The sequence below is a fragment of the Paenibacillus sp. IITD108 genome, assembly GCF_036541265.1.
Lineage (GTDB): Bacteria > Bacillota > Bacilli > Paenibacillales > Paenibacillaceae > Pristimantibacillus.
On record NZ_JAZHCT010000014.1, the window covers coordinates 1 to 57,671 of the forward strand.

Consider the following 57,671-nt stretch of genomic DNA (forward strand, 5'->3'; position numbering starts at 1 on the left):
CGCTTCTGACATTCGTTACATTTCAAAACCATCCCATATTGCTTGTTGCCCTGTCTACAAGGAATCGACAACTTCGCTAGATGGTCAGACGTTCCGTTATTACGCCTAAAATCGTAGTTTTGAGGTGGCAAAGTGACACACGTTCCGTTATTGATCCATAAATCGCAGAAAGTGCCCCATTTGGAGCCGTATAGCGGAATGTGTGACCGTGAAATTGAGAAAATGACGGTTTTCAGACAAATAACGGAACGTGTGACCATGTCCATTCCTTGTGAGCAACATTTGGTAAGCAAAGAAAAGGGTAACGGAGAGAAGGGTAACGGAGAAAACCATCCGATCTGCCAACATGAATAAAATATAACAGCCCGCTGAGGTTTCTCAACAGGCTGAGGCTGTATGCTAATTGGATTAGTGTATTTAAAACGCTCAAAGAGAATCGCTATCCAGTCCCAATATAATAGTTTATAACAGGCCTATTACTTTCTCGGCTGTCTGTTCACCATTAGCTATACAATCCGGTATTCCAACACCGTAATAGGAACAGCCTGCCAGCAGCACATTTGGATAATCTTCAGCCAACTGCTGCTCAAGGGCCGCTACTAGCTGAGGATGCTTCAAATGGTAATTCGGCATCGTCTCATGCCAGCTTGTCACCTCATATGAAACAGGCTCTGCGGAAATATTCAGGCTTGCCTTAATATCAGCGCGAGCGACTTCAATCTTCTCTTCGTCTGTCATTTGCAGCAAGCTGCTATATATTTCAGCAGTACTCTTATAAAATAGCCTTACGAGTAAATGTCTGTTCTCCGACGTATGCTCCCACTTGCGGCTTGTCCATGTACAAGCATTGCACTGCAGATCACTGTTCTCCGCTACGATAAATCCAGTGCCATCCTTAGGTAATTCGCTGTCAGCAATAGCGTAGCCAAGATATATGCTGATCAGCGAGCTGTTTTTCAGCTCATTGAAATACTCATCAAGGTTTGCATCGTCAAGCAGCTGCTGTGCTGCCGTATGAAGTGTGCTGAGCACAACAATATCTGCTGTTATCGACTCATGATTGGATAGTGTAACCATATAGCGCTTCCCCTGTTTTTCAAGCTGCTCTGCCCGCACTCCTTTAAATACTTCAACCTGCTCGAGCCGTTCTTCCATTCTATCCAGCAAGCTTGACATACCATTTTTAAAAGATAAAAACTTTTTATCGCCTGCTCGCTGAAACTGCTCTTTATGCTCATGAAGACCATGAATAATGCTGCCATATTTATTTTTGTAATCTAGCAAATAAGGAAGCGTGGAAGCAATGGTCAAGTCATGCAGCTTACCCGAGTAGACGCCTGACAGTACGGGTGAAATCTGCTTTTCAACCAACTCCTTGCCAAGAAAAAACTCCAGAAACTCTCCGATCGAATGCTCTTTCGTAAACTTTTCATTCGGCGTATACAAATCCTTCAACGCTGCAACCTTGCCTCCTGCTGAAACAAGCTCACTCTCCGCCAATGACTGTATGCTCATCGGAATACCGAATACAGCATCTTTTGGTATTTGCTTCAGCTCGCCGTCCCGATAAATATAAGACACGCCAGTGGCGTTGTAAACAACCTCCTCCTGCAAGCCAAGCTCCTCCATTAATGGAGCTACATTCGTCTTGCGGGCAACGATCGAATCTGCACCTGATTCCATTATAAATGGACCATTATGAACGGATCTTATTTTGCCGCCAAGCGACGCCTCTGCCTCAAGCAGTACAATTCTGGCTTGCTGACTTGTTGCTTTCATTTTCTGCCGCAAATAATAAGCTGTAGAAGTGCCTGTAATTCCGCCGCCAACTACTACAATTGTTTTCACTGAGATTCCTCCTGAAAAGCCGTATCCTATTCAATATACCTTTATCTATCCAGTATAGCTAACAATCGGCCATACCAGACTAAAGACACGATATTGTCAAATTATTGTGTATAATGAAGACAGTATACTTCTTTCGAAGGAGGGCTTTTGATGAATAAGTTTATGGCGAGAGCTGTAGAGCTTGCCGCTGATAATGTTCGCAGCGGAGGACAGCCATTTGGCGCTGTATTGGTGAAGAATGGGGAAATTATTGCAGAGGGCGTCAATGAAATGCATATCAAGCATGATGTGAGCGGACATGCGGAGCTGCTGGCTATAAGGCGCGGGCAGGAAAAGCTGCAAATCAGCGATCTTTCCGGCTTTTCGATGTACGCAAGCGGTGAGCCTTGCGCGATGTGCCTGACAGCTATGTATTTCGCTGGAATGGACCAGATTTATTATTGCGCGTCAGTTGAGGATGCCGCTGAGGCTGGCTTGGGAAAATCGAAGCAAATTTACGACGATCTAAGACATGCAAGAGAAGACCGCGGATTAAAAATTGTACATATGCCGCTGCAGCAAGGACAAGAAAACCCGATGCAGCTCTGGAAGGATAAACAGTAGTAAAGCAGGGCTCTCCGAGGAGTCATGGCAATGCTCGAAGCTGCATCGACAAAAATCTTCGTCCATGCAGCCTGTTCAGCACTATTTCGGATCCACTGCCGTAACTTGTCCTCCTGTCATATCAACCAATTGTTCAAAGGTCAGCTCAAACACTGCAAACGGATGACCGCCAGCCGCCCAAATCGCAGCATACTGGCGCAAATCCTCGTCAATCAATGTTTTTACTGGAGCCAGATGTCCGATAGGCGGCACTCCGCCAATGACATATCCGATCTTTTCACGAATAAAATCTGCATCCGCCTTTGATAATTTGACATTCACATTTTGGAGACATGCTTTTCATTAACCCGATTGGTCCCGCTAGTAACTATGAGCAGCGGCTCGTCCGTTTCGTTGATACGAAAAATAATCGATTTGGCAATTTGCGCTACGCTGCAGCCAATCTGGTCAGCTGCTTCCTGCGCTGTTCTAGTGCTGCCGGGCAGCTCTATAACTACGTTGGCAAATCCTCTTCTTGCCAGTTCAATTTGCACCTTTTGCGCGCTTTCTTTCAATTCGTTCACGTTCATACTATTCATTCCTTTCCAGTCTTTTTTAGTTCCCGGAAGCTAACGTCGCTTCGCTATTCGCAGGATGAAGCTTAAGCTTGGCATCCGTAGGCAAAAATGCCGCAAGCAGGCCAATCAAAGGCAAGTATGCACAAAGCTTGATAACAAAACTGATACTAGTGTAATCCGCTAAATTACCGAGAACAACCGAACCGATCCCGCCGAGACCGAATGATATACCGAAAAACAGCCCCGACACCATCCCCACTTTGCCAGGCAATAGCTCCTGTGCATAAACAATAATAACCGAGAAGCCCGATAGTAAAATAAATCCGATTAACACGGATAATATCATCGACCAAAATAAGTTAGCAAACGGAAGTATTAAAGAAAACGGCGCTGTACCCAGTATCGAAAACCAGATCGCATTACGACGTCCAATCCGGTCTGCCAGCGGTCCGCCTACGAATGTTCCTAATGCGCCTGCAGCAAGCATCGCGAAAATATACATCTGTGCTTGCGCGGTGCTTAAGGCATGCTTTTCTATTAAATAGAAAGCGTAAAAACCACTCATGCTAGCGGTATAAACAAATTTGGAAAACAGCAGCATAATCAAAATTGAAATAGCATAGGAAACGGTAGAAGCAGGAAGCTTACCGCTAACGAAAACTTCAGCTTTTGGCTTTTTAACCTGAACGCTCATATATTCCCGATACCATCTGGCTACAAATATTTGTACCATAATCGCAATGGATGCTGGAATTACAAACCAGATAATGCCGAATTGACCTAGCGGTACGAAAATTAATGCCGTAAAAATAGGGGCAAGCGCTTGTCCGATATTTCCGCCGGTTTGAAAAATAGATTGGGCCAAGCCTCTTCGCGGCCCTGCAGCTAAATAAGCTACTCGCGACGCTTCGGGATGCAGGATCGATGAGCCAAGCCCAATTAGTACGACCGAGAATATAACTTGTGCAAAATCTGCTGCAAAGGCCAAAACAATCATGCCTAACAGCGAGAACACAACGCCTATCGGCAATAAAAAAGGCTTTGGCTTGGAGTCCGTATATAATCCAATTAACGGCTGAAACAAGGATGCCGTCACATTCAACGTAAACGCAATCCAGCCGATTTGCGCAAAGCTAAGCTTAAGCGAATCGCGGAGTATAGGGAAAATGGCCGGAATGACCGATTGAATCGCATCGTTAAATAGATGCACCAAACTTATTGAAAATAAAATTGAAAAAACGGTTGTCTGTACTGCGCTGTTGCTAGCTTTCATCTCTCTCCCACTTCCATTCATCTTATCATCTGATGTTTACTATCAAAAAAAACTGTCACTTCTCTTATACCTGTTTCTGCTCCTTTTCTATCGCTGCGGCAGCAGTGTTTTTCTATCAGGTTTTTAAAGCTCGGCTAACGTGCCGTCAAGATTAAGGATCGTCCATTTCACAGCAAGCTCCGCATCTTGTTGTTTGACAGCCTCATAAATCTGCTCGTGATAATAAGTATGAGGATCATGCTCGCTGTACTCTTTTTCCAGCTTATACATAGTATTGAGCAAAACATCGGAAAACGTGCGGAACAAGTCAATGATGACGGCATTTTTGCTCGCTATAGCAAGCGCCATATGAAATTCGATATCCGATTTTACATATTGGTCCCGATCTCCGCGCTTCAGTGCTGCCCCGCGTATATCCAAAATCTCTCGCATCTTCCGCAAATCCTCTTCATCACGGCGGCTCGCAGCCAAACGCGAAATTTCCAGCTCCAGCATTTTGCGGACTTCATACACTTCAATAATCTCGGCGCGATGAAGCCTTTGCGCAAGCGGCTCCTGAATAGTCGGCTTTTTTCTCAGGAAAGTGCCGTAACCTTGCTTTTTCTCAAGCAATCCGGCATGGACAAGCACATGAACCGCTTCCCGCACCGTTGAACGGCCCACCCCCAGCATCTCCATCAACTCCGGCTCAGTAGGAATTTTATCTCCTTCCTGGAGATTGCCGCTGGAAATTTGCTGCTGCAGCTGTTTAACTACGTCATCAACCAGCTTATGCTTGTTCAATGCTTGAAACGACATTTTCTCATTCATCAGATCATCTCCTGTTTGGAGAAGTTTAGCATCTTTTTGAAGTCATTTCAATAAAAATTTACAGAAAAAAGCCCTGACCAATGCTGGACAAGGCAATGAATACTTATTTATCTACACCAATACGAAGGATAAAATGCATAGTCTCTTAAACGGAAGCTACTGCTTAAATATAAACCCGTCCTCACATTCAACAATGAGCTGGAAGCTCAGCCTGTCCATGTTTTCACGGTTCAGCTTTAATTCGGGATAGTCATTCTTAAACACAATTGTTCTCGTGTAGGTATAGTTCTGGTCGCCATCGTTTTTCGAAGGGCCTTCCCCATGTTCCCGCCCATACTGCTCCAGGCTTACATCTTCGCCAATCTCCCCGGAGGCCTTCGCGACATTATACTTATCCCTCAGGTAGGCATAATCTCCGTCCTGAAGCTCTACTTCACTGGTAATGTCAAGCTCCTCTACCAACTCATTGTCATAAAGCACCCTTAGCTCCGCACTCTTGAAGCTTGTGCCTTGGATCCCAAGATCCTTAACCGTAAACGAGTATTCCATTCTCATCCGTTCTGAATCAATACTCCTGCCCGTGCTTGTCACATAGACCCTTGATCCATAAAGATCATTGTAAAGCGGCAATAACTGCTCTGAAGCATTCAACTGGCGCTCTCCGTCGCCTACCCGCTCAATAATATTATAGAAGTAATTCTGATCCGACTGCAGCTTTAGCTCGGCTTTATAGGAAAGGCTGCTTTGAACCGTCAGCGGCGCTTCCTGCACTTGCCCATTGTCGGTTTTATAAACTACCAAAAGCTGTGCAGAAGGCGCAACTTCTTTCAGAGTTATAGACAAATCGACTACAGCTGTTTTTTGAGGAAAGCTGACTTCTTTAATCTTATATTCAGTGGCAGAAATTTTCTCAGATTGTGACTGCAGTTCGTTCATTACACCGTTGATGATCTGGTAATTGAGGTTTGCAATGCTATTTTGCATATTCTGCATCCGCTGCTCTGTAAGTTCACGGGTTCGCTGCTGTTCCTTTTTAATGGTATAGCCGTAATAAGTCGTTACAACCAAGTTCGCGGCCAGCAACACAATAGCTACTTTCGTTTTATTCATACGTTCCCCCTGCTTCGTAGTAGCGTCTGATTTTCACACCATCATAGCATTGAAAGGCAAGACCCAGCAATCAAAGGCAAGCAGTTCGATTAAAAAATGTAGCTCCTCGTCGATCCATTGCTGCCATAGCCCGAAGCTATTTTATTTCCGGTGCTCAGGCCTTTCTATTCCAATGCTCAGGCATTTCTACTGAAGGCGGCAAGCTGGTTTGCTTATCTCCCGCGGCGGAATTCACCTGAGCTTGTGTCAAAAAAATACAGCCGTTAAGATTAGCACCACTAAGATCAGCATCTCTAAAATCAGCACCAATCACATCCGCATACCTAAGGTCCGCCCCTCTCAGATCTGCGGCAATAAATAAAAATCCTCGTAAATCAGCGCCCCGGAGATCAATGCCACTTAACCGCGCTCCGATATGATCTCTTCTTTTCAAAACTTTATTAAGCTTGTTGTTCTCCTTATTACCTTTCACTTTTGACCGCACGAGACGACTTGCTTGAATGAATAAATCATTAACATATGCACGGTGTTTCGATACATCTAATTCCAGCAGCAATTGCGGCTCTTGGTTGGTAAGCTGTTCGATATCCTGTTTGGCTTTAAACAGCTGTTCATGAATAGACTTCGTATCCTCCAATTGAAGAGCCTCGCTTAAATAAGCGAGCATTTCATAGAGTTGTTGCATTACGGGTAGAACATCAAACATTTCTTTTGCAAGATGGGGATTCTGGCGCCAATCTTTCCCGCTATACGTGTACTGAGAAACCTGCTGCCCCGCACCAAAGCAATCATATACTGTACAGCCGCGAAAACCCTTATTTCTTAAATCACGATGAATGCCGCAGCGATAATCCGCCTGTAAATTCGTACAAGGCGTTCCGGCATCCTTGTTCACTGCAAAGTCAGCAGACTTGGCAAATGGCAGCGCTGCGCAGCATAAGCCGAAGCATTTTTCACAATCCCCACGATATCTCTCTTCTATTAAGCTATTAGACAATGACTTACACGTCCCTTTAATCTGGCATCAATTAACATAATCCGGCTGGCTATGTCATTCGTTATTTTGCAAATATTATATTTTTTACAATCAGGCAGAATGAATAGCGCAGGTATATCTTCAATTCTAGTTATGTTAAAATTACTATAAATCTCCATTATTTTCAAATATAAAGGAGCATGATCCGCTATGGAATTACATATATCCAACGAAACCAGTGATACTTCAAAGCAGTATGTAAGAAATCAATTAATCGCATTCAACGTCCAGCATTTTCCTGAACATTTAAACGGGAGATACCAAGAGGTAGGCCTGTACTTGAAAGATGCCGATGGACATATTTTCGGGGGGCTTGTTGGAGAAATATGCTGGAACTGGCTTGAAGTTCATTTGTTATATGTAGATGAGCAGCTGCGCAAATCCGGTTACGGAAAAAAACTGCTGCTAGAAGCTGAAAAAATAGCTAAGGAAAAACAATGCGATTTTATAAAGCTCGATACGTTAAGCTTTCAAGCATTGGATTTTTATAAAAAACAAGACTTTGAAGTATATGGAACGATCCATAATGCAGGAGGCCATACCCATTACTATTTAAAAAAAGATATTTAATTGCTGCAAAACAAATCGGATAGGTGTGGAGCCGCTAAGCCAACTATTTTTCAACTATGAAAGGAATGCGTGTATGGATAATTTAATTGCGATTTTACAAGAAGAAAAAGTTGAATTTGAAATTATTCATCACGATAAACCGCTTCGTACTGCACAGGAAGGTGCGAACCACTTTGGAATTGAGATAGGTCAGACAGCGCCTACTTTATTTCTCAAGTCTGAAAAAGGCTTTTTCGCGATGATTGTTTCTGGAAACCGTGGACGCGTGGACTTAGATAAAGTTGCGGAAATTATAGGTTGTGACCAATTGAAAATGGCAAACCCAAAAGAAGTTCAACAAATAACGGGATACACGGTTGGGAGTGTCTCTTTAGTGCTTTCCTTGCCATGCATCTTAGATAGAGAGCTGTTCCGTTATCCCTTTATTTATGGAGGTACGGGCGAACCAGCATCTACATTGAAGCTTGCCCCTGCGGCACTAGAAAAACTAAATCAAGTTGTCGCTTATTTGGATATCGGTTGATAAACCCGGGTATTTGTACGGTTTTTCGTACAAAGTGGGACACACGGTGAGGAATCCGGAGCATTTGGAGGCGGGTTTTGAACAAAATGGGGACGTTGGACACTCGTTCCGCTATTTGCCCAAAACTTACTGTTTTCGAAGTTTCGCGGACAGACGTTCCGTTATCAGCGCATTTCCCGCCTCTTTTTAGGTGTTTTTTGAGCAATAGCGGAACGTCTGTCACTTTTATTGGCCAAAAGGAGCTAATTAAGCACAATAGCGGAACGTCTGACCAGATGGTTACGACCACGCAAACACACCAGGTTCGTCTACCAAGTTACCATCACACATCCAATAGGCTACTCTTCTATTACTATAAAGTCATCGTAATGACGTTCTATTTTATTATTGATTAGATGGATCGCAGCAGGAGCCGCTGCAACAAAAGCATCATACAAATCGCTTATCAAAGAATGAAGCTCCTTGTCGTGATCAAGCTCTTCACGCTTAACGTTAAATTCATCGGGGCTGCCAGGCTGAATACGGTTTGTAAGAAGCGATTCCGTCACCTCAATGTTCTCGAGCAGCTTATCATCGCCAAAATACGTTAATCCCGCTTTAATTGCTGACCAAATGTTAGCCTGTGCAATAAAATAGGCACTCCACCAATAATACTCGGCAGCTGATTGAATCGCATGATTGTAATAAGCGCGAAATGTAAATAACGCCCGCTGCCCGTCCGTCAGCTCCCGATAAAATTGCTCCTTCATCGCAGTGCTATTCTCGATAGGCTGCTCTGCCATTCTCTGCTTGTAAACCTGCAGCATAGGTTCGAAACAAGCATCAAATAATTCATCCCTAGCAAGTACATCAAACTGCTCCCTTTTAACCTTCAACTTTAATATAGTTACCACTCTCCTCTTTAGCATTATAACAGAAAATGTAAATGGAGAGTTCCAACATGCTACCGATTAAAGCCCCCATCGATTGAATAGAGCGAGCCCGTTATATACGATGAATCATCTGACAGCAGGAATGCCGCAAGCCGTGCAACCTCCTCTGGCCGTCCGCTTCTGCCAATCAAATTATTTACATCCTGGTTTGCGTAATCTTCCGATTTAATATCGCCAGGTATGATAGCATTGGCGCGTATAGCATAAGGTGCATTTTCAACGGCAATAATTCTGGTCATATGATTTATGGCCGCCTTGGCGGAGCTATAAGCAATCGGCCCATCTTTGAGCGGAATCTTGCCAAGCACAGAAGAGGTATTTACGATAGCTCCACCGCCTAGCTCCTTCATCGTAGCAACAGCATATTTGTTGACAAGAAAAGTGCTGGTCAATGTTCCATGAATAACGTTCTCCCAATCCTGCAGGCTCGCCTCTGATATCGTCTTCCAAATCTGCTTATATACATTATGAAATAGTCCATCCAAGCGATTATATTTCTGCTTTATGATTTCTATAATTTTAATATTTTCACTTTCTAGCGTTGCATCTGACACATATAAAGACACTCGATCACCGTATTTACTTTTCCACTCTAGCGCTGCTGAATCATTCGTATGATCCTGCAAATCGGTACCAATAACATGTGCGCCTTCCTCTAGAAAATGTTCCACTGAGGCTCTACCGATTAATCCCATTGCTCCAGTTATCCAAATTACCTTATCTTCTAATCTATATTTTGGCATGCCTCTCTATCCTCCTGTAAACTGCTAAGATTAAATAGTAAAACCTCATTAACTCACACTAAAGCCATTACCCTTTTACGCCGCCCAATGTAGCACCCTCCATAACCTTGCGCTGGAACAAAATGTACATAATAATCGGCGGGATCATCGTGATGACAAGACCAGCGAACAACGTTACCCAATCCGAGCTGTACTGCATCCTTTTATGGGCAAAATACATATTGACGGCCATCGTGTACTTTGACTCCTCACCCAAATAAATAAACGGTGCAAGAAAGTTATTGTACAACCCGAGGAATTTAAAAATAGCGACCGTCACAATACCTGGCATAGATAACGGAAAAATAATTTTCGTAAACACTTGAAAGATGGAAGAACCATCCACAAATGCACTTTCCTCCAGCTCCTTCGGCAATGACTGCATAAACCCGCTTAAAAGCATTAAGAAAAATACACTTTCCCCCAAGCTGTCCAAAATAATAAGCCCGGTCAAGCTGTTTGTCAGATGAAGGTCACGCATTAATACATACTGCGGCACCAGTGCATTAATGCCCGGGAGGAATAAAGACAGCATAATGGAAGCCCAAAGCAGTTTTTTTCCCTTGAAATTGACCCTGGTTAACGCGTAAGCGTTCAGCGCAGTAAGGAAGGTACCAGCAAAAAGGCTTACCCCGACATAATAGACCGTGTTAAGCAGCACCTGACCCAGCTTGAATTTCTCCCAGGCGCTTGTGTAGTTGGACCATTGCAGCTGAGCAGGAAGCGCCCAAATATCTTGGAAAAACTCTCGGTTTGTTTTTAACGACTCATATATAAGCCAAAAAATGGGGAGTATGATCGATAAAGCAAATACAGCCAAAAGGATTCTCCAAAGCAAATCACCGATAAAAGATGACTCCTTAGTCATATGCAACCCACCCGTATTTTCAAAGTTATTACGCTTAATATTCCAAATCATCATTTGGCATTAATTTATCGATTAGCAGCTTTCCGCCGACAAGAATAATAAACAAGAACATGCCGATCGCTGACGCATAGCCATAATTTTGTGAACCTTGCCCAAACGCTTGATTAAACATATAAAGTCCTATAACATCCGTCGAGCCAGATGGCCCTCCATTCGTCATAATTAAAATAATTTCGAAGCCCTTGAACGTTCCAAGAAATAAAAAGAGCAAGGTTACCCTTATGACTGGATTGATGAGCGGAATCGTAATTTTAACTAGCCTGTTCATATAACTTGCACCTTCTAATATAGCCGCCTCATACATCGACTTTGGAATACTTTTCATAGCATTCATAAAAATAACGACATAGAATCCGACCGCTCCCCAAATCATTGGAGGAAGCAGCAGCCAAAGCGCTGTTCCGGGATCAGACAACCAGTAATATCCCCCATTATCAAAGCCTAAAATCCGCAATACTCCATTAAGCAAACCGTTAGCTCCATCGTAGATATATACCCATAGAAGCGTAATTACAACGGTTGAAAGTATGTTTGGGAAGAAAAATAAAACTTTGTAAAAGGGAGCTTCTCTATAGCCTTTATTTATAAGCAAATAAGCAAGCACTAAAGAGATGATGACCGTTAATATAGGCAGTGTGATCATTAGAATCAGGTTATGATACAGGGCCCGCCAAACATAATTGTCTTTGAACATATAGACAAAGTTATCCAAGCCGATAAATTTAGCCTCCGTTATGCCATCCCACTTCAGAAACGCATAAAAAAATGACATCAGGTTTGGATATAGCGTAAAGAGCAGATAACCCGCGTAAGAAGGTACTATTGCTATGATTAGAAACAGCCATTTCTGTCTCTTTTGGTTTAAAAACCCTGACTTCATCCTTTCATCACCATCCTCACAAAAGCTTGCAAGGGGAGCAGCGCTCCCCTTACTTCATCTAGTCAGCCTACCACAATTTCTTTTATTTTATTTACTTACAGAGTCGATAGCTTCCTTCAAAACCTCATCTGCTTTCGCCATAACAGGAGCAATCTCTTTTTTCCCTGTAATTAGATCATTCGCTGCTTCCTGAATGACTTTAGTCGCATTGTTCACAGCTGGATGGTCAATGACGACATCTATTCTCATAGACTCCGAACGAACCTTATTTTTAGATAAATACTCCATGACCGCTTTAGGAGCATTTTGCACCTTTTCCATACGCGCCGCATCGTCAGCAAAATCTTTGCGTACCGGGAAAATTCCAGCGTTTTCTACCATATAGGTTTGTTGATCCAGCGTTGCAAGTGAAAGCAAAAATTCCTTTGCCCACTTCTTGTTCAAGTCTGGCTTGCCGCTCCAAACGACGTAGCCGCCGGATGTATAATCACTCATAATCCATTTCGTCTGATTAGGATCGTTGCCAACAGGTATCGTCATAAAGCCCCATTCGAAGCCTTCCGGTGTAGCATCCTTCATTTCATTGCCAACCCAATCGCCAGTCGGCACAAGCGCTGCTTTACCTTGCAGCACCATCATCTGGGATTGCGTATGGTTGATCGCAGCGACACCGTTAGCTACATAGCCCTTCTTGCCGATTTCGGCCATCTTTTCCCAAGCTGCAATATTTTCCGCACTGGAATACTTCGGCAACGTCATGCTTCGGAAATCTGTAAGAAGCTTATCCAAAGTGCCATTGATTTCAGCGATTTCAAACTGTTTTGGCCCAAAGCCAAAGGTATGGAAATATTCAGGATAGACACCTGCATAGACGATCGGTGTTACGCCCTTTGCTTTAATCGTTTCCATCAGCTGCAAAAATTCATCCCAGGTTTGAGGGTTCATATTCCAGCCATTTTCCTCAAACAGCTTTTTATCGAAGAACCATCCCGTTGTATAACCGCCTACTGGGACGTTGTACGATTTCCCTTTATATCTCGGATTATTATCGTAAACGCCATCAAGCAACGCATCCTTCAGCTTCAGGCCCGGCACATCCGGAACATCTCTTTCCCACAGCTCATCAATCGGCTCATACTTTCCTGCGTCGATCAGCTTAACGCTATTGGAATCAATTTTGCCAGGAAAAAGATCGAACATGTCTGTATCGCTATTCGCGGCAATTTTAGTTTTAATCATGTCATAGATAGCAGGTGACGCATTAATTTCAAACTTTACATTCGGGTATTTCTTTGTAAAATTATCAATCGCATAATCCAGCCACGCTCTGCCGTAACCGTTTTCATCAATACCTATTTTTAAAGAAACCTGCTCCGTTTTAGAAAGTCCGTTCTCGGGATATACCTCATCTTGTGACGGCTGTTCTGCGGTATTTGTAGCTGCAGATGTCGGCGAAGGCGAATTTCCTTCATTTCCCCCTCTGTCGCCGCAAGCAGAAACTAATGTCATGATAAGTGCAAATACAAGTACCAGCGTTAATTTGGCATTCTTTTTCATTGTAACCCCTCCTCATTCATATCCATGTATGCCTTTTCATGATGCCGTCCTTGAAGCCCCTCATTAACTTAGCAAGCTTCCCCCCTCACAATTAAGTGTCGAGCACAGCTTTACTATAAAATAAATTAGTTTATTTTGTCAATATAAAATATTAATATATTTATAAAATAATTTATACTATAAAACGACTCCCTGTATGTTCTTTAAGGAAGCATGCTGTAAAAGACAGTACGACACGCCCCTAAAGCAAGTTATGATAGGTGTCGAAAAAATAAATTATTTAATTCGAATTTCAAAAAACTACACCTTTTACTTGCAGCTTGCAATTTCACCAATCTAATAGCTCAATAAATATTTGGTGTCGCCATACGATGATAGGCAGTAAAATAGTCAGTGACCGTTCCTCTGCGAGCGCGATCGTCAAAATAAAGCCTTTCCTCCACCAGTTCTTCGAGCTCTGTTATATCACCTGACAGATAAAGGCTGACTCTATTCTTAACCGTCTTTAATCTAGCAATTACACCGCCATAACGTAAATCCAGCACTTCCCATCCGAATGATTTATAGGCATTCATCCACAGCTTATAATGCGTTTCCTGCAATTCCTCAAGCCTCACCAGCAATTCAGGAATTTCCTGGTCCACAATAAAAGACAGCATTTCACCGTCCGCTGAATCGTAGGCCTTTTTAAGGCGAATGCCCATATCCGCCTTCATCCCTAACACACCGCAAAGCTTAGAGGGCAGCTCCAGTACTCGCCGCGAGACCGAACAACAATCCATCCGCTTACTAATCTCTCCTTCCAGAAGCTTGTAGTGCTCCGCTAGAGCCAATCCTTCCATTCCATCCGTCAAAATCGACCTCCAACTCTGTATGCTCAATGGCTTCAAGCTGAAGAGGAATACCTCCTTCACCTAACTGTATATTTAGCATGCCGCATATTGGGTCCAGTCCTTCTTGCAGCTCTGTTGGAAAATCGACAATATTTAATTTTAATGGAGTCAACTGAATCAATCCCCTAATCTGTTATTTACCTCTTAACCTCTATTAGAGGCTAAGAGGCAACTCATACATAGATACTGCCTTACATTTGCTTAGTCAATTCAATGTCGTCGATATAGACGCTCTCTCCAGCTGCAAAGTCTTTGGCCTCGATACCGAGCAGCAAATGTTTCACCCCGATGCCGCCTATTTCAGACGGAATAACTCCCGTCCACTCTAGCAAATTCCATTGACCAGGCTGTACATTTACAGCTTCATGCACAGTTGGTATGGTATCCAAATGTCCATGTGATTCATCTCTAAAGTGCATAAACAGCTTTACTTTTCCATTCACTGCTTGATCCTCTGGCACATAGTAGTAAGCCTTCACTGTATAGGTGCCTGATTCAGGCGCGGCTACGATCTGACTAAGCGCTCCTACGCTCACTCCGGATATTTTCAAGCTGTACTCCGCTGTCCGCGCCTGCTCGTTACTTCTATTCATCGTTCCAATGGCGCCGTCAATCCAGTATGACCAAGGAAGAGCATCCTCAACGCCAGCATTGCCGTATTCAAATGAGCTGTTATGATTAATTACATCACTGTCCTCTTCGTCATCCCCCGGCGAAGGGACATACGGAGCACTCAATCGGAGCAGCTTGAAATCGTCGACATATAGAAGCTCATTGTCTGCGAAATCAAAGATATTCGTGCCGAACTGCACTTTTTTTACAGGAACTCCTCCGATTTTGCTTGGTATTTCTCCAACCCATTCGATTAATGACCACTTACCAGCATTATTTCTTGCAAGCTTATTCATCGTAATCGCATTACCTAAGTGGTTCCCGTTTGCATCCCAGAAATTAATAAACAAGGATATATTGCCATTACTAGTTGATCCTTCAGGCACATAATAGTAGGCACTCAATGAGTGATAGCCCGGATCGATCTCGACTCCATCCACAACCGGACCGCCAATTTTGAGACCGACCGTTTCTATACTGTAAATTCCAGTTCTTGCTTGCAGATTGCTTCGGTGTGCATTGTCTCCGTTCTGTCCATACTCAAACCAATACCACCAAGGCGGAGAATCATCAATGTCACCTGTTATCCCTGTCTCAAAGGAGATATTGTCATTGAGTGCCTGCTGTCCAGTTGCTTCCGCAATAACAAACTTCATATAATGCTTTGTGAGCTCAGAATTTGTCTCTGCAATTATGCTCTCAATATGAGCTTGCACCTCGCCATTATCCCTCTCGTCCTTAACCCATTGAATCAGTGCGTCAATTTCTTCGCTTCTAACGCCTGACCAACCCATGCCGTAATTCCTCGGATCAAGCGGCTGCTGCAGTACTTCATCTGTCTTAAAGCTTTCATAAAGCTGAATTCTGTATTCCGCTTTTTCCATTTTAATTTGCATTTCATCCAGCAAAGCGATAGCTTCATTAGAGGATGTGAGTTCTTGAACGGGAGCATCCGAAGGATAACTTAATACATTCGCTTCATAGTATTCAAAGGCTTGCATTAAAATATTGGCCCTTGTTTGCTGCTGCGGGGTCACTGCCTTTTGCACTACGCTCTCCATCAGACTTCGGCTTAACGTTATTTCTTGCTCCGTCACTTCTTTAATATAAGAAGAATCGTAGAAATTCAAGAAATTTCTTCTCGGTGAAGCGTTTTTCCAGTTTTCATACCAAATGCTATCCAGCATTCTCACTTCCCAGAAATTTTCCCATATTTCGAAGTACTGCCTTAGATCTGCTGCCGCTGCCTCCCCAACTGCACGAATATACCATTCATCAAGCAGCACATCAGCATCTGCGCTCGCATCCCATTGTAATTTAGAAGCCAGCCATGCCTTAGGTCCTTCACCGAAATTCGGATAAAGCTCTGTAAAATGAGCAACTACGCCTACCTCTTCTGCATACTTGTAGTTCTTATCCATTTGATTGAAATAAGGTCGTGGCAATGGATAAGGCGTACCGTACAAATACTCATAAAAAGCAAGTCCCGGCGCTGCAGCTTTCCAGCTTTCTGTAAAAGCTTTATTCTCCTGCTCCAACTCAGAATCAGTCCAAGTAAGCCGCTCATCCGTTATGTAAACAATAACGTTCGGATGAAGCACTACACTGGTAGGCGGATCGTAAACTTCGTGGTAAGCAATGACTCCAAGATATTTATCAGGATGCACGGCCAACACCTGCTCCGCAACCTGATTCACCCAATCGTAATAAATGTTAGACATATTCGTAAACCCGATCGAATTCATCTCGGTTGTATAAGACGGATGGCTTGGATTTTGCTCACAGAAGCCTCCGTTATCATTAACAGCAAGTGAATGAGAGCTTGCATTCGGATTATTGTTGAAGTATTCAATTAAAAGATCACTTACAAAATCAATAGTATCTGGATTGGAAAAGCATATTTGCCAGCCTCCATGCGAATTAATAAGTCCATTGTCTGTCGGATAGAAGTCCGGATACTGTGATTGATATTTAGAGGCGGGCATAATTTGCCAAAAAATGTGATTATGCTCTACTCTCGTATGCATGCGATTGTATCGTGTCCAAGCCATACGATGCGGCGTGTTCTCGATATTGGAGTCATATGCTCTTGAAATGAAGGAAGGCTCTTGAACTACACGTTCTTCTGGCACAGAAAGATTCATACTGAGCGGAACATCCTCACCGTCCGGTCCAGGCATTAGCCAGCGAACGCCGACATATCGCTCGAGAAATTCATATACCCCAAATTCAGTACCCCAATCGGTCGGTCCGATTATTGAGATTACATTTGCAGCTTTCTCAGAATGAATCACGAAACCATCGTCATCCAATCCTTCTAGTGCAGACTCAATTGCCGTTTCATCGGCAGAAGCACCGATAAATCCAACATAAATAAGTGTTTTCCCTGCAGCAGTTGTACCCTCAGCAGCAGACTGCGACATCAACGGGAGAGATGCACCAGTCGACTTCTGTACATATTCGATTAATTTACTTGCTGCGGTCGCCACTTGTCCTGTTGCATTATCAGCTGTTACAACGATAGCCTCTGCCGTGCCATTGACGACGGGCTTCAAATCTTTTGTAGGTGTCGGGGTTGGCGTACCAGCGTTTCCCCCGCTCCCGCCTGTTGAAGTTGCAGGCCAATTCAGCGGGTTTCTCTCAAAAGTAGAACCTTTGGCGCTTTCGCTTAATACCGCAGTCTCAATGATTCCTTGACCGGAAACATGAATAACCACAAAGCTTGTTAACGAAACGATTTTTGCCGTTTCTCCCAGATTAATATGAATGCCTAAGCTGCCTTCAGGAATAACAAGCGATTGAATCTCCCCTTGATCAATACGCAAGATTCCCCCGCCAGCAGCTGTGACATTGCCATTTACGTTAACATGCTCCAGGTTAGTATCGCCTTCGCTTATTTCATGAGATAACAGCAAATCCCCTTCGATTGTTACATTTCGCAATGTAACACCTGCGGCTTTTATAATTACATTTTTATAAATAATTGCACTGCGATCTTTAAAGTCATATACACCGGGCTTTGTAATGATGTAGGAATAGGAGCTTTGCCAAAATCCCCGATCCAGAGAAACGACGGCTTCTGCTCTTGTCATAGGCGCCTGCGGGTTGAACTTGCCATTCGTTGAGCCAAGCATTATGCCAAGCGCTGCCAGCTTATTTATGGCCAGCCTGCTCCACTCCGGAATAGAGTCGTAGTCGGAGAATGTATTTTCCTTGTATTCAGCATCATCAGAAAGCTTCAGCACACGCGCAATAACAACCGCTGCTTCCTGTCTTGTAATTTTATTTTCGAGACGGATCGTTCCATCCGGATAGCCTTGCACATAACCTGCTTGGATGGCTCTTGCTGCTTCTTTATACGCCCAATGAGTCGGAGATAAGTCTGTAAAGGTGATAGTGCCTTCTTCCTCAAATCCGAATGCACGATTAATGAAAGCAATAAATTCACCGCGCGTCAGCTGCTTGTCAGGCCTCACCGTACCATCAGAGTACCCGTTAAGCAGCCCCTCTTGTATCCACCGTTTTACAACGTTCGCTGACCAATGGCCTTCAATGTCCAGATTGCTTTGTGCAGAAGCCGTTGTGACACCTGAAGAGCCGAGAATTGGAGCCCCTGATAGCAGTACTAGAAATGTGAGAATGTCAAGAACGCTTTTTTTGAAAAATTTAGCCGTCACAAAATCCCCTCCTATAAGTAACATGTTGAACGTCCAAAAACACAGAAAGCGCTTTCTTTTGTTTTCTTATACTGGCGCTTGCCCCCCCCCTTTCGGCCTGATGTTTAATTTTGTGCTTTACAAGCAATACATTAATTTAAATATTTTACTAAGTCAATAATAATTTGAATTAATTTATTTAATATGTGTTTTTCGCTTGAAAATTGTACTGATTCACTTTCTACACCTACTCCAAGTAAATTATTTCAACAAATCAAAATATTAGAACTCTCAATTCATGCGCTTCTCAATTTTAATAAGATATAACAAAAAGCCCGGAAGGCTAATCCCTCCCAGGCTCTCTTCAATACTCTATTATTCTTTTGAAATAACAACCGTTCTTGTCATGTCGTCCCATTCCACAAGCGCGCCCAGCGACTCGCTAATAAAACGGACTGGCACCATCGTATTCGCCTTTACGATTTGCGCCGGCACATCCAGCTCAATCGTTTTGCCATTTAGCTGCGCCTTTTTATCACCAATTTTCAAATAAATCGTTTGGTCGCCTTTAGTTGCGGTGACTGAATATTCCTCCTGGTTCCATTTAATAGTAGCGCCTAGCTGCTCGAATATTGCTCTCATCGGCACCAATGTATTCCCATTTTTAATGACCGGAGGCTGTTCAAATGAAATTAAGTTATTATTAATTAGAACTTTAATAGGATCGAATTTAATTGCAATAGACTCCACCTTCAAGCGGCTGCCGAAATGCTTTTCTCGAATAGCTTGAATCGTTTCCACTGTTTCCTTGCGTGTTTTCAAAAACTTGTCCGCTGTTTTATCCCGAAGCTCAAATAATGTAACTACCGAATTTTTCCGGGTTTTAGTGATCGAGGACATATAATTATCCCGAGCTTCTTGCAAATTTTTTGTACCTTTTGTAAGTGCTCTATCCATTTTCTCGCGTGCTTCCGCTAAAGTAAGATAGCCTAGTCTATAGCTCCACATTGTGCTTGATGAATAGTTGGCGTTGCTTTCATTTCTAAGTCCCCACATTAGACTGGAGGAATAATTAGGATTGAACGCATTCGTATAGGCCCACATCGTACCGCTTGAATAATTGGGATTGGTTGCATTTTTGTAGCTCCACATCGTGCTTGAGCTATAGTTGGGGTTAATCTCTTTATTAAAGATCCAATGCGTACTTGACGAATAGTTTCTATTAATCGTGATGTTATACGTCCACATCGCACTAGAAGAATAGTTAGGATTCATTTGTCTGCTGTACTCGTTCAGCTTTTCGCGATATTCCCTCTGTTTCCCATACTTACTTTCTAACTGGTTTAAATCTTCTTTAAATAGCTCTGTCAAATACTTCAAATCCGCGTCAACTATTTGCGCCATCTTGTCCTGCTCGCCGGTCAGAATATTCAACAGCCAGTTATACTCTTTACTAACCTGTGTCTTATCCTCCTCATACAGATTGCTAAACTCCTTATACAGTGCTTGATACTCGCCTTTAATTTCTTCAACGAAATCATCCGCATAAGTGCGCTCTGAAGTAATGAATAGACTTCCGAGCAGTACTGCCATAGATAGCATAATGGATAAAACAGCATTCACTCTTTTTTTGTAAACTGCATGCATAGCTATGTCTCTTCCTCCATTTATATCGTAATAATCTCCTCTTCGACATAGATGTATGCTTTCCTTTCCACAATGATAAAAATGGAACTTTCTGCTTGCTGTTTAGTATGCCTTTAGTTTCATATTAACTAACTAGTAAGGACTAAAGTTTCTGATAAATAAAACATCTAACGGAGGCTTTGGTAAAGTCGTTAAGCTCTAACGTCGTTCTTTTGAAAAAAAGAGCATAAACAAGCAAATAATAGCGCAAATCATATACATAAAGGAATAAGAAGAAATATCCGCAACCGGGCCCATTAAGACACCGCCTAGCGAAACGCCCAGATCAGCCATTGCAATAAATAATCCCATTAATACATTGCGATTCTGCTGCGGCAGCACAAAAGATAAGTAAGTCGTCAGCGTGGGATAGAGAAGCGCCTGGGCAACTCCCATCAAACCCGCGCCTGCATAAAAAAATAAAGCACCACCCCATGCAGAAAAGCTTACACTCTGCGCGGCTGCTGCTAATATGAGCATGACTGTAATTACAAAAGATGAATGCCATTTGCCGTCTGAGGGCATTCTCTTCCTCCATACAAAGCGAACCAGCACAACCATTCCTGCTTGTATCATAAGATAAACAGCTGCATTTCCATATTTGATTTGCGGGGCATATAGCGGGATGAAGGTTGTTGCAGCTCCAAATACAAGGGAAGCCGTCAGCATAAGCAAACTGCATTTAAATAAATGCCGATTTGCAACCAGCTGTCCAAGCGATTTAAGCAAGGTCGGTTGCTGTCCCAACGGATTCGCAGCTGATACCGCATCATTTTTATCTATTTTAGCAGTATAACCTGCCGCTCCTGTAAGTACCGCAATGGCAATCATAGCCACTGTGAAAGCACTCATATCATTTGCTTGCCACAGGCCCAGTGCGAGCAGCGGGCCTATAACAGCCGGCATAGAAGCGCACAATGAATACAGCGAAATGCCTTGCGAACGCTCATCGTCCGGCAGCGAGTCGATAATTCCAAGCTGCAATGCCATAGAAAAAAAAGCAGTACAGACTCCCTGCAGCATGCGGGCAATAAAATAGCCTTCCAAGCCAGTAAATGTATATAAAATTAGAGCTGCACCATTAATAACAAGAATTATACGCAAAATTGCAATAGGGCCATACTTATCGATCATTCGGCCTGCCCATGGCCGGAAAAACATCGTTGTAAACAAATAAGCCCCCATAATAATTCCGATTGTTGTGTTAGAGGCTCCCAGCGACTCACCTTTTAATGGAATGATGACATTCAATCGCAATGTCGTATCCTCCTGTACCTGCAAGCCATTATTTTATTTAATAGTAATGATTACTATTATCATATATGCAACACAGGCAGGCGTCAATACACTTTTTTGGTGCAGCTATCCAAACTCATTCTCACCTCGCGACGTTTTTGAGCAGCAAAAAAGCCCGGCAATAGCTGCTGAGCTTTTTCGTATAGATATGCTGGGGCCGCTTTACAGCCCCACTTTATTTAATTTTTGCGGATTGCGTATCAAATAGATCCTTTTAAGTAGGCCATCTTCCATATGCAGCATAGCTGCTGTATCTATCTTGCCATTGGACTGGAAAATAACGCTTGGCTGACCATTTAAATACCGGATGGCTAAATTGTTATTTACGACAAGATTAGTGTCTGTAGCTGCTTTTCTAATAATTCCAGTCAAGAAGCGAAGCACATAATCCCGCGAAACAATAGGATGAAGCGCTGCCGTAACTTGCCCGCCACCATCAGAAATTAGTTCAACATCCTGTGACAGCAATGCTGCGGTCTGTTCTGCCTTTCCCTGCTGCAAGCAGAACAGTAACTGTTTGATCCATGATTCGCTCACAGCTTCCTTGCGCAATTGCTCAGGCAATCCACTTTCCGCATCATTCGCCGCAGGCTCATTTATTAATCCCATCTTCGCTTTTGCCCGGCTGTACATTTTTCTGCAATTCACTTCGTTTTTATCTAATATCGCAGCAACTGCTGCATATTCAAAACCAAACGCTTCGCGAAGGACGAATACGACCCGTTCAGGAGGCGAAAGCTTCTCCAGCATAACAAGCACTGCATAAGACAGCATTTCTTTTTGTTCTGCTTCTTCATAAGACGGTATAGCCTCTAAATCTGCAGGCTCGGGCAACCACTGACCGTAATATTGCTCGCGCTTTTTTCGGGCAGATCGCATCAGATCATGGCAGCGGTTCGTTACCATTTTGCATAAATAGGCCTTTGGATATTGCATATTTGCAAGCTGAATCGCATCCCCTTCATGCCTTTCATACAGCTTCAAAAAAACGTCCTGAACCGCATCCTCAGCATCCGTTACTGAACCGGTTAATTGATAAGCTAATGAAAATAACAGCGGCTTATAGCCCTCATACCAAACCTTTGTTTCTTGCGACCTGCAGCTATACTTTCTTTCATTGCAATGCTGACTGTCTTGCATGAAGTTACTCACCCCTCTCACGTAATTTATTCCTCTTGTTGCATTACAAATCCTCTTTCGTCCTTCCGTTGGGCAAGAAGACTTGCAGAATCCCATGTAAAAGCTCTAATCTTCGAGCCTAATTTCCCGGTTATCATCATATCGATTCCCCACTTCCGAGTCCAAGCCATTCCTTGCTCCGGGCCTAAGCCGATACAAAAGAAATCCATAAAAGACTTATGTGCGGGCGCCACCTTGCCCAATAAATCCGCTTCGATAATTTTCGCCAGCCTTGCCGCTTGCGCAATGCCTTCCTTGCAGGTTTTTCCGTCCGGTTTGCCGCTTTGTCCGTCAAAAACAGCAGCACAATCTCCAATACTGTACAAGCTTGATTCGCCTGCAACACGATAGCAGCTGTCAATTTTTATATATCCGTCTGACGTAAGCGGCAAGCCCCAGCTTCTCAACGAAGGATGCGGTATCAAGCCCAAGGTCCAAATACAAAGGCCTGCTGCTATAGTTTCATGGTTCTCAAGCAATAGCGTACCTTCATTAAACTCATCTACTCTTGCCTGATGAATAACTTGAATCCCTCGCTCATGAAGCATTTTTTCGAGCCGTATGCCCGCTTTTTCAGAGCCTTGCGGAAATAGCCTTTTTCCGGAATTAACCAGCAGAACACGAATCTCATCCGGATTTATTCCCGCGTGCTCAGCTTCACGGCGCATAAAAAAGGCCAGCTCTGCCGCAGTTTCAATACCACTTATTCCTGCCCCAGCTATCGCAGCAGTTAGCAGTCCTTTACGAGACGCTTCGTCTTGCTCAGCTCCAGCCTTTAGCAAATTGTGAGTCCAAACTTGTCGGATTTGCAGCGCATCTTCAAGCGAGGAAAGTGCAATTCCGCCTTTATTTTTATCTGGTCGCCTGACTATGCTTCCAGCTGCCATAATTGCAATATCGTAGGGCAGCAGTTGCTCTATGCCGCTTGCCGCTACATATTTAATAACCTTCTCTCTAGAAATAACGTTTGTAACCGTTCCTTGAACCAGTTCAACATCGTTCGGCAACAGCTGCTGAAATGGAATAATAATATCGCTTCGCGATGCTGCAGGTTTGAACAACAACACTTTTCTAACATGAAATTGATTTTTATCCATTAAAACAATCTTTACTTCCCTTCCTTCCATGCGGTCGTTTGCCAATCGTTTCCGTATTTCCATGACAGCATGAATGCCTGCATATCCGCCACCGATCACTGCAATAGTAAGCACGCTGTCCTTGTCTTTGTTCATCTCCATCTGTATCACTCCTATACGGTCTTTTCCATATAACGATAGAGCTGCTGTTCTTGTGACACAACTGCCTCTCCCAAAAACACTGGACATTATATCAAGCTTGCCCGACTGGAAATAGACAAGCACAAGCCCCCCTCGGCCGGTAAAGTATCGTCAGCCATTAGTTAATGATGCAAAAGCGCATCATTTTTCTCTATTTCTGCCGTACTTTTGAAAAATTCTGCGTTTTTGCAGGATTAATGGGCTCCAGTCTCCTTTTTAGCCAATAAAGTTTGAAAATCCTGTATTTTAACAGGAGTTCCCTTCAAACTGTCTTTAATCCTAAAAAAATCCTGCACTTTAGCAGGATCCATCCTTTACAGGTTAAGGTGGCGATTAATTGGGCAACAGGCGAAAGGGATGTTGCTACGATCAGGATTGGGATTCCGACCGCTGTTGTAGTCCAACTTTTTTGATGAAATAACCCCTGTAAAGGATAAAATTGGCCTACAAAGGCGGACGCTGACGCTTCTCCATTCCCATTCTTGCTCTCCGTTGCCCACAATTAATCGACAGTCTCCTATTATTCGTTAGAGTTGCATTAAATAAAAAGATCGCCTCCCCTGCCTTCTTTCAAGGCGGTGGCGATCTTCTTCTATTGCCGGATTATATTTGAATAAGTGCTAATTCCCTGTTTCCCAACCGATCATGTCCCAATCAGAGGCTGTATAGTGGCCCATATGCCACAACGAAACGCCCTTTAAATTATAAAACTTTGCAAGCCATATTTTTTTGGCGATGCTTTGCGTGTCTTCATAATAAATTTCATGACTGCCCCGCTCGTCAGTAAAGGTGGAATTCCACAAAAAGTAAGGCATCTTCCAAGTGCTTGTTACACCCGGCATCGCCAGCCGTTTCTCAACATCAGCGATAGCTGGGCTGGTCAAGGATACGGTTCCATTGTTAGCAGTAACCCACTGATTAGCTTGTTTCGAAATACCGAGCACCAGCTTTTCCTTTGGCACGGATTGCAGCGCCTCCACGATCGCCTCATTGACTAAGGGCAACGGAGCAGAAGGCAGCTTGCTGCTGCTATGGGTGAAATCGTAGGCCATCAAAACAACAGTGTCCGCAATGCTACCTATCTTTTTCATATCATAGCCTTTGTAATATTCAGCGGGCGGTACAGCAACAGACAAAGTATGCTTGAAATCAAGCTGCTCCTTTAATGCTTCCAGAAATTTAACAAAATCAGGTGCGCTTGCAGCATCCTTTAAGCCTTCAAAATCAATGCTTACGCCTGTAAAAGAATATGCCGGATCTTGCAGCACAGCTATCAGGCTGCCAATAAAGCTGCTCTGCGCTTCTTTATCCTTCAAAAAATCTTTCAAATTGGACTGATCATAGAAGACCATCAATTCTCTAGATACATTCCCCTGCTTAGCCGCGTCCAGAACCTCTTCAAAGCCTTCAGGAATCCGGTTGACAGTTGCCGTTGTATTAAGCTTGGCATCACCTTGGCCAGAATACTCCAAATGCGACCATCCCAAAATCATATGCTTCAATTTGTTAATATGCTTCACTGCTTCGTAAGAACGGATCGCATAATACCCTGTAAAATCTATCTTTTTTGCTGCTGCGCTGCGGTCCAACAAACGAAAAATTACAGCAGCGGCTTGTTTTCTTATTAATGGCTCCTGTGGTTTGAACCCCGTCGGCGTTCCTTCCATAACCCCTCTATGCACAGCATAGTAGACATAAGGCTGCATAGCGCTATTAATTGCGTTTTGATCTCTAAATTTCCGCGACTCTTTGACTTTCTTCCAGCCGCTGTCTAACCATTTGAGCTGAGCATCGTTAGATTCCGTTGCCAGCAATGCTTTACCTACCAGCAATGCTACCTCTTGCCGAGTAATCGTTTGCGCTGGATAGAAATTGCCGGAGGAATCTACTAAACCGTCCAGCCAATTCCGTTCATAGGCTTCTGAAATAAAAGAGGCTGACCAACGATTAGAGGCGACATCCTTCGGAAGCTTCCCTGTCTTTCTATCATCTTTTTGTTCATTTGCCGTTACTAGTAATTTTATAAAGGCTTCTCTGGATAAATCGTTTGCTGGCCGATAGGTAAGGTCCTCATAGCCATTAATAATGCCCATAGCTGCAAGGGTATATATCGGTTCCCTGGAATAATCAAATTCCTCATCCTTGAATGGCTGCAGCTGTGCATTATAAGCAAGTACTCTGCCATCATTGAAAATAGTAAACATAAATACCGTAAGTATGAACATTACTCCGATCTTCTTCAGCATGAACAACTCCCTTCTTTGCTCCAACTCTAGTATAAACGGACTTCACTGTTATCTACTAGTTAAAGACGAAAGTTGCTGCCTTATAGTTGCAAGAATATGTATGTTTCCGCAGCATACACCAATTTTCTACCATTTCAATAGTAAAACAAAACCCGAAAAACGGACACCTTGCTGTGTCTGTCTTTCGGGTTTATGCACTTCCAGCTTACACCCCAGGAAACTGACTTCTCCAATGCTTCGCCAGCCTGTGCAGCTGCTCTACTTCTAACCGATTCGTTGCATGGAATTGAGAGGCGTCCCTTGTTCTTGATAAGTAATTGCTGCTCACCTGCTCCAGCATCATATGATACTTCGCATTAACCGGATAAACCTGTCTTTCTATAAAGGAAGCTAAGCTTAATTGATCGCTAAGGAGCTGGGCTTCAGCCGGAAATTGCTGAAAGTTTTTTACCAGCCATACATACAGCTCGGGGTGAAAGTTAGCCATTACACCGCTGTATCCTGCAGCGCCCAGCTTCAATGTTTCCAGCAAGGTTGCAGAGTTTGCATTGTACAGCTTTAGACCGGTTCCGGAGACGGCTTCCACCTTGGCTCTGATCTCCTCCACATCGCAGCTTGTATCCTTCAAAAATTGGAACCGCCCCGTATCAGCGCACCAGCGCAGCAGCTCCGGCGTCATAAGCCGTTTATACGGTGCCGGGCATTCATAAAAGCCAAGCGGCAGCTCTTTCGGCAGATGCTGCAGCAACTCCTCTAGTCTATTTTTTAACACTTCATCCGATTCATCCTCCGAAGCCAGCCGGTTCGTTATTAAAACAAGAGCAGCAATACCGGTTTTACTGATAGCCTGCAGCTCATAAATTTGATCCTCCATGGCATCCGAAATATGCCCTGATGCGATCACCGGTACACGGCCTGCGCTTCTTTCCACTGTAAAGGCGGCTAAGGCAACTCTTTCCTCCAAACTAAGCTTAAACATCTCGCTCGATTGGCAGACTGCAAATAACCCGTCCACTCCACGTTCAATATACCAATCAATCAACTTTCCTAGCGAGGCATAATCAATCTCATTATTTTCCGTAAACGGTGTAATCATCGTCGGCCAAACGCCGTTAGGCAATTGTTTCACTCTATTCACCCGCTTTCTGCTTCCTGCTACGGTTTCCAAACAGTACATGCAATATAGCAAGGCGCTCCAATTGCATCGCTGTAATAATAAGCTGTTACAATCGTATCATTCGGCAGCACGACGGTGCGCGGGTACCCAATATCAAAGCTGCCGGCATCCTCGCGCAGGATGATTTCCTCACCCCAGGTATCCCCTTGGTCCGTACTAATGCGAGCACGAATGCCGTAAGGCTGATCCCGATAACCGTAAATCATAACCAGTCTGCCGTCCGACAGCTGATTTAAGGTTGGCGGATTGCCCCCTCTGCCAGTATTAGGCACTGGCCGGTTTTTAAATGACCAGCTCTTCCCTTCATCCTTCGATTCATACAGATCAATCCAGCATTCCCGCTCTCCACTGGCATTCATCCCTGAATACCTGATCGCACAAAGCAGCGTGCCGTCCGCCAGACGCAAGCTTGAAGACATGATGGCATAGCCTTCAGGCTCCTCGCATACCCAAGCTGCAAATTGAAAGCTTTTTCCTCCATCTTCTGTACGGGCGCAAAACACCCTGCCTTCCTTGCCGTTGCTCTTGACCGCAGTCAAAAACAAATGCATATCGTTCGGCCCGTTCACTATATAATCAGTTCTTGCCGAAATCCCTTTTTGCCCGAACAATGGCAGCTCGTAGGGTCCCTCCCAGCTCTGGCATCTGTCCTTGCTTACATAAAACCAAGACAATGAGCCTTCATTCAAATGCGTCCTGGCATTCATCAGTGCAAAATCAGGATGAGTAAAATCATAATAGCCAGGGAACGGCTTTGGCGCATCTCCTTCTTGGATAGCCTTCAGCGTCCACAATTCAGGTATCATATGCTCGTCAGCCGATAATGCTCTCCCCCCAGGTGTATGTCCAGGGAATGGAGCACTTGTCCAGGTTCTTCCTCCGTCGCTGCTCCTCGCCTGAATCGTTTCTATTGGCTTCGTACGGTCAATGGCATGGAAACTGCCCTCGGCGTTTGGATACCCGACAACAAAGGAAAGAATAATTTCCTCCCCCCAGCTCCACATCCCATAGTTTGCCGGCCAGCCTGCATACCGATTTTCGTCCTTATAAACGATAAAGTTCTCCACATTTGCTTTCATTGCCATCCTCCTCTTCTATTCGACTACCCTTTCAATGAACCAACCATCATTCCTTTGACGAAATACTTCTGAATAAATGGATAAGCTGCCAATATCGGGGTGATCGTCACATAAATAATTGCGTATTTCAAATTTAAGCCGGTCAAATTAAGCCCACCCGCACTAGACTCGGTAGATGCAGCCTCCATGCCTGCCATATCCCCTTGTATAACAATATTGCGCATTACGATTTGCATAGGATATTTCACCTTCTCATTTAGGTAAAGGAGTGCAGGAAAGAAGCTGTTCCAATGCCATACCGCATAAAATAAAGTCATTGTCGCAAGTACAGGCAAGGATAATGGAAGAATAATTTTCCAAAAAATTTGAATATCATTAGCTCCGTCAACATAGCCCGACTCATGAATTTCATTCGGAATTTGTTGAAAAAAGGTTCTCATAATAATCATGTACCATACGCTGATCGCCGGAGGCAGTACAATTGCCCATATCGTATTAATGAGCCCAAGCTCATGAATCAATATATAGTTAGGAATAATGCCTCCTTCAAAAAACATCGTAAACAGAATAATCATTGTAAATATTGTTCTGCCGTAGAATCGTGTCCGTGAAAGAGGGTAGGCGCATAAAGCCGACATGCCGACACATATAGTGGTGCCGATAAGCGTGTATTTAATCGTATTGGCATAAGCCGTAATGATGTAAGGATCTTGTAAAATAAAAGAATATGCCTTTAGATTAAAGCCAATCGGGAACAACCCCACCTCGCCCCTCATCACTGCATTTCCATCGCTAAATGATACGATTAACATATAGTAAAGAGGATAGAGAATGACGAGGCACAGCAAAATTAATAGAGCAGCAATGATGCAGCTATTCACCTTTTCTAATATTTTCGTACTCATCTAATCCCTCCTTACCACAAGCTCGTTGAGCCCAGCTTCCGGGCTCCTCTATTAGCACCGTATACTAAAAATAACGCAAGAACCGACTGAAATAAGCCAACAGCTGTGCCGTAACTGAAATCTGCACCGATCAAGCCCCGCCGATAAATATAAGTAGAGATGACATCCGCTGTTTCATAGGTTGGACCTGTATAAAGCAGCAAAATTTTTTCAAAGCCAACAGACAACAGCTCCCCTAGCGTCAGCAAAAACAATATAGAAATGACAGGTGCAATGCCTGGCAAGGAAATATGCCATATTTGCTTAAAACGATTGGCTCCGTCCATTCGTGAGGCCTCATATAAATGAGGATCGATACCGGATAAAGCAGCTAAATAAATAATCGAACCCCAGCCGACCTTCTGCCATATTTCCGAAATGACATAAATAAACCGGAACCATTCAGGCTTCATAAAAAAAGAAATTTTCGTGCCGCCAAAGGCTGCTATAATTTGGTTGATCATCCCGTCTGTTGAAAGTAAATTGACGAGCATACCGCACACAACGACCGTGGACAAGAAATGCGGCAAGTAGCTAATACTCTGCACAACCTTTTTGAAGTAAGTTAAGCGCACTTCGTTAATCATTAACGCCAAAATAATCGGCATCGGAAAATAAAATAGAAGCATATACAAGTTAATGACGATAGTATTGCGAACAACCTTCCAGAAGTACGCATCCGTTATGAACTCCCGGAAATGCTCCAATCCGATAAACCGGCTGTGCCATATGCCTTTAAATACATCGTAATCTTGGAAAGCAATCAATAAGCCAAACATCGCCCCATACTTAAAAATAACAAAATAAAGCAGCGGCAACGCGAACAGTACATATAAGTAACGGCTTTCCTTTATTTGTTTCCATACCATGGCGAGCTACCCCGCTTTTTTATTGGATTCTAGCTAACGCTTCATTATAAATGCGCTCCATTTCCTTGCCGCCGTCCGCGTACAGCTTTTGCTGAAACTTGGAAAATTCACTCATCGGCACTGTGCCCATAATATATTTGTCTATTTCTTGCTGATAATACGTATTCACTTTGTTTTCCAGCTTTTTAAGAGCATCAATTTCATCCTCTGTAAATGGAGGATTCAAATACTGGTACTGAATTTCGCCTTTTTCCGTCAACTCATTAATTTTCTCGCCCATCTCAAGCATATAAGGATCTGTAGAGATCGTGTCCCAAGTCTCATCAATGTTAACGGCAAACGCAAACTGCCCTAAGCCTACCTCGCCCCTCATATTGGCGGCAACGTCCCCGCCTTTATTTTTCACCTTATCCCGCAGCGCCTGCACAGGCATAGCCAAACCGTTTTCGATCGTATAATGCTCCCCTTCAACTCCGAAATTGGTCAGCTTCGTCCCTTCATCCGAATAAAAATAATCGAACATCTTTATGATCGCTTCCGGATTAGCCGCTTTGGAGCTGATGACATAGTCAGTCTCAAGCCAGTCTCTTTGATAGCGGAATGAACGAACCTCGCCAAAGCTGTTTTCAAGCGGATCAATCATCTCAAACTTGGCATTTGCATCGACTTGCTTAATAGCGGGATTAAATACCCTCGCTGCAAAGGTATTGTTATCGTAATAGAAAAAGGATTTACCCGAAGAAAGCTTCTCCCAAGCCATATCCTGCGTATTAATCGAATAGTCAGGGTCTAAAATCCCGTCTGTAAACAGCTTATTCATATAAGTGATAGCTTCAACAAACCGCTCATGCGACGGTCCGTAAATATAACGGTTTTCATTCGGTTCAAAATAGACGGGAACCGATCCGCCGCCCCCGGAACCAAGCGGGAAGCTAAGTAAATTGATCGTGCCTAACGTCTTTTGTCTCGTTGTAAACGGATGGCTGTCCGGATAAAGCCGTTTAAGCTCCTTCAATACTTGGTACAACTCCTCCCAAGTTTCCGGCATCTTTAAATTATGCTTCTCCAGCAAATCCGTTCGTAAAATGGCTTGCGGCGCTACACTAACTCTGAAATCCTCTAATAGAGGAAAGGAGTACAGACTGCCGTCTACCATAATTTTTTTGATTTCCGGCCGGTCCTCTATCCGTTTCATAAAATTCGGCATTAAATGTTCATACTCGCTTAAATTAAGAAAAATTCCTGTTCTTGCAAAAGCCTGTACTTCCTTGGCGGTAACACGGAGAATGTCTGGAATGTTATTCGTAGATATTAGCGTCGTCATTTTTTCCTGATAGCTGCTGCTCGGTACTAGCTCTAGTTGAATGTTCACATTTGTTTTTTCACGAATAGCATCAATAATAGGAACTTTAGCTTGCATCGGCTGCACGCTGGATTCGGCCATCATCCATTTTACGGAGACAGGCTTTGAACTGCTAGCAGGCTCGGAGCTTTTTGGAGATCCGTTATTCCCATTCTCCCCCTTTGTGCCAGGCTGATTCGAGCTGCAGCCTGCTGCTAAACTTACGGACAACACCAGCAAAATGAGTACCTTTGCAAATCTTCTCATACTTCGCCTCCTCGTCATTTTCACTATTTGACTCTTGTCTTCCTGAAAAATGCAAGCGCATTCATTTGTAGTGTACGCAACAGCGCCGCAGGCTTAAAGATGCAAAATGGGAGATAGCTGCTTCATATTTCCCACTTCTAGCTCTTGATTCATTTATCGCCATGCTCCATATTTCGCAAACCGCTCAATTGCTTTTCTCCACGCCTTGATGCATCTGCCTATAATCTACAGGGGCAATTCCTTCCCATTTCTTAAATGTCCGCAAAAATGTGGTGCGGCTATAAATACCCACTTGATTTCCGATTTCATGTATCGGCAAATTAGTCTGCACCAGCAGCTTGCGTGCCAGCTTGATCCGATTTAGGCCAATGTAATCCGTCAAATTCGTCCCTGTTTTTTCTTTGAAAATTTTTGAAATATATTTTGCCGATACATCCATTTGCTCTGCAATTCTTTCCAAATACAAATCCTCTGTCAGATGCTCATCAACGTATTTAATAATTTGTTCTGCCAATTGCTCTTGCTTGCTTTCCTCTCTTACCTTCTCTTGGTTGCGCACCAGCACTTGAGAGAAAAATGACTTCAATTTGTTTAGCTCATGCTTTCCTACTTCCTTCGTAAAATTTTGATCCAGCTCCAAAATCAATTGTTTATCGTATGCAAACTTTACTGCCGTACTCCTCAAAGCCGCGTACAACTGCTGCATCACCCCGCTCGACACACCCTGCTTGCGATTAAGATCCATAATGCTGTGCAGCTTTTCATACAGCTCCTCTTCCTGCCCGGTCTGCAAAAAATTAATTAATTGACGCTCATCATGAAAGCTGTAATAATAATGCTTCTTCACATCCGCTTCCCCTGCATAAACAATATGGGATCCGGCTTTATCAAACATCCGTTCAATAGCAGCAAAAGCTTCATCGAATGAAGCGCGCGCACCAGTTATGCTGTCATGCACACAACCTGCTCCAATTAACAGCTGATAGTAGTGAATATCACTTGAAAATGTATCATAAAGTCCTTGCAGCACTTTTTCTAATCGCGCGCGCTCAGCTCCGTCCATCATACAAGCATAAAGCTCTGTATTATATTCCATTACGGCAGCCTTCATATGCGGTTGTATTAAACCTGCAATAACATTGCGCAGCTTCGATAATATATTGAATCGTTCAACATCCTGTATCTCCTTATAAAAAGCATCGTAAAAATGAAACTGGACAACACAGCACATATAAGTTTTGCCTTCAAAGTTGTAATTCTCGCGAAGATATTGCTCCAGATCCCCCGTTTCCCCTTTATATTGCCCTTTTAACAAATGGAGAAGAGCCTGCTCCATATATTGATGAGATACATTTTGAAATTTGCTCTGATAATACTTTTTGCCGTCAGCAAGCTGGCGCAACCCCGATCCGATGCGATGCACTTCACTGTTTTCCAAATGGCCGTCAGAAAAACTTTCTTGCCCATCCTCATCCTTTAAATCCTCAATAAGGGCGCTTAATTTGCGGATCGGTGAATAGATGCGAATGCTCAACCATACGGCTAACAATACAGTCAGTACAAAAATCGCTAAAAAGATAATAAATATAAATTGAATCAACCGGCTGGCCGGATTAGAAATCTCACCCGCAGGCGTATAAGATACAAATTTCCAGCCAGAAGCATCAGACATTTCATAATAGAGATAACCTTCCTCTCTGCCGAGTTTAATGAAGTCAAATCCTTTGCTAAGGTCGATCTCATTGTTTTTTATATAGGCTGCTGCTTGATCAGCTGTTTCTTGCAAATGTGCTTTTTTATCGGCAGCAAAGCTATGGATAAGAGTATCCTGTTGGTCAAAAACAAAGTAATTTGTTGCGTTTATATACGAATTTTGCTCGAAAATCATATTTATACTGTTTAAAGACAGCAAGGATACGACTGTTGCATACTCCCCATTAACAAGCTGCTTGTTAACAACAGGCAGAACCATTCTGCCATCTGTATAGGCAGTCGGCTGCAGCAATTCATACTTTTTATTTTCAGCCATTTTGCTTCTCCAGAAGCTGGCCGGATATTGCTCTAACGGATGAAATTTTGTAAAAAACAGATCAAAATCATCGGTACCATTGCCTGAATACACTCTCTTGTCATCCACGTAAAGAAAAACATCCTGAACATAAGGAAATACAATGCTGCCCGTTCTCATGAGCACTCGGTTAATGTCGTAAAGCTTCACTCTTTCCTCGAGGCTGATTGCCTCCTCCTTGTAAAGATAAGCATGTACGGTATTGTCTTGCAGCAAATTATAATGATTTTCCTGAATCGTTCTTAAATAGAGATCCACACCCGAGCTGATAGAAGCTATGTCCTTTTGCATTTTTGAGTGTATTTCTTTTTCATTCATAGACTTCATTTTAAAATAATAAATACTGCTGACTGCACTCAAAGGTATGAGCAGCAGCAAAAAGTAGCTTAAAATCTTAAAGAAAAAGCGGTATTTCATATTTAAGCCTTTTAAAGTCTCGAATAAAGCTTTGCTCTTGCGCATTATTCTCCCCCTTTTCTTGACAACGCTTTCAATATAAAAGCTGTACTGACAAAAATAGAATTTCTTATCTGTCTTCATAAGGACCTGTAAGAAATTGTACTGCTAATTATAGCATGGCAGTTATTGCGCACACTATAAGGATAAATGGCTCTGCCGTCCTTTGGAAAGGCGCATTTACCGATGAATGATAAGAACAAGTTTATAGAAAAAACTTATAAATTCTTAAAATAAAAAAAGCATTTGTTCATTGAACAAATGCTTTTTTTATTTATTGCTGCTTTCTCTAACCGTACTGAGGGGCGCTGTTGCCCTTTTCTTACATTACTTTTCCTCGTCCCACAGTTGCTTCACTCTATGAGCGGATAGCTTGGGCTGGCGCTCTCTCGTAAACATTCCTTTTCGATTCACTACGACTCGAGATGGGGTTTGGCTTGTCTTGAAATCAGCCAATGCCCATACATGCGCGCCAATCGAATAAGGCTTGTCTTTGATGATACGATACTGTCTGGTAAGCATCTCCGCCTGATATTCTTCTGAAAATAATTCTGGCGGATTAGTATGCACGCCAGCCATAGCGTCTGCCCCGTATTCCGTAATAATAATAGGCTTGCCGAAACGTTCATGGCAGCGGTCCAGCGCCTTATCAAGCACCTCGCAGCCCTCATCTAATCTTCCGGCTTGCTCATACCAGCCATAATAACGATTCAAGCTTACAAAATCCATATGCTGCATAGCTGTATCTTTATCCGGGTCTACACAATTGACAAAGGTAATTGGCCGGCTGCTATCCAGCCCCTTGACCGTATCATACAATGTTTTGAAGAAAGGTCCCGCTCCTTCATCCAGCGAATCTGGCTCGTTAGCCAGGCTCCAGGCGATAATAGACGGATGACAGCAGTCGCGCTCTACCATTCTCGTCAAAACCTTGGCAGCTTTATCAATTATCGCGGAATCCTTATAGTGACTTTTGACAAAGCCGACAAAAGGACTTTCTCCGATAACGAGAATGCCTTCCTTATCCGTATGCTGCAAAAATTCTTCACTGTATGGATAATGCGTCGTTCGCAATGAATTGCCGCCTAGCCACTTAATGAGGCTGATATCCTTCGCAATTACAGCGTGGCTCAAGCCTTTGCCTAGCACGGGAAAGTCTTCATGCATGCCTACTCCGCGCAGAAAGACCGGCTCGCCATTAAGCAATAGCTGATTACCCTTAATTTCAATCCTTCTAATCCCGATCTGCTGCGAGTATTTATCTTTTACTTCACCTTGCTCTACGTATTGTACCGTAAACTCATAAAGATTAGGACTTGCTGGCGACCATAGCTGAGCGTTTGGAACACTTATAATGCCTTCCGCCATACCTTTACGATCCACTGCAGACTCGATCACTTGCCCGTCACATACAATTCGGACATTTCCTGGCGCCTGTTCGTTCAAGTGAACTTGATAATGAACAGAGCCGGCTGTGTTGGCTTCATTCACATCTGTGCGCACCATCAGCTTGGCAATATGCGTTCGCGGCTTTACGATAATTTGTACCGGACGCTGAATGCCGCCGTAAGGAAAGAAATCGTAGTAGTTGTTAGGATATTGTCCCTTAAATCCAACAATCATTTCATCCTCGACATCGCCTGGCGGCAAGCGGTCCTTGCCAATTGCAGCATCTACAGAAATAACAACAGTATTTTTGTCCTGTACGTTAAGATACGATGTTATATCAAACTCAAACGGCAAATGAGCACCTTCATTGTGCCCTGCGTAATGTCCATTCACCCATACCTTAGTATAATAATTTGCTGAGCCTACTCTAAGCCAATAGGTTTTGTCGCCACCGTCCAGCGGAAGCTCAAATTCCTTTTGATACCATCCTGTACCCATAAAGTACATTAAATCATCGTACTGTTCATTCCAGCTTGCCGGAACTGCAATCTCGCGATCTCCAGGCACGCCTGTATGCCACTGTTCCTTTTCACCAATAACGTCAATATCAGCTTTAAAGCGCCAAAAGCCGTTCATATCATAAATCGTCCGGTAAGCATTCATTTGCGGATAAAGCATTCTGTCACCCCACTATAGATTATGGCCATTTTAACTTATCTCATATTAAAATAATTCCTACTCCTTCAGTGTGCAATTTTTTTACATGTTGTGTGTAAATTCTTGAGTGGAAAATAAATACTAAACAAAGCGCCTATTGAGACTGTCGATTAATTGTGGATAGGGCAATAAGCAATCGAAAGGGATCTTACTACGATCAAGTTTGGGATTCCGACCGCTGTTGTAGTCCAATTTTTTTGATTAAATAAGCCATGTAAAGGATAAAATTGGCCTACAAAGGCGGACGCTGCCGCTTCTCCATTCCCAATCTTGCTCTTCGTTCCCCTTTCTTATTGCTTACCAATCGTTGCCCACAATTAATCGACAGTTGTCTATTGGTACCTAACTTGCCGTCATCGTGTGTAAAGAAGAAACAATGCGTCATATTTGCTTTCCAGAGGCTTCGTATACACATAGGTCGTTTCACGGCTATGAATGCCTGTCAGCATTTGCGGAACGGTCATTCATGACCGTTAGAAGCAAAAAACAGTCTTTTTATTGCATACGCGGACATTTATGACCATTAGGGGATGATTCCGTCGAATTTTTTGACTTTTTTCCCGCTAACGGATATTTCTGTCCGCTAGAAAGTGAAAGTTGCGAAAAATGAGCGCTAACGGTCGTCAGTGTCCGCATCATTATGATCCATTCGAGCTCAACAGCCGCATCGTACGCCAAACATACAGAACTACGCCATCATCATCCCTGTTGCACCGTATGCATACTTCATGTTACGGCAACAAAAAAGCTATCCCAAAAGGTTTATAACCTTAAAAGATAGCCTTACTTTCTATTCCTATTATACATGCTCCGCTTTTTCTTCTCCATAAAGCTCATTCAAATGCTCAATATGCGCCTTTCCCCAAAGATGCATCGCATCCAGAAGCGGCACTAATCCTTTTCCATACTCCGTAATCGAATACTCTACTTTTGGAGGAATTTGTGGGTACACATTGCGGTTAATAATATTGTGATATTCCAATTCTCTCAATTGAGTGGTCAACATTTTCTTTGTAATCTCAGGAATTAATCGCTGAAGCTCGCTAAACCGCAAAACCCCGCTCGACAAAATATGATACAAAATAACCGGCTTCCATTTGCCTACGAGAATATCGAGGGCTGTTTCAACTTTACAGTCATGTGACATGGCGAAATCCCGCTCCTCTCTTAAGGTTTCCTTTTGTACACTATGTTACTTTTAAGTGTCTACTATTCAAGACTGCTCTTAAGATTTATTATAACCATAGCAGTAACTATAAAACAAGGAGGCAAATACGATTATGAATATAGCTTTATGGGTCATCCAAATCATTTTGGGGTTCATGTTTATTATGGCTGGTAGTTCAAAGGCATTCCAGTATGAGAAAACGAAAGCCAAAATGCCTTGGGTGAAGGAATACGGTCGAGGCCTGGTTACATTCATTGGGGTATCAGAATTGCTCGGCGGACTTGGGTTAATTATCCCTTTCGCAACAGGAATAGCTCCAGTATTAACTCCCATTGCTGCTATAGGATTAGGAATTATTATGCTTCTTGCTGCTATTTTTCATGCCAAAAGAAAAGAAAATCAGGCAATCGGCATGAACATCATTATTTTGGCGTTAGCTATTGTTATAGCAATCGGACGCTGGTAAAAACAAACCATCTAGGGAGGAACCAACAGAATGTCGAAGTTAAATATCGGAATTATTCTAGGCAGCACTCGTGAAGGTCGCATTAGTCCTCAAGTAGGCGAATGGGTAAAAGGAATAGCAGAGCAGCGCGCAGATGCAAATTACGAAATCGTTGATATTGCTGATTTCAATTTGCCGTTCTTAGGTACAACTGATGGCAGCGAGCCTGGCATTGCGGCTTGGAATCAAAAACTAGCTAGCCTAGACGGATTCGTATTCATCGTTCAAGAATACAATCACAGCATTTCAGGCGCTTTGAAAAATGCTATCGATTTTGCTCGTGAAGCATGGAATAACAAAGCAGCTGGTATCGTAAGCTACGGCTCTACTGGCGGAGCTCGTGCAGCAGAGCATCTTCGCGGTATTTTGGGAGAGCTACTGGTTGCTGATGTTCGTGTACATCCAACTCTGTCTTTGTTTACAGATTTCGAAAACTTCTCTGTTTTCAAGCCTGCTGAATTGCATTTGACTAATGTTAATGCGATGCTTGACCAAGTGCTTGCTTGGAGCGGCGCTTTGAAAACTTTGAGATAAGCAACTTCCTTCAGACATACAGCGCTTCAAATCGGTTTCCGGTTTGAAGCTTTTTTTATTATTAAAAGCATTTAAAATTCGTAGTCGCTATTACAAAACAAATCCTCAGTTCGTGTTAACTTATATAAAAATGACAACGTAGGAGATCAAAGCAATGGATAAGGTATTTGTTACAGGCGGCACAGGCTATGTAGGTAAAACATTAATTCAAGAAGCAATTAAACAAAATATAGAACTGATCGTGCTTACGCGTTCTGCAGCAAAAGCAAAGCAGCTAGAGGAAAAAGGCCTTAAAGCGGTCGTAGGAGATTTGCTGAAGGATGGGGAATGGCAAAAAGTTATTCAACAATGCCAGTACATCATTCACTTGGCGGCACCGCCTACTTGGGGGAAGAAGGTTACAAAAAAAGTTGCTTCCGCGTATAGTGATGGCCATTATGCAATGACAGTGCGGTTATTAGAACATATCAATCCTACTGTAATTAAAAATATTATATACGTAGCGGGAACCAGCTATTTGGGCGACAGCGGCGCTGATCGGGCAAAGGACGAAACATACCGCAGCACCCCAAAAGGGTGGGGACCTTATATTGCCCCATCTGTAAATGTGCTGGATAAGTACAAGAAGACGGGACTGCCTATTACAACCGTATTTCCAGCACAAATTTATGGTGCGGATTCCTGGACTGTACAGTTGTTTATAGAACCTTTGCATAACAATAAGCCCATCTACTCCTTAAAAGGAAATGAGCCGATGTTTTCGCCAATTCATGTGGAGGATTGTGCGAGAGCCTGCCTGCATTTAATGAAACATGCCGCAACAGGGGAAAGCTATATTTTGTGTGATACGAATCCTATGCCTTCCGAATCGTTCAAAAATATAATAGAGCAGGAACTGCGCGTAACCGGAAAAGTAGTCAAAATTCCTGCGTGGCTGTGCCGGTTAGTAATCGGGCCTGTTCTAACGGAATACGCGACTGCGCATACTTATTTCTCAAATGCCAAGCTGCTAGCTACGGGCTTCGAATTCCGTTATCCTAACGCAAAGCAAGGCATTCCACATGTCGTTAAGCAATGGCTGGAAAGCCTTCATTCAACAAAATAATGGTAGTATTAGAGCTGAACGAATGGCTTCATGGTTCCTTTTAATTGTGCCTCTGCTCCTGCTTCATCAAGCCGTAAATATGCTGCTTTAATTCAAGAAATACTGGATCGTTCACTACCTCTTCCTGACGGGGACGAGGCAAAGGTACGACTAGCTCTTTTAAAACATGGGTCGGTTTTCGAGACAGCAATACGATTTTGTCGGACAGAAAGAGTGCTTCCTCAATACTATGTGTAATAAATAAAACGGTACGTTTATTATTTTCCCAAATATCCAGCAGCCAGCTTTGCATGTCCTGCCGGGTTAACGCATCAAGTGCACCGAACGGTTCATCCAGGCACATCACTTCCCTTGGGCTCAGCAAGGCTCTAATAAATGCAGCACGCTGCTGCATGCCGCCTGACAGCATGTGCGGATAAGCCTTCTCGTAGCCTTGAAGTCCAGCCTTGGCGAGCCATTCTCTGGCTGCCTCTCTTGCTTCTTTCTTAGGAGAACCTGCAAGCTCCTGCCCCATAATGACATTGTCCAGAATGGTCCGCCAAGGAAAAAGCGCAGGCTGTTGCGGCATATAGCTGATTAGCCCCTTGCTGCCTGTGATCTCTTTGCCGTCCAGCATAACCTTGCCGGCAGTCGGCTCAGTAATCCCGCCAATAATATGAAAAAGAGTGCTTTTCCCGCAACCGGACGGTCCGATAATCGAGACGAATTCCCCCTCGGATGCAGTTAATGTTACATTTTCAATCACCTTGGCCGCTGCACCTTTGCTAGAATACGTTTTGGACAGCCCATGCAGCTCCAGCTTCGTTGTTGACATGGATTCGTTCACCTTACTCCCTCACCTTTTTTGCAGCTTCGTTTTCCCATCGTCCGTCCCGTCTTTACTTGCTTCTTTTCCAGCGTGTCAACCATCTCTCTAGGAGAACGACGCAAGCGAACAAAGCCATACTCAAGCATACAATGACAAAAACTCCAATAAACACTCGGTCAGTACGAAATGCGGATTTGGCAATAATCATGTAGGCGCCGATCCCGGTATTTCCTCCAAGCCACTCTGCTATAAAGGCCGCCATTACGCTGTATGTAGCTGAAATCTTCAGCCCCGAGAAGAGAAAAGGCATCGCATGCGGCAGCTCTAGCTTCCAGAACAGCTGCTTTTTAGTCGCGCCAGACATCTGCATATAGCTGTACATCCCCGCATCTGTCTGTGCGAAGCCGTTCAAGGTCGATAACGTTATTGGAAAAAAGCCGACGATAACGATCATAATCATTTTTGGCAGCAGTCCGAGCCCGAACCAGATGATCAATAATGGTGCAAGCGCAATGATCGGAATGTTTTGACTCATAATAAGAAACGGATAGAAGGTCGCTCTGATAAATGGAAAAAAGTGCAGCAGGAAAGCCAAAGTGATCCCGGCTGTTGCACCTGCAATAAAACCGAGAATCGTCATACGGATTGTTGCTGCTGTATGCATCCATATACGCGGCAAGCTGATGTAAGCTTCGTTAGCAATCTCCAGTGGACTTGGCAGCATCCACTTCGGGATGTCAAACAATACGGTCGACACTTGCCATAGGATCAAAAAAAGCACAGCCGCCACAATGGGCGGCCACCAGGCTGTCAATCTCATTCTCTTCATCTTTACTAATACCCTTCAGTCAATTGATCGATAGAGATGCCTTGAGGATCAAAGTGTATTTTGATCAGCGATGAAATGCTTGTGTTCCCGCCTATAGCGGAAAGCTCCTCATTTACCCTTTTGACAACCTCCAGCAGCTCTCCAAGCTCGCCTTCCATTAAAGTATCAAGCGGTCCAACAATAAATTTTACGCCCGACTCTTTAAGGATTTCCACTGCACGATCCATATATGGAGCAGAGTCCTCCGTACGCGCAATCGCTTCAAAGCTCATTACTGCATTTGGCATCACTATACCCCCTCTTAATAGTGGCTGTTCGTTTGTCGTCACTTCGCAATCATTGATTCACTGCTTATTTTGAGGCATCTGCGGCAGGCAAAAACTCATTTGTGAAGGCTGCCGCTGCATCGAATTCCTTATCCAGCAAATTGTATTCCTTCAGCCAGCTCGCGTAGTTTTCCCAAACCTCTTGCTTTTGCAAGCCCCACTGAGCAGCATCGTCTTGGTAGCGCGGGCTCAGCCATTTCTGACTGGCAATAACCAGATCCTTATCCAGCTCCGGCACAGCTTTCAACAATATCTGAGCGGACTCCTCCGGATGGTCAATTGCATATTGATAGCCTTTAGCGGTAGCTGCCATAAACGCTTTTACCAGCTCAGGCTGTTCTTTCATCGTTTTCTCATTTGTTATAATAACCGGTGTATAGTAGTCCAGCTTCTTGGAGTAGTCAGTCAAATAAATCGTATCCAGCTCCACTCCGCGCAATTCCGCCTCGATCCCGGTCCATCCATAATAGATCCATGAAAAATCGATATCGCGCTGCACAGATGTAAAGAAGTCTGCTTCACCCACATTAAGAATTTCCACTTTATCGGCATCAGCACCGCCGTCTTCCTTCATTAAGGACTCCAAAATGGCAGGCTCTGCTGCAGCTCCGAAGCCGCCGTATTTCTTTCCTTCGAAGTCTTTCGGTGATTTAATATTTTTGGAAACCGGTGAAGCGAACACCGAAGTATTATGCTGGATAACTGCTGCTATCGAAACAACCGGCACGCCCTCAACACGCGCATCTGTTACGCCTTCCTGAAAGCTTACACCAAAAGGCACTTGACCAGATCCAACTATCGCATTCGGTCCGCTGGCGCCAGGCAAAATAATATCAACATTCAAACCTTCTTCAGCATAATAGCCCAAATCCCGGGCAGCGTACAGACCCGTATGGTTCGTATTCGGCGACCAGTTCAGCACTAATGTAACATCGGTTAAAGGCTTGTTATTGCTATCGCCAGCTTTTTGTCCAGTGTTTCCGTCCTGTTTTTTGGAACAAGCAGTAAGTACAAGCAGTACAGCGATCAAAATAAAAATACTTTTTCTAGTCATTTTTTGCACAGTATTTCTCCTCCTAGTATGTCTAAACCATTATTGAGCCAAGGATAAACGGCTTCGCGGCCTACTTCAGTACAAAATCACCTATCGGTGACCTAACCTGCCATCATCGTGTGTAAAAAAACAAGCGATGCTTCCGATATCTATTTAGCCGCCTATCTTCTTTGTGGTGCGGTCATTAATGACCGTTAGAACCAAAAAACAGTTATTTTTGTTTAATATACGGACATTTATGACCATTAGAAGAAAATTCCGTCGAATTCTCTAGCTTTTTTCTCGCTAACGGACATTTCTGTCCGCTAGAAAGGGGTAGTTGGCGAAAAATGAGCGCTAACGGACACCAGTGTCCGCATCATTAGGATCCATTCGAGCTCAACAGCCGCGGCGTACGCCAAACAACAGATCTGCCCATCATCATCCCTGTTGCACCACAACGCATACTTCATGTTACGGTATGGCAGCAGATAGTAGATCCTCCGAGAAGTGATTTGCATTTTGATATACTTATTCACAATTTTAATAGATGCATAATTTCCTAAATAACCCAAAAAACGCCCCTGATCTTAACGATCCAAGGGCGTTGTTTACACTCCACATGAAATATACTGCGAATTGTGCGTCACATCTCCCTACGCTGGCATTATCCAGATCAGGTTAACGGGTCAGTGTCTTAAGGGACACAATCTCAGCCAGCCGATTCCAGCACCCCAGGCAATATGCTATTGTTAAAAATTAATTTATGTCTTGCATGCAATGGCCTTTGCGCCTATCATTATAGCTCGAATGACTTCCATTGTCTACAGTGTTATTCTAATCTATATAACTTCAGCTGGGAGAGATACAAATGAACCTGAAACCAAATATGATCGATCAAATTCGAAGCGTATCTTTACAATCGGAAAATGAAGGCGGTCTGGCGCGGGATGCCTTGAACTTAATTTTAGAGCGCAATTGGTTTAAACTATTTGTGCCTAAGGCATTGGGCGGAGAAATGGCGGCTTTGCCGGATGCACTTAAAATTTTCGAGTATGCTTCATGGGTCGACGGAAGCTTTGGATGGCTGACAACAATCGGTGCCGGCGGTGGATACTTTGCTGCGTTCATGCAGCCTGATACAGCTAAAAGCGTCTTTTCACCACCGCAAGCTGTCATCGCAGGCAGCGGCGCGCCAACTGGAACAGCAGTGCGCACTGAAGGAGGCTATATTGTAAACGGAAAATGGAGCTTCTGCAGCGGCTCCGAGCATGCCACCACCTTCACTGCCAATTGTATAATCGAAAGTAACAACTCTGACAACCCAGAAATTCGTGCATTTGCATTCTCGCCTGAGCAGGTAGAAATCGTTCACGATTGGCGAGCATTCGGTCTAAAGGCAACCGACAGCCACTCCATGATCGTAAATAATCAGTTTGTGGCAGATGAAAGAACGTTTAGCTTAACCGAGCAGCTTGCCTTCTTGGATGAGCCATTGTTCAGCTACCCGTTTCTGCCTTTCGCCCAGGCCACATTTTGCGCAATCTGCATTGGCATCTCCAGACATTTTCTGGATGAAGCCAAATCGCTTGCTGAGCGAAGACAGCAGGCATGGCAATCAACAAGAGCAGGAAGATACGAATTTATAATGGGACTTATCAGGCAAGCAGACAATCAATTGAGCAGCGCAAGCCGCACTTTTTATGAGACAATTGATCAGTCCTGGAATAGCCATATGGATCAGCAGCCATTTACTCCTGAAGAGATCACAGAAATTAGCAAGGTATGCCAGCGGACCTCTAGAACAGCGTTAGCTTGCGTACAAAACCTGTTTCCTTACATGGGCATATCAGCCATTATGGAGGACGAGCCTATCAATCAAATTTGGCGTGATTTGCAGACTGCGTGTCAACATAGCTTGCTGGTGCCGTTTGAAGGGGAATAATCTTAACGCACGATCCATACAACAATAGAAAACGACTGCCAGTTAGACTTAAGAGTCAAACCGGCAGTCGTTTTCTGTAGTTCTAACAATGAGTGCAAAACCAGATTCCGCAATGTAACTTATTTATAGCGAGTGAACGTTGAGGTGCTAAGTGTGTTAGATTTTTGCACTATCGCCATCCGATTAGTACACTCCCATAACTGCTGCTTTCTGTTATAACTATGAATAGAAGTTTTTTTATGAGTGTCAAACGATAAGAGGAGGAAGTAAATTGAAAAGAACATTACTGTTAATTTTAAGCGTTTTCATCGTTCTTACTCTTAGCGGGTGCGGTTCTTCACCCGCAAATAATGGAAGCAATGAATCCAGCAAAACAATCGAGCTAACTTTTTTCTATCCGATCGGTGTTGGCGGACCACTTGCCAAATTAATTGAAACCCAGACCAAACAATTTATGGATGAAAATCCAAACATCAAACTTAATGCTGTATTTGCTGGAAATTCTAGTGAAACCATGACGAAAACAATTACAGCTATCCAAAGTGGAACTTCTCCAGATTTCGCTATTCTAGGTAACTCAGAGCTTTACACTTTGCTATCTATGAATGCCATCACACCATTAAATGATCTGATTGCCAAAGATGGCGGAGATGAATACATTGATGATTTCTTACCAGCTTTGATGGAGAACTCCGTTTACGATAATAAGATTTGGAGTATCCCTTTCCAACGAAGCACCCTAATTGCTTACTATAATAAAGAACATTTCATTGAAGCAGGTCTCGATCCTAACAAAGCTCCTGAAAATTGGGAGGAGCTAGTCGAATACGGGAAAAAACTTACTAAAAAAGATGCTAAAGGCAATGTAGAACAATGGGGAATGATGATTCCAACAGACGGTTTTATTTTTACTGCTTTTTCTCAGCAAAACAGCACTAACGGCGATGGACTGATGACTAAAGATGGAAAAAAAGCCCTTTTCAATACAGAGGGCAACGTTGATGCATTGCAATATATTGTTGATCTTAATAAAAAGCACGGCGTAATGCCTGAAGGTGTTGTGAAATGGGAAACTGCTCCCGCAAATTTTATTGAAGGCAAAACATCCATTATTATTACAACGACAGGAAATTTAGCCAACATCAAAAACAACGCAAAGTTTGACTTTGGCACGGCTTTCCTTCCACAAGGATTACGTCAAGGATCAGCAAGCGGGGGTGCCAATATTTATATTTTCAAATCCTCCTCCGAGGAAAAGCAAGAGGCAGCATGGAAATTTATACGCTGGATTACAGAGCCTGAAAGAACAGCGCAATGGAATGTCGATACAGGATATATTGCCACTCGAAAAAGCGCCTACGAAACAGACCTGATGAAACAATATGTTCAAGATGTGCCTCAAGCGCTAACCGGTAAAAATCAACTGGATTATGCAGGCAGCGAGCTTCGTCTTTATGAAAACGGTAAAAATATGCAAATTCTAGTTTCAGCAATTGAATCCGCTTTAACAGGAAGTAAAACCGCTGAACAAGCACTAGCGGATGCACAGGCTGAATCTGACAAAGTACTAGCACCTTTCAACAAATAATTAATAGTTGAAGGAAGGAGAAGGGTCATCTATAAGATGGCCCGTCTTACATTAAGGGAGTGATTACATGCAACAAAATCAGCTTGTAAAGCAAATACGCCGAAACTTGACTGGCTGGATTCTAATTGCGCCTGCTGTATTATTTCTAGGCATCTTTTCTTTATTTCCTATATTCAAAACAATACACTTAAGTTTTTTTCAAACTAGCCTTTCTTTTCCGGAACCTATCTTCAATGGATTTAGTAATTTTCAGGATGTTTTTGCGGATACAACCTTTAAAAAAGTTATTTGGAATAACCTCCGCTTCACCTTGATGGTTGTGCCTATAAGTATATGTCTTGGTCTTATGCTGGCCCTGTTGGTTAATAAGAAGTTCAAAGGGATTGGTATTGCTCGAGCTGCTCTATTCTATCCCAATGTTTCGCCAATGATAGGCTTTGCCTTCATTTGGGTGTTCTTATTAACTCCTAATATTGGTTTTTTTGATAATATACTCGGCTTTTTCGGGATACCAAGTGTGAATTGGCTGACTGATACAAGCTTATCTTTAATTTCTATTGCTATCGTTTACGTTTGGCATGAGGCAGGTTTCATTATGCTGTTCTTTCTATCAGGACTGCAAAATATATCCAAAGATTATTATGAAGCAGCTAGAATTGATGGCGCCTCATCTTTTCATGCCTTTCGAAAAATTACGCTGCCTCTTCTTATGCCAACTACTTTATTCGTATTAACAATCAGTTTAGTTAACTCTGTAAAAATTGTAGACACTGTATTCATTATGACAGGCGGCGGTCCGGACAATTCCAGTAACCTGTTAATGTATTACATCTATACAACGGCATTCACGTTTTGGAACAGCGGCGGGGCAGCTGCACTAACCGTTATTATGCTCGCAAGTATGCTGCTTATTGCTTTATTGCAATTTTTTGTATTAGATAGAAAGACTCATTATGAAAATTAATGGAGTAAACGAGGTGTACCATGGCAAAGAAACCAAGTGCTTTAAGCTATAGTTTTCTATTCATCATTTGCCTCTTATGGGCTATTCCTTTATTTTGGGCAATCATGACTGCTTTTCGCCCCGGCTCTATGGCTACTAGCTTTGATTTCTCCTTTCATTTAACCTTTGAAAATTTCAAACAAGTATTTGCTACTGCCCCTTTTTTAAAATATGGACTTAATACAATAATAATCGTAATTGGAATTCTCTCTATTCAATTTTTAACAATTACGACTGGAGCCTATGCACTTGCTCGAGTTACATTTGCGGGTAAAACTTTGTTTCTAGGACTCATCATGACACAACTGATTGTTCCAACCGATGTTTTGATATTACAAAACTACTTGACGATAAAGCAGTTTCAGCTGATAGACACACTTCCAGGCGTAATGGCTCCTTATTTCGCATCAGCGTTAGGACTTCTACTAATGAGACAAAGCTTTAAGAGTATTCCCACTGCATTAGAAGAGGCCGCTAAAATTGATGGCTGCAATACATTTCAAATTTTAAGATATATTTATATACCGTCTTCCAAAACTGCCTATCTTTCATTTGCAATAGTTTCCATTAGCGCTCATTGGAATAACTTCCTATGGCCGCTAATCGTTATAAACTCTGTAAATAAAAGACCGCTTACTGTTGGGCTCTCTCTAATTGCTAAATCAAGTGATGCAGGACCCCAGTGGGCTACGTTAGCTGCTGCAACCTGCATGGTTATGCTGCCTTTGTTTTTATTATTTTTAGTATTTCAAAAACAATTTATTAATAGCTTTATAACTTCGGGAGTCAAATAACTAGTGAAATTTCAAATTAAAGGAGGCCTGCATCATGCTGCGCATCGCCTTAATGGGAGACCTGCATTACCCGATTATTGCAAGCAATAGTAAAAAGAGAGAAATGCTGCAAAATGCAAAAACTAATTTTTTCAAAGCTTATTTTGATCACTTCTTTGAAGTCGCTGCTGACCTGTACTTATCGATAGGCGATCTAACTCATAATGGTAACTCAGAGGAATTTACAGAAGTCTATGACCTGATTCAACAATATAACAAGCCTTTTCGACAGGTTTTGGGCAATCATGATGTACTTGGCATATCCAAACATGCTATCTATACTTATACACTGGCTCCGCATTATGATTTAATCTCAACACCCGAGGCCAGTCTAATTTTATTAGATACCACTAAAGAATACGAATTATTTAGCTCTGGTTTAGATGATGCCCAATGGCAATGGCTTGATAAAAATATTGAGTCGAGCAGCAATAAACCGCTTCTAGTGTTCGCTCATCATCCAGTTGCAGGCACTACCTTTGATTCCCCTGCCTCTGATAGACAATTTGAAGCTTACCAGGATATTCGACCCTTGCTAAAAAAAAGAGAGGGAGAAGCTGTTTACTTTAATGGACATACTCACTCCCACGCAATAGTTAAACAATCTAATTGGCACTACGTGCAAACAGCTGCGGTATTATGTGACCTTAGCTTTCGCATCATTGAAATTGATCAGCAAACCATTCATATAAAGACGGTCACATTAAATGATAATCTACTTGAAAAAAATAGAGCCATTCTATATGAGCTGCTCCCTGACTTCCACCAGCCCGATCATCTTAACAAAATATTTACAGCACTAGAACTTCAATATCAACTATAATTGGTTCTTGACAAGAATAAATCGACTATGTTAAGTATAGAGCAACTTTTCGCTCAGGAGTTGTCCACTAATGAGACGTAGATTAACCTTTCAACAACGAATGTATGTCTTTATTAGTCTTACAGTTACCTTAGCAATTTTAGCTACAGGATGGTTAACCAATCAAATCGCTACAAAATCTGCTAAAGAAAATGCGTATAAAATTAATCAGGATATGCTCGATATAGCCTCTCGCGCATTGGATGAGCGTATTGAAAAATTCAAGCTAGCCATATATGCCATGAAAGTAAGTACTGAATATCGAAGTATGTTTCAATTCGAATCACCTCAGGAATTAAATAACTATGAGACACGTCTGTCAACGCTTCAATCTACATTTATTCAGCTTATGCTTGCAGAGCCTTGGATAGATTCTATACTATTGCATACACCAGACGGAGAGTATAGTCTATTGCCACAGCATCGCCAGCTCAATTATCCTTTTTTTGATTCTCCATTAAATAAACGATATCAGCGAGATGCGGCTATAAACAAAGATGTTTGGATTGAGGAGCATCAAGATCCTTTATTTCTCAGTAAACATCAAGTCATTACTTATATGACAGAGGGTGTGACAACTAATGTAGAAAACACGACATTAGTTGTCAATCTCTATTCCAAAGCCTTCAAGCAATTTCTAAATGAAAAGCTGAGCTTAAGCTCTGGACAATTTCTGTTAGCATCCATTCAAGGAGCTGAAGTCTTTCATAATGAGCATTTACCGGATCAACTGTTAAGCAGTCTTTCGTTCTCAAATGCATTACAACAAGACCAAGGCAGCTTCAACTTCAAATCAAATAATCAAGAGCTTTTCGTTAGTTTTACTAAATTAAATACAGAAAGCAATTGGATTCTGTTCAGCATTGTACCTAAGTCAGCTCTCCTACAAGAAACAAAAAGTATTCAATTTGCTATATTATGGATTGTTTTAGGTTGCCTTCTTGTAACATTTACAGTTTCGCAATGGATTACCCGATTGCTTTTGACGCCATTGAAAAACTTGCAGGCACTTATGCTAAAAGTAGAATTTAATGACTTAAGTGTACGTTTTGAGGATTCAAGCAGAGATGAATTTTCACAAGCAGGCCATCGCTTTAATCGTATGCTTAGTGAAATTCAAAGGTTGATGGAGCAGGTCGTCTCTGCAGAGGAGCAAAAGCGAATATCTGAAATGAAGGCACTCCAAGCTCAGATTGATCCGCATTTTCTATACAATACTTTAAACACTATCTACTGGAAAAGTCAGATGAACCAGCTTGAGGATGTTCAAGAAATGGTGCTTTCTCTGTCTAGCTTATTTCAATTAGGACTTAATAGAGGCAAAGAAATAACTACTCTGGAAAACGAGCTTCTCCATGTAGAGCAGTATTTGATTATTCAACAAAAATGCTACGAGGAGCTTTTTCACTATTCCATTCATATTGGGGATCAAGTCGATAAATCTCAACCAATATTAAAACTATTGCTGCAGCCTTTGGTCGAAAACTGCATTTTGCATGGCTTTCAGGACCGCAATGAGGGCGGTATCATTTCAATAAATTTGCATCAAACGAATTCACTCTTACAAATTACAGTAACGGACAATGGACAAGGAATAAAAGATGACAATCTTCTTGCAAACTCAACAGAAATGCTGAAGGGATACGCTCTCTCCAACATCACGCAGCGTCTGATGCTCGAATACGGTGATGCTGCCTCCTTCCAAGTAAGTAGCGAATATGGTATTGGGACCGTTATAACTTTGTATTTACCACTCAAAATAAATACTAGTGTCGATTAGAAGCTAATATAATAAATGAGATAAGGTGAGCACAATGTCAGATTATAATAAACAACCAACCCCTATCCTGTTATGTATTATTGATGATATTAAAGCAGTAACTGACGGCATTTCCACACAAATTGATTGGAAAAAGCATGGCATTACTGTGTCTGGAACAGCGCTTAATGGTGATGATGGCTGGAGCTTAATCCAGTCCTCACAACCTGATATCATTCTGACCGATATTCGTATGCCTAATTTAGACGGCATTGCTATGACAAAAAAAATAAAAGAGTTCTTCCCGCTAAGCAAAGTTATTATGATTACTGGCTATAATGATTTTGAATATGCTCAGCAAGCTGTCAAGTTGGGAGCCTTCGATCTCATCTTGAAGCCTTTCTCTTTGAAAAGTATCGAAGAGATTGTATTAAAAGCCAAACAAAGCATCTTGGTTGAACGAGAAAAAATGTTGAAGCAGCAGCAGATGGAACATCAAATAAAAGAAAGCTTGCCTGTGCTGCGTCAAGATTTTTTTCAGCTGTTGCTTCACTACAGATCGAACCCAAGCAGCACACTCGAAAGATTGAATTTTCTGCAAGTTGACCTAAAACCATCACAAATTATTGTAATGATACTAGAAATTGATCATTTTATGGAAGATAGTAAATCTATGTCCATTCGAGATATGGAACTGACTCTCTTTGCCCTGCAAAGTCTATTGGAAGAAACATTGCCACAGCAGTTAAATGGCATTGTATTTAGAGAAAACACTTATCGTTTTATTTTTGTTTTCAATCAAGATGACAGCTTTTCTCCTATTTCTGTAGCAGAAAAGTGTCGTGAAAATGTAGCTCTGTACACCAAATATACATTGTCTATCGGTCTTGGAAACGTTGTTGAGCATATAGAGGATATTTCAATATCCTATGAACAAGCGATAACAGCATTATCCTATCACTTTTACAGCGGCGGTAACGGCGTTTTTCAATACCGAGATATTATTGCTAGTTCTCCTGCTCTATTTACCTTGTCTTACGGCAAAGAGCAAGAGCTTGGTTTAGCCATTCGATCTGGTAATAGTGAACGTACCTTATCTATTTTGAATGACATTTTTTCCAACTACAGCTCCCAGACTCCCTTGCTTCATCCAGAATATCTTGCTAGCTTATGCTATGAACTAGGTCATGCTATTGTTCGTACTGTACACGAGAGAGTAAGCTCTGAGAAAATGTATGACTTCGAATTGCAATTGCATGAGCTCCGCTCCAACTCTAAGAGTTACTCTGCACTGCAAATGCAAGTCAAAGATATTGGCATGGCTGCTTGCCGCTTAATAGCCTCCATGTTTCAAAAGGAAGCTGCAAAAGTGATTGATCAATCCTTGCACTATATTCGATCTAACCTGCATTTAGATTTAACGATAGCACACTGTGCCAAGCAGGCTAACTTTAGTCCAAGCTATTATACTAATCTATTCAAACAAGAGACTGGACTTACCTTCAATCATTTTGTAACACAAGAGCGAATGGAACAAGCTAAACTCATGCTCATGGAAGATAAGCAGGTTCAAGATATTTCTGACTCACTCGGCTATATCAATCGCCGCTATTTTAGTGATTTATTCAAGAAGCATACAGGTATGACACCTACCGAATTTAGACAGTTATATGTGCAGGGCCATAGTCATTCTATATACAAGATAAATCAGAATTAAAGGTAGTATGTCAATCTGACTCCGATGGAATATGATCTTCTAAAAATTATCGCCTTTTCTGTCAAAAAGGCCATCACACAAACCATAGTACGGCTGTGTGATGACCCTTTTTTATTACACAATTATTACTTAAAACCCTTCTACACAAAATTCAACCCTTTAGTATATTTCATTATACAATCCCTCATCTTACAAATCTGTCCTTAGATCACTACACTTAAAACAAATTGTTATCGGGTGTCTATAGTTAATTCCGACTCGATAGCCACTGACGACTCAGTTCCCCAACAAGCTGCGACATGGGCTCATGACCATCGCTTGTAACAACAAAACATTCTTCAATTCGATTCGAGCCATCGGGATGGCCAAATAAGCTAATATCGGTGTTCACGGTCATACCTGTCAAGAAAACACCTGTAGAATTCTCATTTGGATAGGGTGATTCAGCCTCAGCTACGCCACAACCATGAAGAGGCGGGTAAAGATCATACTGCGATACTCCCTGTTCTCTAAAATAATGCTTTACTTCCTTTACCATATTCGCCATTGGAACTCCTGGTTTAATTGCTGCCTTTCCTCTCTCATTTGCTTCTATTAACAAATCAATAAATTTCTTTTGCTGCTCTGATGCTGTTCCAACTACAAATGGAAAATTGATCGTCGCTATATATCCCTCGTATTGAACCGCAAGCGCAGCCATGACCATATCGCCATCTTCTACAACCTTTTGAGTTGCTCTTCCAATTATCGTGGCAACACGCTCACCGCTCGACACAAGGCAGAAAGGAATATACTCTGCACCTTCTTGAAATGCCGCCTCATGTGCCGCTGCTGCTAGTTGTAATTCCGTTACACCGGGCTTTGCCCTTTGCAGCAATGCTCTATACGCACAATCCGCAATGCGTGCCGCTTCCTTTAAACAAGCAATTTCCTCACTCGTTTTCAATAGACGCTGTTCGAATAGAATGGCATTCGCATCAACTACTTCACTGCCAGGAACGCTGTCCCGAATCGCTGTATAAACGGTATGCGGCATAGCATCCATTCCTACAATCCCTATTTTCCCGAGCGCTCCCTTGCTTCTCAGCTCCTCAAAAACCTTTTGGAAGCTAGTATAGTTTGCTTGAGGATATTCAATTTCATCAGGCACGGTTACACAAGAAAAGTCCGGTACAAAGCGAATATCTGTCCATACGCTCATTTCTTTGCACATGACTTCACCTTCCGGTGCTGCCAATAGAATAGGCTCTCCAGCGATAGGCACAATAAGTGCTCCTCTTTCAAAAAGCGGCCAGAAATTACTCACATAACGCAAGCTTTCCCTTCTATATTCGTCACCATAAATAAGACAAGCATCCAGCTCTTCCTGATGCATCACTTCTTTAAGTCTAGCAATTCTTGCTTCGAAATGCTCTACCTTTAACTTTTCCAAATTCAGCCTCCTCCAGACAGTGATCAATTTAATAACTGATTTTTATATATTCAACTATTAAGCATGAACAGGTCACCTAAGGCAACTCAATAAGCGATACATCATCAACCCACATTGCATCCGTGCCAGACAGGAAGAAATAGATGTGGTTATACTCGTAGGACGCATTAAGATCCGGCTCATATTCCAGCTCAAGCAGCTGCCACTCGCCATTCAGAGCAATATCTGCATTGGCTGTTACTGGATTATTGCCGCCGCCTGGCAGCATCTCATAGATGGACATGCTTGCTGAACCTGCAGTGAGCCCCTTCACCCAAGCACTCAGCTTATACCGTTTACCGCGCTCAAGCTCAAAATCCTGCAGTGATCTGGCCATTGCATAGTCGGCTCCTTGCAGCTCAATCTTTAAGGAACGTCCGCCACTATGAGCCGTCTCATGATCCCATACGCCAGACTCTGAAAACCAGAGGTCCGGAAAACTGGACGGCGTAGCGATTTCAAATCCCGAATTATATAGCAAATTGCCACCTTCAGGTGAATCTATCTCTGTTATTACCACATCGTCAATCCATAACTTATCCGTACCTGACATAAAGATGTAAACCCAGTGATGGTCATATGACATCGTTAATTCAGGTTCATATTCCAATTCGATCGACTGCCATTGATGATTGGCACTAGCATCCACATTGGCCGCCATCGTAGTCGTCCCTCCTGTGCCGACTCCATAGATGGACATGCTTATACTGCCAGACGAGGCTCCTTTGACCCGCGCGCTCAGCTTGTAACGCTTGCCGGGCTGCAGCTCGAGATCCTGGTCCGCACGTGTGAACACGTACGGTGCGTCATTCAAGTCCAGTCTCAACGAATGGGTGCCGCTATATTTTTCCGTATGATCCCACTTCGCTGAAGTCGAAAACCAGCCCGCTGCAAAGCTTCCTTCATTACCATACTCAAAACTAGCATTCTCAACGAGATTAGTCTGGCTTTTTGACTGTTCCAGATGGATTGGATAGAAATCGCCCGGATTCCAGACCATACCTCCCCCCCATGTAATAAAGCGTTCCTTGCCATGGAAGTTTCGGAAGAAGAAGCCATAGAGTGTATCGATATTCGCTGGATCGACGCCAATGCTGGCAAATGGAATAACTTGAATGGCATTCCATCGGTCTGTGCCTATATGGGCGCCAGCATACCACTCCCCATTATAGGAAGGGTCTTGGAATGACTTGTACTCGAATTTCACCTCAGCCGGATTAGAGAAGAAACCATAATAAGTGCCTTCCCTGTTTCCAGTAACATAGGTTTCAACCGAGTCATCCGCACCGCTGCTCCACCATTCACCTGAAGCGCTCTCGCTGACAACCATACTGTCCAGATCGTTATCGAAATTTTCATAGCCGACATACAGATTTTCATCATCCCACAGCAGGTATACCTTCGTTTCTTCCGGTACTTGCAGCTTAGTACCCATTTCCCGGAAATCGTTCATTGGCACTGCCTCTGTCCAAGGACCAGAACTGAAATCCGTCGCATTCATAATATCCGATTTACTATAGCTCGTTTTATATGCTGTTGCTGATAAATTCGGCAGTTGCCCAACTGTGAATACCATCTTTTCAAACGTTGTTTTAATAGGGGCAATGCGCTGCTTGCCCTTGGCATCCGCCAGTTCCCACGCAGTATCCAGAGCAGCTTGCGCAGCATCCGCTATTCCGGCCTGAATAACATATCGGCCAATATATTGACTTTCCCTAGAATAGACGCTAACTGGTTGCTGGTCATAATTATAGCCCTGCTCGATCAAGTCATAATAATTGCCCATCGCTTCAGCCGCCGCCCCGTAAGCTTTGGTCAAGAATTTGTCCTTCAACGCTTCCAGATCAGCATCAGGATCCCAATACAAATTGTGGATGAGCCAATATTGCAAGGCGTTGATACCCCAAATATCGCTGTTGTCTACCTGTCCTTCAGGCAATACACCCGTAATGCCAAGATCGCGATAGTATTGCAGATCCGCTTGGACTTTGCCGGCAATTGGCCTTTCATATACATTGTTGGAGCAACAGCCATAATAATTGTACATCACAATATTTTGCGTCTTCGCTGCCCAAGCCTCTAGCTTCAGCTTGTAGCTATAGTTGGAATTGTTTTGATCCGCTGTATTGAATGGAGCCCTCGCGTCTTCCGCAGCCGGCGCCATTACAATAATAATATTGTCTTCCAGTTCGACCTTAGGCGGTGTATCAGTGAAGAAATAAGCGAATGTCGGAATTTTTACATTTGGATGAGTCTGCTTTAGATCCGCCGCCACTTTATTCAGAAATGTAAAGAACACAGTTGATTTATACGCAGGATCTTCCGGTTGAACGGTAAGCCCTGCCGGAGTTGTGAACGGCTGATTGCTAAGCTCTCCTTGGCTGAATACTTGGTTATCCATAATGCCGACCCCAACATATTCCAGCGGCTGGACGGAGAGCAGCGCCCTCATCTCATTGGCTACAATTCCCGGCACATCCGGATGATAAAAATTAATTTGTGAACGATCCAGCGTGACAGGCACATATTCCCCATTAATTTCGTTATAGTACTCAGGGTGCGCTGCAAAATACTTCTCATTAGGCAGCCAGGAGTCTAAATTGTGACCAAGCAGGAACGGTGTAATTCCGGCACGGTCATGCCTGTTCCAATACTGCACATTGCCCATTTCAGCCAGTTTAGTATTTAATTTGTTGCTCGCAAGCATCTTTTCTGTGTCCAAATCGGAGTGGAACTCCCCATATTTGCCCGAACCTGTCGTATGCCACCCTCTTAGCTGAAACGGCGATTTTTCAGCATAATCAACCTTCTCGGCAATAATCGTTGACTGGTTTTCATAAAGGGTTCCTATATCTACCGAGCGTGTCCACAGCATATCTGCGTTTTGTTCCAGGAAATCATAAACGCCATTTAACACGCCTCGTGATTCGTCACCAATAATGTATATACGGCTGCCCTCTTTACGGATAGCAAAGCCATCTGACTGGGCAAGAAAACTGAGATCAGCTGCATACAAGCTTGCAAGCTGCGGCTCGGTGCCGGGTGTAGCAAGCACAAGCTCCACTTTATCGCTAGCATGGCTTGAACTGACCATCGTAATCTCTAGCATTGGCTCTTCCTGTGCGTTCACTTCAATCAGCTTAATATCATCTACCCACATGGATTCTGTTTCCGACATGAAGAAGTAGACATTATTGAAATTGTAGTTGGCAGTCACAGGTGGTGCATAGTCCAGTTCCACCAATGTCCATTCGTCAGTTAATGTACTTACCGTACGGGCCGTAACAGGATTGCTGCCGCCGCTAGCTTGCCGCTCGTGAATCTCCATATTCATATTTCCTGCACCCGCCGATTTCACCCATGCGCTTAACTTATATTGTTTTCCTGGCGTCAATTGCAGTTCCTGTTCGCTCCTGGCAAACATATAGGAATTGCCGTCAAGATCTATGCGCATCGAATGGGCGCCTGATCTCCATACTGCTGCATCCCTTACAGCAGATGGTGAGTACCAGCCTTGCAGATTACCGCCATTATTGTGTTCAAACCCCTGATTAACAAGCAGGTTCGATGCATACTGGACAGGCAGCGAAAGCGTATTGAGCGTAACACCGCCGCTTGAAGTT

47 protein-coding genes and 1 riboswitch (1 of these 48 running past the window's edge) are annotated in these 57,671 nt (G+C 43.0%); of the genes, 13 read left to right on the forward strand and 34 right to left on the reverse strand.

Going from position 1 to position 57,671, the window contains the following annotated elements; all coding sequences use genetic code 11:
- Positions 1-462: 462 nt before the first annotated feature.
- Positions 463-1,848: a protoporphyrinogen oxidase gene (locus V1L65_RS13840; RefSeq protein WP_331699768.1), complete on the reverse strand. Its 1,386-nt coding sequence runs from the start codon at positions 1,846-1,848 to the stop codon at positions 463-465.
- A gap of 150 nt (positions 1,849-1,998) precedes the next feature.
- Here V1L65_RS13840 and V1L65_RS13845 point away from each other — a divergent pair, with 150 nt between their 5' ends.
- Positions 1,999-2,451: a nucleoside deaminase gene (locus V1L65_RS13845; RefSeq protein WP_331699769.1), complete on the forward strand. Its 453-nt coding sequence runs from the start codon at positions 1,999-2,001 to the stop codon at positions 2,449-2,451.
- 81 nt (positions 2,452-2,532) lie between these two features.
- Here the strand turns inward: V1L65_RS13845 and V1L65_RS13850 are convergent, their stop codons facing one another.
- The 6 genes from V1L65_RS13850 to V1L65_RS13875 all read right to left on the reverse strand — a co-directional run bounded on the left by V1L65_RS13850 (position 2,533) and on the right by V1L65_RS13875 (position 7,198).
- Positions 2,533-2,772 carry a YbaK/EbsC family protein gene (locus tag V1L65_RS13850; RefSeq protein ID WP_331699770.1) on the reverse strand — a complete coding sequence of 80 codons (240 nt, stop codon included), beginning with the start codon at positions 2,770-2,772 and terminating at the stop codon, positions 2,533-2,535.
- The gene (locus V1L65_RS13855) at positions 2,769-3,020 is read right to left on the reverse strand and encodes a YbaK/EbsC family protein (protein ID WP_331699771.1); all 252 of its coding nucleotides are present in this window, start codon (positions 3,018-3,020) and stop codon (positions 2,769-2,771) included. Before V1L65_RS13855 ends, V1L65_RS13850 begins: the two co-directional genes overlap by 4 nt.
- Before the next feature lie 25 nt (positions 3,021-3,045).
- Complete coding sequence (locus V1L65_RS13860) at positions 3,046-4,281, reverse strand: MFS transporter (RefSeq protein ID WP_331699772.1); 1,236 nt, start codon at positions 4,279-4,281, stop codon at positions 3,046-3,048.
- A gap of 123 nt (positions 4,282-4,404) precedes the next feature.
- Positions 4,405-5,091: a FadR/GntR family transcriptional regulator gene (locus tag V1L65_RS13865; RefSeq protein ID WP_331699773.1), complete on the reverse strand. Its 687-nt coding sequence runs from the start codon at positions 5,089-5,091 to the stop codon at positions 4,405-4,407.
- 156 nt (positions 5,092-5,247) lie between these two features.
- Complete coding sequence (locus V1L65_RS13870; RefSeq protein ID WP_331699774.1) at positions 5,248-6,201, reverse strand: hypothetical protein; 954 nt, start codon at positions 6,199-6,201, stop codon at positions 5,248-5,250.
- Between the two features lie 154 nt (positions 6,202-6,355).
- Positions 6,356-7,198 carry a pentapeptide repeat-containing protein gene (locus V1L65_RS13875; RefSeq protein ID WP_331699775.1) on the reverse strand — a complete coding sequence of 281 codons (843 nt, stop codon included), beginning with the start codon at positions 7,196-7,198 and terminating at the stop codon, positions 6,356-6,358.
- A 189-nt stretch (positions 7,199-7,387) separates the two neighbouring features.
- Here V1L65_RS13875 and V1L65_RS13880 point away from each other — a divergent pair, with 189 nt between their 5' ends.
- Together V1L65_RS13880 and V1L65_RS13885 are read left to right on the forward strand one after the other, a co-directional pair.
- Entirely contained in the window at positions 7,388-7,807 is a 420-nt protein-coding gene (locus tag V1L65_RS13880) for a GNAT family N-acetyltransferase (protein ID WP_331699776.1), read from the forward strand.
- Between the two features lie 73 nt (positions 7,808-7,880).
- Positions 7,881-8,330, forward strand: coding sequence for an aminoacyl-tRNA deacylase (locus tag V1L65_RS13885; RefSeq protein ID WP_331699777.1), 450 nt, complete (start codon positions 7,881-7,883; stop codon positions 8,328-8,330).
- 338 nt (positions 8,331-8,668) lie between these two features.
- On the opposite strand, the gene V1L65_RS13890 is transcribed toward V1L65_RS13885, so the two are convergent.
- From V1L65_RS13890 to V1L65_RS13990, 21 genes are all read right to left on the reverse strand, one after another.
- Positions 8,669-9,205 carry a hypothetical protein gene (locus V1L65_RS13890; protein WP_331699778.1) on the reverse strand — a complete coding sequence of 179 codons (537 nt, stop codon included), beginning with the start codon at positions 9,203-9,205 and terminating at the stop codon, positions 8,669-8,671.
- Positions 9,206-9,273: 68 nt separating this feature from the next.
- A complete protein-coding gene (locus V1L65_RS13895; RefSeq protein ID WP_331699779.1) occupies positions 9,274-10,005 on the reverse strand; it encodes an SDR family NAD(P)-dependent oxidoreductase in 732 nt (243 codons plus the stop codon).
- Positions 10,006-10,072: 67 nt separating this feature from the next.
- Entirely contained in the window at positions 10,073-10,912 is an 840-nt protein-coding gene (locus V1L65_RS13900; protein WP_331699780.1) for a carbohydrate ABC transporter permease, read from the reverse strand.
- A 34-nt stretch (positions 10,913-10,946) separates the two neighbouring features.
- Positions 10,947-11,852 (reverse strand): carbohydrate ABC transporter permease, encoded by a 906-nt coding sequence (locus V1L65_RS13905; RefSeq protein ID WP_331699781.1) that lies wholly within the window; start codon positions 11,850-11,852, stop codon positions 10,947-10,949.
- 87 nt (positions 11,853-11,939) lie between these two features.
- Positions 11,940-13,409 carry an ABC transporter substrate-binding protein gene (locus tag V1L65_RS13910; RefSeq protein WP_331699782.1) on the reverse strand — a complete coding sequence of 490 codons (1,470 nt, stop codon included), beginning with the start codon at positions 13,407-13,409 and terminating at the stop codon, positions 11,940-11,942.
- A gap of 344 nt (positions 13,410-13,753) precedes the next feature.
- Complete coding sequence (locus V1L65_RS13915; protein WP_331699783.1) at positions 13,754-14,263, reverse strand: hypothetical protein; 510 nt, start codon at positions 14,261-14,263, stop codon at positions 13,754-13,756.
- The gene (locus V1L65_RS13920) at positions 14,199-14,414 is read right to left on the reverse strand and encodes a hypothetical protein (RefSeq protein WP_331699784.1); all 216 of its coding nucleotides are present in this window, start codon (positions 14,412-14,414) and stop codon (positions 14,199-14,201) included. The genes V1L65_RS13915 and V1L65_RS13920 overlap by 65 nt, the downstream gene beginning before the upstream one ends.
- A gap of 79 nt (positions 14,415-14,493) precedes the next feature.
- Positions 14,494-18,591, reverse strand: coding sequence for a DUF4838 domain-containing protein (locus V1L65_RS13925; RefSeq protein ID WP_331699785.1), 4,098 nt, complete (start codon positions 18,589-18,591; stop codon positions 14,494-14,496).
- A 354-nt stretch (positions 18,592-18,945) separates the two neighbouring features.
- Positions 18,946-20,217 carry a copper amine oxidase N-terminal domain-containing protein gene (locus V1L65_RS13930; protein ID WP_331699786.1) on the reverse strand — a complete coding sequence of 424 codons (1,272 nt, stop codon included), beginning with the start codon at positions 20,215-20,217 and terminating at the stop codon, positions 18,946-18,948.
- Positions 20,218-20,415: 198 nt separating this feature from the next.
- Positions 20,416-21,513: a staphylopine family metallophore export MFS transporter CntE gene (gene cntE, locus V1L65_RS13935; protein ID WP_331699787.1), complete on the reverse strand. Its 1,098-nt coding sequence runs from the start codon at positions 21,511-21,513 to the stop codon at positions 20,416-20,418.
- Positions 21,514-21,714: 201 nt separating this feature from the next.
- Entirely contained in the window at positions 21,715-22,692 is a 978-nt protein-coding gene (locus V1L65_RS13940; RefSeq protein WP_331699788.1) for a sigma-70 family RNA polymerase sigma factor, read from the reverse strand.
- 26 nt (positions 22,693-22,718) lie between these two features.
- Complete coding sequence (locus V1L65_RS13945) at positions 22,719-23,969, reverse strand: NAD(P)/FAD-dependent oxidoreductase (protein WP_331699789.1); 1,251 nt, start codon at positions 23,967-23,969, stop codon at positions 22,719-22,721.
- A 659-nt stretch (positions 23,970-24,628) separates the two neighbouring features.
- On the reverse strand, positions 24,629-26,254 hold the full coding sequence (locus V1L65_RS13950) for a glycosyl hydrolase family 18 protein (protein WP_331699790.1): 1,626 nt from the start codon (positions 26,252-26,254) through the stop codon (positions 24,629-24,631).
- A gap of 205 nt (positions 26,255-26,459) precedes the next feature.
- The gene (locus V1L65_RS13955; protein WP_331699792.1) at positions 26,460-27,392 is read right to left on the reverse strand and encodes a dihydrodipicolinate synthase family protein; all 933 of its coding nucleotides are present in this window, start codon (positions 27,390-27,392) and stop codon (positions 26,460-26,462) included.
- Positions 27,393-27,409: 17 nt separating this feature from the next.
- Positions 27,410-28,510, reverse strand: a complete 1,101-nt coding sequence (locus tag V1L65_RS13960; protein ID WP_331699793.1) for a sialidase family protein — start codon at positions 28,508-28,510, stop codon at positions 27,410-27,412.
- A 23-nt stretch (positions 28,511-28,533) separates the two neighbouring features.
- Positions 28,534-29,415, reverse strand: a complete 882-nt coding sequence (locus V1L65_RS13965) for a carbohydrate ABC transporter permease (protein ID WP_331699794.1) — start codon at positions 29,413-29,415, stop codon at positions 28,534-28,536.
- An 11-nt stretch (positions 29,416-29,426) separates the two neighbouring features.
- Positions 29,427-30,323 carry an ABC transporter permease gene (locus V1L65_RS13970; RefSeq protein ID WP_331699795.1) on the reverse strand — a complete coding sequence of 299 codons (897 nt, stop codon included), beginning with the start codon at positions 30,321-30,323 and terminating at the stop codon, positions 29,427-29,429.
- Between the two features lie 19 nt (positions 30,324-30,342).
- A complete protein-coding gene (locus tag V1L65_RS13975) occupies positions 30,343-31,932 on the reverse strand; it encodes an extracellular solute-binding protein (RefSeq protein ID WP_331699796.1) in 1,590 nt (529 codons plus the stop codon).
- Between the two features lie 184 nt (positions 31,933-32,116).
- Positions 32,117-34,462: a helix-turn-helix domain-containing protein gene (locus tag V1L65_RS13980; RefSeq protein ID WP_331699797.1), complete on the reverse strand. Its 2,346-nt coding sequence runs from the start codon at positions 34,460-34,462 to the stop codon at positions 32,117-32,119.
- A 321-nt stretch (positions 34,463-34,783) separates the two neighbouring features.
- Complete coding sequence (gene uidA / locus V1L65_RS13985; RefSeq protein ID WP_331699798.1) at positions 34,784-36,523, reverse strand: beta-glucuronidase; 1,740 nt, start codon at positions 36,521-36,523, stop codon at positions 34,784-34,786.
- Between the two features lie 838 nt (positions 36,524-37,361).
- The gene (locus V1L65_RS13990; protein WP_331699800.1) at positions 37,362-37,709 is read right to left on the reverse strand and encodes a winged helix-turn-helix transcriptional regulator; all 348 of its coding nucleotides are present in this window, start codon (positions 37,707-37,709) and stop codon (positions 37,362-37,364) included.
- Between the two features lie 133 nt (positions 37,710-37,842).
- On the opposite strand from V1L65_RS13990, the gene V1L65_RS13995 reads away from it, so the two are divergent.
- From V1L65_RS13995 to V1L65_RS14005, 3 genes are all read left to right on the forward strand, one after another.
- Positions 37,843-38,196 (forward strand): DoxX family protein, encoded by a 354-nt coding sequence (locus V1L65_RS13995; protein WP_331699801.1) that lies wholly within the window; start codon positions 37,843-37,845, stop codon positions 38,194-38,196.
- A 30-nt stretch (positions 38,197-38,226) separates the two neighbouring features.
- Complete coding sequence (locus tag V1L65_RS14000) at positions 38,227-38,769, forward strand: NADPH-dependent FMN reductase (RefSeq protein ID WP_331699802.1); 543 nt, start codon at positions 38,227-38,229, stop codon at positions 38,767-38,769.
- Positions 38,770-38,923: 154 nt separating this feature from the next.
- The gene (locus tag V1L65_RS14005) at positions 38,924-39,874 is read left to right on the forward strand and encodes an NAD-dependent epimerase/dehydratase family protein (protein WP_331699803.1); all 951 of its coding nucleotides are present in this window, start codon (positions 38,924-38,926) and stop codon (positions 39,872-39,874) included.
- Positions 39,875-39,914: 40 nt separating this feature from the next.
- On the opposite strand, the gene V1L65_RS14010 is transcribed toward V1L65_RS14005, so the two are convergent.
- The 4 genes from V1L65_RS14010 to V1L65_RS14025 all read right to left on the reverse strand — a co-directional run bounded on the left by V1L65_RS14010 (position 39,915) and on the right by V1L65_RS14025 (position 42,891).
- Positions 39,915-40,688: an ABC transporter ATP-binding protein gene (locus V1L65_RS14010; protein ID WP_331699804.1), complete on the reverse strand. Its 774-nt coding sequence runs from the start codon at positions 40,686-40,688 to the stop codon at positions 39,915-39,917.
- Between the two features lie 64 nt (positions 40,689-40,752).
- Positions 40,753-41,511, reverse strand: a complete 759-nt coding sequence (locus V1L65_RS14015; RefSeq protein WP_331699805.1) for an ABC transporter permease — start codon at positions 41,509-41,511, stop codon at positions 40,753-40,755.
- A 5-nt stretch (positions 41,512-41,516) separates the two neighbouring features.
- Entirely contained in the window at positions 41,517-41,798 is a 282-nt protein-coding gene (locus V1L65_RS14020) for a thiamine-binding protein (RefSeq protein ID WP_331699806.1), read from the reverse strand.
- A 64-nt stretch (positions 41,799-41,862) separates the two neighbouring features.
- Positions 41,863-42,891: an ABC transporter substrate-binding protein gene (locus V1L65_RS14025; RefSeq protein WP_331699880.1), complete on the reverse strand. Its 1,029-nt coding sequence runs from the start codon at positions 42,889-42,891 to the stop codon at positions 41,863-41,865.
- 615 nt (positions 42,892-43,506) lie between these two features.
- Positions 43,507-43,617, reverse strand: a riboswitch (TPP riboswitch).
- A gap of 124 nt (positions 43,618-43,741) precedes the next feature.
- Here V1L65_RS14025 and V1L65_RS14030 point away from each other — a divergent pair.
- The 7 genes from V1L65_RS14030 to V1L65_RS14060 all read left to right on the forward strand — a co-directional run bounded on the left by V1L65_RS14030 (position 43,742) and on the right by V1L65_RS14060 (position 52,577).
- The gene (locus tag V1L65_RS14030) at positions 43,742-44,815 is read left to right on the forward strand and encodes an acyl-CoA dehydrogenase (protein ID WP_331699807.1); all 1,074 of its coding nucleotides are present in this window, start codon (positions 43,742-43,744) and stop codon (positions 44,813-44,815) included.
- Between the two features lie 271 nt (positions 44,816-45,086).
- Positions 45,087-46,403, forward strand: a complete 1,317-nt coding sequence (locus V1L65_RS14035; RefSeq protein WP_331699808.1) for an ABC transporter substrate-binding protein — start codon at positions 45,087-45,089, stop codon at positions 46,401-46,403.
- A 67-nt stretch (positions 46,404-46,470) separates the two neighbouring features.
- The gene (locus tag V1L65_RS14040) at positions 46,471-47,367 is read left to right on the forward strand and encodes a carbohydrate ABC transporter permease (protein WP_331699810.1); all 897 of its coding nucleotides are present in this window, start codon (positions 46,471-46,473) and stop codon (positions 47,365-47,367) included.
- Positions 47,368-47,387: 20 nt separating this feature from the next.
- Complete coding sequence (locus tag V1L65_RS14045) at positions 47,388-48,200, forward strand: carbohydrate ABC transporter permease (protein WP_331699811.1); 813 nt, start codon at positions 47,388-47,390, stop codon at positions 48,198-48,200.
- A gap of 34 nt (positions 48,201-48,234) precedes the next feature.
- A complete protein-coding gene (locus tag V1L65_RS14050) occupies positions 48,235-49,062 on the forward strand; it encodes a metallophosphoesterase family protein (RefSeq protein ID WP_331699812.1) in 828 nt (275 codons plus the stop codon).
- A gap of 70 nt (positions 49,063-49,132) precedes the next feature.
- Positions 49,133-50,881 (forward strand): sensor histidine kinase, encoded by a 1,749-nt coding sequence (locus V1L65_RS14055; RefSeq protein WP_331699813.1) that lies wholly within the window; start codon positions 49,133-49,135, stop codon positions 50,879-50,881.
- A 34-nt stretch (positions 50,882-50,915) separates the two neighbouring features.
- Complete coding sequence (locus V1L65_RS14060; RefSeq protein WP_331699814.1) at positions 50,916-52,577, forward strand: response regulator; 1,662 nt, start codon at positions 50,916-50,918, stop codon at positions 52,575-52,577.
- Between the two features lie 247 nt (positions 52,578-52,824).
- Here the strand turns inward: V1L65_RS14060 and V1L65_RS14065 are convergent, their stop codons facing one another.
- Positions 52,825-54,009, reverse strand: a complete 1,185-nt coding sequence (locus V1L65_RS14065; protein WP_331699815.1) for a M24 family metallopeptidase — start codon at positions 54,007-54,009, stop codon at positions 52,825-52,827.
- A 76-nt stretch (positions 54,010-54,085) separates the two neighbouring features.
- Positions 54,086-57,671, reverse strand: the 3' portion of a protein-coding gene (locus V1L65_RS14070) for a DUF4838 domain-containing protein (RefSeq protein WP_331699816.1). It continues 1,733 nt past the right edge of the window; the window shows 3,586 of its 5,319 coding nt (coding positions 1,734-5,319); its start codon lies off the right edge, out of view; it ends in the stop codon at positions 54,086-54,088.

Coding starts and splice junctions, on each gene's coding strand:
- V1L65_RS13845 (WP_331699769.1), top strand. CDS start 1,999: ATGAATAAGTTTATGGCGAGAGCTGTAGAGCTTGCCGCTGATAATGTT.
- V1L65_RS13855 (WP_331699771.1), bottom strand. CDS start 3,020: ATGAACGTGAACGAATTGAAAGAAAGCGCGCAAAAGGTGCAAATTGAA.
- V1L65_RS13860 (WP_331699772.1), bottom strand. CDS start 4,281: ATGAAAGCTAGCAACAGCGCAGTACAGACAACCGTTTTTTCAATTTTA.
- V1L65_RS13865 (WP_331699773.1), bottom strand. CDS start 5,091: ATGAATGAGAAAATGTCGTTTCAAGCATTGAACAAGCATAAGCTGGTT.
- V1L65_RS13870 (WP_331699774.1), bottom strand. CDS start 6,201: ATGAATAAAACGAAAGTAGCTATTGTGTTGCTGGCCGCGAACTTGGTT.
- V1L65_RS13880 (WP_331699776.1), top strand. CDS start 7,388: ATGGAATTACATATATCCAACGAAACCAGTGATACTTCAAAGCAGTAT.
- V1L65_RS13885 (WP_331699777.1), top strand. CDS start 7,881: ATGGATAATTTAATTGCGATTTTACAAGAAGAAAAAGTTGAATTTGAA.
- V1L65_RS13895 (WP_331699779.1), bottom strand. CDS start 10,005: ATGCCAAAATATAGATTAGAAGATAAGGTAATTTGGATAACTGGAGCA.
- V1L65_RS13900 (WP_331699780.1), bottom strand. CDS start 10,912: ATGACTAAGGAGTCATCTTTTATCGGTGATTTGCTTTGGAGAATCCTT.
- V1L65_RS13905 (WP_331699781.1), bottom strand. CDS start 11,852: ATGAAGTCAGGGTTTTTAAACCAAAAGAGACAGAAATGGCTGTTTCTA.
- V1L65_RS13910 (WP_331699782.1), bottom strand. CDS start 13,409: ATGAAAAAGAATGCCAAATTAACGCTGGTACTTGTATTTGCACTTATC.
- V1L65_RS13930 (WP_331699786.1), bottom strand. CDS start 20,217: ATGCATGCAGTTTACAAAAAAAGAGTGAATGCTGTTTTATCCATTATG.
- V1L65_RS13940 (WP_331699788.1), bottom strand. CDS start 22,692: ATGCAAGACAGTCAGCATTGCAATGAAAGAAAGTATAGCTGCAGGTCG.
- V1L65_RS13945 (WP_331699789.1), bottom strand. CDS start 23,969: ATGGAGATGAACAAAGACAAGGACAGCGTGCTTACTATTGCAGTGATC.
- V1L65_RS13950 (WP_331699790.1), bottom strand. CDS start 26,254: ATGCTGAAGAAGATCGGAGTAATGTTCATACTTACGGTATTTATGTTT.
- V1L65_RS13960 (WP_331699793.1), bottom strand. CDS start 28,510: ATGAAAGCAAATGTGGAGAACTTTATCGTTTATAAGGACGAAAATCGG.
- V1L65_RS13965 (WP_331699794.1), bottom strand. CDS start 29,415: ATGAGTACGAAAATATTAGAAAAGGTGAATAGCTGCATCATTGCTGCT.
- V1L65_RS13970 (WP_331699795.1), bottom strand. CDS start 30,323: ATGGTATGGAAACAAATAAAGGAAAGCCGTTACTTATATGTACTGTTC.
- V1L65_RS13975 (WP_331699796.1), bottom strand. CDS start 31,932: ATGAGAAGATTTGCAAAGGTACTCATTTTGCTGGTGTTGTCCGTAAGT.
- V1L65_RS13980 (WP_331699797.1), bottom strand. CDS start 34,462: ATGCGCAAGAGCAAAGCTTTATTCGAGACTTTAAAAGGCTTAAATATG.
- uidA (WP_331699798.1), bottom strand. CDS start 36,523: ATGCTTTATCCGCAAATGAATGCTTACCGGACGATTTATGATATGAAC.
- V1L65_RS13990 (WP_331699800.1), bottom strand. CDS start 37,709: ATGTCACATGACTGTAAAGTTGAAACAGCCCTCGATATTCTCGTAGGC.
- V1L65_RS13995 (WP_331699801.1), top strand. CDS start 37,843: ATGAATATAGCTTTATGGGTCATCCAAATCATTTTGGGGTTCATGTTT.
- V1L65_RS14000 (WP_331699802.1), top strand. CDS start 38,227: ATGTCGAAGTTAAATATCGGAATTATTCTAGGCAGCACTCGTGAAGGT.
- V1L65_RS14005 (WP_331699803.1), top strand. CDS start 38,924: ATGGATAAGGTATTTGTTACAGGCGGCACAGGCTATGTAGGTAAAACA.
- V1L65_RS14010 (WP_331699804.1), bottom strand. CDS start 40,688: ATGTCAACAACGAAGCTGGAGCTGCATGGGCTGTCCAAAACGTATTCT.
- V1L65_RS14015 (WP_331699805.1), bottom strand. CDS start 41,511: ATGAAGAGAATGAGATTGACAGCCTGGTGGCCGCCCATTGTGGCGGCT.
- V1L65_RS14020 (WP_331699806.1), bottom strand. CDS start 41,798: ATGCCAAATGCAGTAATGAGCTTTGAAGCGATTGCGCGTACGGAGGAC.
- V1L65_RS14025 (WP_331699880.1), bottom strand. CDS start 42,891: ATGACTAGAAAAAGTATTTTTATTTTGATCGCTGTACTGCTTGTACTT.
- V1L65_RS14030 (WP_331699807.1), top strand. CDS start 43,742: ATGAACCTGAAACCAAATATGATCGATCAAATTCGAAGCGTATCTTTA.
- V1L65_RS14040 (WP_331699810.1), top strand. CDS start 46,471: ATGCAACAAAATCAGCTTGTAAAGCAAATACGCCGAAACTTGACTGGC.
- V1L65_RS14045 (WP_331699811.1), top strand. CDS start 47,388: ATGGCAAAGAAACCAAGTGCTTTAAGCTATAGTTTTCTATTCATCATT.
- V1L65_RS14050 (WP_331699812.1), top strand. CDS start 48,235: ATGCTGCGCATCGCCTTAATGGGAGACCTGCATTACCCGATTATTGCA.
- V1L65_RS14055 (WP_331699813.1), top strand. CDS start 49,133: ATGAGACGTAGATTAACCTTTCAACAACGAATGTATGTCTTTATTAGT.
- V1L65_RS14060 (WP_331699814.1), top strand. CDS start 50,916: ATGTCAGATTATAATAAACAACCAACCCCTATCCTGTTATGTATTATT.